The organism is Mesorhizobium sp. M1182 (genome assembly GCF_040318335.1).
Taxonomy (GTDB): Bacteria; Pseudomonadota; Alphaproteobacteria; order Rhizobiales; family Rhizobiaceae; genus Mesorhizobium.
Window position 1 is genome coordinate 53858 of record NZ_JAMYMD010000004.1, and the last position, 54473, is coordinate 108330.

At 63.5% G+C, this 54473-nt stretch carries 60 protein-coding genes (2 of these 60 running past the window's edge); 17 read left to right on the forward strand and 43 right to left on the reverse strand.

Translation table 11 applies throughout. The annotated features are described in order from the left end of the window. Nucleotides 1-792, reverse strand: partial view of a recombinase RecA gene (recA, locus tag NKH33_RS07295; RefSeq protein ID WP_023674696.1) — the 5' portion only. 306 nt of this gene lie to the left of the window's left edge; only the first 792 of its 1098 coding nucleotides appear in the window; the start codon lies at nt 790-792; its stop codon lies beyond the left edge, outside the window. Between the two features lie 276 nt (nt 793-1068). On the opposite strand from recA, the gene NKH33_RS07300 reads away from it, so the two are divergent. Beyond that, nucleotides 1069-1992 (forward strand): PfkB family carbohydrate kinase, encoded by a 924-nt coding sequence (locus NKH33_RS07300; RefSeq protein ID WP_352918671.1) that lies wholly within the window; start codon nt 1069-1071, stop codon nt 1990-1992. A 34-nt stretch (nt 1993-2026) separates the two neighbouring features. Here NKH33_RS07300 and NKH33_RS07305 read toward each other — a convergent pair whose 3' ends face one another. Next, entirely contained in the window at nt 2027-2350 is a 324-nt protein-coding gene (locus NKH33_RS07305; protein WP_352501573.1) for a TfoX/Sxy family protein, read from the reverse strand. A 90-nt stretch (nt 2351-2440) separates the two neighbouring features. On the opposite strand from NKH33_RS07305, the gene NKH33_RS07310 reads away from it, so the two are divergent. After that, entirely contained in the window at nt 2441-2938 is a 498-nt protein-coding gene (locus NKH33_RS07310; RefSeq protein WP_352918672.1) for a GFA family protein, read from the forward strand. Nucleotides 2939-3081: 143 nt separating this feature from the next. Here the strand turns inward: NKH33_RS07310 and sufA are convergent, their stop codons facing one another. The 7 genes from sufA to NKH33_RS07345 form a co-directional block, all read right to left on the reverse strand. After that, entirely contained in the window at nt 3082-3462 is a 381-nt protein-coding gene (sufA, locus tag NKH33_RS07315; protein ID WP_006206001.1) for a Fe-S cluster assembly scaffold SufA, read from the reverse strand. A 111-nt stretch (nt 3463-3573) separates the two neighbouring features. Further along, nucleotides 3574-3966 carry an SUF system Fe-S cluster assembly protein gene (locus tag NKH33_RS07320; RefSeq protein WP_352474719.1) on the reverse strand — a complete coding sequence of 131 codons (393 nt, stop codon included), beginning with the start codon at nt 3964-3966 and terminating at the stop codon, nt 3574-3576. Between the two features lie 5 nt (nt 3967-3971). Beyond that, the gene (locus NKH33_RS07325; RefSeq protein ID WP_352918674.1) at nt 3972-5213 is read right to left on the reverse strand and encodes a cysteine desulfurase; all 1242 of its coding nucleotides are present in this window, start codon (nt 5211-5213) and stop codon (nt 3972-3974) included. A gap of 52 nt (nt 5214-5265) precedes the next feature. After that, on the reverse strand, nt 5266-6534 hold the full coding sequence (gene sufD / locus NKH33_RS07330; RefSeq protein WP_352918675.1) for a Fe-S cluster assembly protein SufD: 1269 nt from the start codon (nt 6532-6534) through the stop codon (nt 5266-5268). Nucleotides 6535-6559: 25 nt separating this feature from the next. Continuing rightward, entirely contained in the window at nt 6560-7315 is a 756-nt protein-coding gene (gene sufC / locus NKH33_RS07335) for a Fe-S cluster assembly ATPase SufC (RefSeq protein WP_352474716.1), read from the reverse strand. A 213-nt stretch (nt 7316-7528) separates the two neighbouring features. Continuing rightward, nucleotides 7529-9046, reverse strand: coding sequence for a Fe-S cluster assembly protein SufB (sufB, locus tag NKH33_RS07340; RefSeq protein ID WP_023674685.1), 1518 nt, complete (start codon nt 9044-9046; stop codon nt 7529-7531). A gap of 188 nt (nt 9047-9234) precedes the next feature. Further along, nucleotides 9235-10413, reverse strand: coding sequence for a cysteine desulfurase family protein (locus NKH33_RS07345; RefSeq protein ID WP_352918677.1), 1179 nt, complete (start codon nt 10411-10413; stop codon nt 9235-9237). Nucleotides 10414-10668: 255 nt separating this feature from the next. Here NKH33_RS07345 and NKH33_RS07350 point away from each other — a divergent pair, with 255 nt between their 5' ends. Together NKH33_RS07350 and NKH33_RS07355 are read left to right on the forward strand one after the other, a co-directional pair. Beyond that, entirely contained in the window at nt 10669-11343 is a 675-nt protein-coding gene (locus tag NKH33_RS07350) for an alpha/beta hydrolase (protein WP_023674683.1), read from the forward strand. 6 nt (nt 11344-11349) lie between these two features. Continuing rightward, nucleotides 11350-12000: an FMN-binding negative transcriptional regulator gene (locus NKH33_RS07355; protein ID WP_352836343.1), complete on the forward strand. Its 651-nt coding sequence runs from the start codon at nt 11350-11352 to the stop codon at nt 11998-12000. A gap of 40 nt (nt 12001-12040) precedes the next feature. On the opposite strand, the gene NKH33_RS07360 is transcribed toward NKH33_RS07355, so the two are convergent. Both NKH33_RS07360 and NKH33_RS07365 read right to left on the reverse strand, forming a co-directional pair. Continuing rightward, nucleotides 12041-12373 (reverse strand): lipid-A-disaccharide synthase N-terminal domain-containing protein, encoded by a 333-nt coding sequence (locus tag NKH33_RS07360; RefSeq protein ID WP_023674681.1) that lies wholly within the window; start codon nt 12371-12373, stop codon nt 12041-12043. Next, on the reverse strand, nt 12366-13094 hold the full coding sequence (locus tag NKH33_RS07365) for a glycosyltransferase family 2 protein (protein ID WP_352474713.1): 729 nt from the start codon (nt 13092-13094) through the stop codon (nt 12366-12368). Before NKH33_RS07365 ends, NKH33_RS07360 begins: the two co-directional genes overlap by 8 nt. Before the next feature lie 387 nt (nt 13095-13481). Between NKH33_RS07365 and tyrS the strand changes: the two genes are divergently transcribed. Beyond that, nucleotides 13482-14735, forward strand: coding sequence for a tyrosine--tRNA ligase (tyrS, locus tag NKH33_RS07370; protein WP_352918679.1), 1254 nt, complete (start codon nt 13482-13484; stop codon nt 14733-14735). Between the two features lie 547 nt (nt 14736-15282). Here tyrS and NKH33_RS07375 read toward each other — a convergent pair. Together NKH33_RS07375 and NKH33_RS07380 are read right to left on the reverse strand one after the other, a co-directional pair. Next, complete coding sequence (locus NKH33_RS07375) at nt 15283-16377, reverse strand: alkene reductase (RefSeq protein ID WP_352918681.1); 1095 nt, start codon at nt 16375-16377, stop codon at nt 15283-15285. Between the two features lie 58 nt (nt 16378-16435). After that, nucleotides 16436-17224, reverse strand: coding sequence for an SDR family NAD(P)-dependent oxidoreductase (locus NKH33_RS07380; protein ID WP_352918900.1), 789 nt, complete (start codon nt 17222-17224; stop codon nt 16436-16438). Nucleotides 17225-17334: 110 nt separating this feature from the next. Here NKH33_RS07380 and NKH33_RS07385 point away from each other — a divergent pair, with 110 nt between their 5' ends. Then, nucleotides 17335-17898, forward strand: a complete 564-nt coding sequence (locus NKH33_RS07385) for a TetR/AcrR family transcriptional regulator (RefSeq protein WP_352918683.1) — start codon at nt 17335-17337, stop codon at nt 17896-17898. A 428-nt stretch (nt 17899-18326) separates the two neighbouring features. Here the strand turns inward: NKH33_RS07385 and NKH33_RS07390 are convergent, their stop codons facing one another. Then, nucleotides 18327-21704: a hypothetical protein gene (locus tag NKH33_RS07390; protein WP_352918685.1), complete on the reverse strand. Its 3378-nt coding sequence runs from the start codon at nt 21702-21704 to the stop codon at nt 18327-18329. Between the two features lie 96 nt (nt 21705-21800). Here NKH33_RS07390 and NKH33_RS07395 point away from each other — a divergent pair, with 96 nt between their 5' ends. Beyond that, the gene (locus NKH33_RS07395) at nt 21801-22268 is read left to right on the forward strand and encodes a peroxiredoxin (protein ID WP_352918687.1); all 468 of its coding nucleotides are present in this window, start codon (nt 21801-21803) and stop codon (nt 22266-22268) included. A gap of 138 nt (nt 22269-22406) precedes the next feature. Continuing rightward, entirely contained in the window at nt 22407-23699 is a 1293-nt protein-coding gene (locus tag NKH33_RS07400; RefSeq protein WP_352918689.1) for a M23 family metallopeptidase, read from the forward strand. Between the two features lie 75 nt (nt 23700-23774). Here NKH33_RS07400 and NKH33_RS07405 read toward each other — a convergent pair whose 3' ends face one another. After that, nucleotides 23775-24566 (reverse strand): alpha/beta fold hydrolase, encoded by a 792-nt coding sequence (locus tag NKH33_RS07405; RefSeq protein ID WP_352817594.1) that lies wholly within the window; start codon nt 24564-24566, stop codon nt 23775-23777. Nucleotides 24567-24891: 325 nt separating this feature from the next. On the opposite strand from NKH33_RS07405, the gene NKH33_RS07410 reads away from it, so the two are divergent. The 6 genes from NKH33_RS07410 (at nt 24892) to NKH33_RS07435 (ending at nt 30480) form a co-directional block, all read left to right on the forward strand. Beyond that, on the forward strand, nt 24892-26058 hold the full coding sequence (locus tag NKH33_RS07410; protein ID WP_352471948.1) for an ROK family transcriptional regulator: 1167 nt from the start codon (nt 24892-24894) through the stop codon (nt 26056-26058). Then, nucleotides 26055-26819, forward strand: a complete 765-nt coding sequence (locus tag NKH33_RS07415) for an ATP-binding cassette domain-containing protein (RefSeq protein ID WP_292663106.1) — start codon at nt 26055-26057, stop codon at nt 26817-26819. The genes NKH33_RS07410 and NKH33_RS07415 overlap by 4 nt, the downstream gene beginning before the upstream one ends. A 39-nt stretch (nt 26820-26858) precedes the next feature. Then, nucleotides 26859-27899 carry a sugar ABC transporter substrate-binding protein gene (locus tag NKH33_RS07420; protein ID WP_352918691.1) on the forward strand — a complete coding sequence of 347 codons (1041 nt, stop codon included), beginning with the start codon at nt 26859-26861 and terminating at the stop codon, nt 27897-27899. Between the two features lie 165 nt (nt 27900-28064). Continuing rightward, nucleotides 28065-29060 (forward strand): ABC transporter permease, encoded by a 996-nt coding sequence (locus tag NKH33_RS07425; RefSeq protein ID WP_352449360.1) that lies wholly within the window; start codon nt 28065-28067, stop codon nt 29058-29060. Next, nucleotides 29057-29827, forward strand: coding sequence for an SDR family oxidoreductase (locus NKH33_RS07430; protein ID WP_352918693.1), 771 nt, complete (start codon nt 29057-29059; stop codon nt 29825-29827). Before NKH33_RS07425 ends, NKH33_RS07430 begins: the two co-directional genes overlap by 4 nt. Next, nucleotides 29824-30480, forward strand: a complete 657-nt coding sequence (locus NKH33_RS07435) for a GNAT family N-acetyltransferase (protein WP_352918695.1) — start codon at nt 29824-29826, stop codon at nt 30478-30480. The genes NKH33_RS07430 and NKH33_RS07435 overlap by 4 nt, the downstream gene beginning before the upstream one ends. A gap of 182 nt (nt 30481-30662) precedes the next feature. On the opposite strand, the gene NKH33_RS07440 is transcribed toward NKH33_RS07435, so the two are convergent. Together NKH33_RS07440 and NKH33_RS07445 are read right to left on the reverse strand one after the other, a co-directional pair. Next, the gene (locus NKH33_RS07440; RefSeq protein WP_352471956.1) at nt 30663-31166 is read right to left on the reverse strand and encodes a hypothetical protein; all 504 of its coding nucleotides are present in this window, start codon (nt 31164-31166) and stop codon (nt 30663-30665) included. 240 nt (nt 31167-31406) lie between these two features. Continuing rightward, nucleotides 31407-31664: a hypothetical protein gene (locus NKH33_RS07445; RefSeq protein WP_352918697.1), complete on the reverse strand. Its 258-nt coding sequence runs from the start codon at nt 31662-31664 to the stop codon at nt 31407-31409. Nucleotides 31665-31715: 51 nt separating this feature from the next. Between NKH33_RS07445 and NKH33_RS07450 the strand changes: the two genes are divergently transcribed. Next, complete coding sequence (locus tag NKH33_RS07450) at nt 31716-31967, forward strand: hypothetical protein (protein WP_352918698.1); 252 nt, start codon at nt 31716-31718, stop codon at nt 31965-31967. 3 nt (nt 31968-31970) lie between these two features. On the opposite strand, the gene NKH33_RS07455 is transcribed toward NKH33_RS07450, so the two are convergent. The 7 genes from NKH33_RS07455 to NKH33_RS07485 all read right to left on the reverse strand — a co-directional run bounded on the left by NKH33_RS07455 (nt 31971) and on the right by NKH33_RS07485 (nt 36074). After that, the gene (locus NKH33_RS07455; RefSeq protein WP_352918700.1) at nt 31971-32816 is read right to left on the reverse strand and encodes an ATP-dependent DNA ligase; all 846 of its coding nucleotides are present in this window, start codon (nt 32814-32816) and stop codon (nt 31971-31973) included. Between the two features lie 99 nt (nt 32817-32915). Beyond that, a complete protein-coding gene (locus NKH33_RS07460) occupies nt 32916-33242 on the reverse strand; it encodes a hypothetical protein (protein WP_352918701.1) in 327 nt (108 codons plus the stop codon). 131 nt (nt 33243-33373) lie between these two features. Next, entirely contained in the window at nt 33374-33586 is a 213-nt protein-coding gene (locus NKH33_RS07465; RefSeq protein ID WP_352918703.1) for a hypothetical protein, read from the reverse strand. A gap of 49 nt (nt 33587-33635) precedes the next feature. Then, nucleotides 33636-34148 carry a hypothetical protein gene (locus NKH33_RS07470; RefSeq protein ID WP_352918705.1) on the reverse strand — a complete coding sequence of 171 codons (513 nt, stop codon included), beginning with the start codon at nt 34146-34148 and terminating at the stop codon, nt 33636-33638. A 13-nt stretch (nt 34149-34161) separates the two neighbouring features. Beyond that, complete coding sequence (locus NKH33_RS07475) at nt 34162-34491, reverse strand: hypothetical protein (RefSeq protein ID WP_352853455.1); 330 nt, start codon at nt 34489-34491, stop codon at nt 34162-34164. Between the two features lie 168 nt (nt 34492-34659). Further along, the gene (locus tag NKH33_RS07480) at nt 34660-34956 is read right to left on the reverse strand and encodes a hypothetical protein (protein ID WP_352918707.1); all 297 of its coding nucleotides are present in this window, start codon (nt 34954-34956) and stop codon (nt 34660-34662) included. Next, nucleotides 34953-36074 (reverse strand): N-acetylmuramidase domain-containing protein, encoded by a 1122-nt coding sequence (locus NKH33_RS07485; RefSeq protein ID WP_352918708.1) that lies wholly within the window; start codon nt 36072-36074, stop codon nt 34953-34955. Before NKH33_RS07485 ends, NKH33_RS07480 begins: the two co-directional genes overlap by 4 nt. A 112-nt stretch (nt 36075-36186) precedes the next feature. On the opposite strand from NKH33_RS07485, the gene NKH33_RS07490 reads away from it, so the two are divergent. Further along, the gene (locus NKH33_RS07490; protein WP_352918710.1) at nt 36187-36357 is read left to right on the forward strand and encodes a hypothetical protein; all 171 of its coding nucleotides are present in this window, start codon (nt 36187-36189) and stop codon (nt 36355-36357) included. Nucleotides 36358-36360: 3 nt separating this feature from the next. Further along, complete coding sequence (locus NKH33_RS07495; RefSeq protein ID WP_352918711.1) at nt 36361-36570, forward strand: hypothetical protein; 210 nt, start codon at nt 36361-36363, stop codon at nt 36568-36570. Nucleotide 36571: 1 nt separating this feature from the next. On the opposite strand, the gene NKH33_RS07500 is transcribed toward NKH33_RS07495, so the two are convergent. From NKH33_RS07500 to NKH33_RS07590, 19 genes are all read right to left on the reverse strand, one after another. Continuing rightward, a complete protein-coding gene (locus tag NKH33_RS07500) occupies nt 36572-37546 on the reverse strand; it encodes a hypothetical protein (RefSeq protein WP_352918713.1) in 975 nt (324 codons plus the stop codon). 11 nt (nt 37547-37557) lie between these two features. Further along, entirely contained in the window at nt 37558-38172 is a 615-nt protein-coding gene (locus NKH33_RS07505; RefSeq protein WP_352918714.1) for an acyltransferase, read from the reverse strand. Nucleotides 38173-38262: 90 nt separating this feature from the next. Then, nucleotides 38263-41604, reverse strand: coding sequence for a hypothetical protein (locus NKH33_RS07510; RefSeq protein ID WP_352918715.1), 3342 nt, complete (start codon nt 41602-41604; stop codon nt 38263-38265). Further along, nucleotides 41594-41956, reverse strand: coding sequence for a hypothetical protein (locus NKH33_RS07515; protein WP_352918717.1), 363 nt, complete (start codon nt 41954-41956; stop codon nt 41594-41596). Before NKH33_RS07515 ends, NKH33_RS07510 begins: the two co-directional genes overlap by 11 nt. Nucleotides 41957-41960: 4 nt before the next feature. Further along, nucleotides 41961-42341: a hypothetical protein gene (locus NKH33_RS07520; RefSeq protein ID WP_352918719.1), complete on the reverse strand. Its 381-nt coding sequence runs from the start codon at nt 42339-42341 to the stop codon at nt 41961-41963. Next, nucleotides 42342-43751 carry a hypothetical protein gene (locus NKH33_RS07525; RefSeq protein WP_352918721.1) on the reverse strand — a complete coding sequence of 470 codons (1410 nt, stop codon included), beginning with the start codon at nt 43749-43751 and terminating at the stop codon, nt 42342-42344. A gap of 63 nt (nt 43752-43814) precedes the next feature. Next, nucleotides 43815-44582, reverse strand: coding sequence for a phage tail protein (locus tag NKH33_RS07530; protein WP_352918722.1), 768 nt, complete (start codon nt 44580-44582; stop codon nt 43815-43817). 12 nt (nt 44583-44594) lie between these two features. Then, nucleotides 44595-45323 carry a putative phage tail protein gene (locus tag NKH33_RS07535; RefSeq protein WP_352918724.1) on the reverse strand — a complete coding sequence of 243 codons (729 nt, stop codon included), beginning with the start codon at nt 45321-45323 and terminating at the stop codon, nt 44595-44597. Beyond that, on the reverse strand, nt 45316-46392 hold the full coding sequence (locus tag NKH33_RS07540; protein ID WP_352918726.1) for a baseplate J/gp47 family protein: 1077 nt from the start codon (nt 46390-46392) through the stop codon (nt 45316-45318). The genes NKH33_RS07535 and NKH33_RS07540 overlap by 8 nt, the downstream gene beginning before the upstream one ends. Then, nucleotides 46364-46903, reverse strand: a complete 540-nt coding sequence (locus NKH33_RS07545) for a phage GP46 family protein (protein WP_352918728.1) — start codon at nt 46901-46903, stop codon at nt 46364-46366. The genes NKH33_RS07540 and NKH33_RS07545 overlap by 29 nt, the downstream gene beginning before the upstream one ends. Continuing rightward, complete coding sequence (locus NKH33_RS07550) at nt 46903-47352, reverse strand: phage baseplate assembly protein domain-containing protein (RefSeq protein WP_352918730.1); 450 nt, start codon at nt 47350-47352, stop codon at nt 46903-46905. Before NKH33_RS07550 ends, NKH33_RS07545 begins: the two co-directional genes overlap by 1 nt. Beyond that, nucleotides 47349-48410, reverse strand: a complete 1062-nt coding sequence (locus NKH33_RS07555) for a phage baseplate assembly protein (RefSeq protein ID WP_352898135.1) — start codon at nt 48408-48410, stop codon at nt 47349-47351. The genes NKH33_RS07550 and NKH33_RS07555 overlap by 4 nt, the downstream gene beginning before the upstream one ends. Nucleotides 48411-48457: 47 nt before the next feature. Beyond that, entirely contained in the window at nt 48458-49594 is a 1137-nt protein-coding gene (locus tag NKH33_RS07560; RefSeq protein ID WP_352918732.1) for a DNA circularization N-terminal domain-containing protein, read from the reverse strand. Continuing rightward, nucleotides 49594-51393: a phage tail tape measure protein gene (locus tag NKH33_RS07565; protein ID WP_352918734.1), complete on the reverse strand. Its 1800-nt coding sequence runs from the start codon at nt 51391-51393 to the stop codon at nt 49594-49596. Before NKH33_RS07565 ends, NKH33_RS07560 begins: the two co-directional genes overlap by 1 nt. Before the next feature lie 139 nt (nt 51394-51532). Continuing rightward, entirely contained in the window at nt 51533-51838 is a 306-nt protein-coding gene (locus NKH33_RS07570) for a phage tail assembly protein (protein WP_352918736.1), read from the reverse strand. 2 nt (nt 51839-51840) lie between these two features. Next, nucleotides 51841-52206, reverse strand: coding sequence for a phage tail tube protein (locus NKH33_RS07575; RefSeq protein ID WP_352918738.1), 366 nt, complete (start codon nt 52204-52206; stop codon nt 51841-51843). A 39-nt stretch (nt 52207-52245) separates the two neighbouring features. After that, the gene (locus tag NKH33_RS07580) at nt 52246-53760 is read right to left on the reverse strand and encodes a phage tail sheath subtilisin-like domain-containing protein (RefSeq protein WP_352884344.1); all 1515 of its coding nucleotides are present in this window, start codon (nt 53758-53760) and stop codon (nt 52246-52248) included. Beyond that, nucleotides 53760-53963: a hypothetical protein gene (locus NKH33_RS07585; RefSeq protein WP_352918740.1), complete on the reverse strand. Its 204-nt coding sequence runs from the start codon at nt 53961-53963 to the stop codon at nt 53760-53762. Before NKH33_RS07585 ends, NKH33_RS07580 begins: the two co-directional genes overlap by 1 nt. Next, a protein-coding gene (locus tag NKH33_RS07590) for a hypothetical protein (RefSeq protein ID WP_352918742.1) crosses the window boundary here: on the reverse strand, nt 53960-54473 show its 3' portion. Its footprint extends 248 nt past the window's final position; 514 of the gene's 762 nt are visible here — the last part of the coding sequence; its start codon lies off the right edge, out of view; its stop codon occupies nt 53960-53962. The genes NKH33_RS07585 and NKH33_RS07590 overlap by 4 nt, the downstream gene beginning before the upstream one ends.

Here is a 54473-nt window from a genome sequence, read left to right on the forward strand (position 1 = left end):
CGGCGCCAGCTTGTTCTTGACGACCTTGACGCGGGTCTGGTTGCCGACGACCTCGTCGCGATCCTTGACCGAGCCAATGCGGCGGATGTCGAGGCGGACCGAGGCATAGAATTTCAACGCATTGCCGCCGGTCGTCGTCTCGGGCGAACCGAACATGACGCCGATCTTCATGCGGATCTGGTTGATGAAGATGACCATGGTGTTGGAGCGCGAGATCGAGGCGGTGAGCTTGCGCAGTGCCTGGCTCATCAGGCGGGCCTGCAGGCCGGGCAGCGAATCGCCCATCTCGCCTTCGATTTCCGCCCGCGGCGTCAACGCCGCCACCGAATCGACCACCAGCACGTCGATGGCGCCGGAGCGCACCAGCGTGTCGCAGATCTCCAGCGCCTGCTCGCCGGTATCGGGCTGCGAGATCAAAAGGTTTTCGAGATCGACGCCGAGCTTGCGGGCATAGACCGGGTCGAGCGCGTGCTCGGCATCGACGAAGGCGCAGATGCCGCCCTTCTTCTGGGCTTCGGCCACCGTGTGCAGCGCCAGCGTCGTCTTGCCCGAGCTTTCCGGCCCGTAGATCTCGACGATGCGGCCGCGCGGCAGGCCGCCGACGCCAAGCGCGATGTCCAGCCCAAGCGAGCCGGTCGGCACCGTCTCGATCTCGACGACCTGCTCGTTCGCGCCGAGCCGCATGATCGAGCCCTTGCCGAAGGCACGCTCAATTTGCGACAGCGCCGCATCCAGAGCCTTTGATTTGTCCACCGCTTTGTCCTCTACAAGCCGCAAAGAATTCTGAGCCATGATACATCACCCCGTGGTCGTCAATGGAGGCCGGACAATCCCGCAATCCTTAAAAGAATGTACCTCATTTGTTCTCATTTGTCAATGAGCACCAAGGGCTTGAAAAATAACGCATATCCCTATTTGTTCTATTTTTGTTTCGCAATTATCGCTTCCGATGTGTCTCGCCTCGCGTGCGGCGCCGTTGCCGTTACCGACCGAATCGGACCCGCGATTGCAGGGTTCCGCCCGGCGACCTAGTCTCCCCGGGCAACAGCTAAAGGGCATTTTGACGGCATGATCAAATCCCCGACGATCCTGGCCGTGGGCGGCGCCTATATCGAGCGGCGCGGCCGGGTTGCCGGCGCCTTCGTGGCGGCCGCTTCCAACCCCGGCACGATGCGCGAGCATGTCGGCGGCGCCGTCTTCAACGCCTTGCGCTGTGCGGTGCGCCGCGGCGTCTCGGCCTCGCTGCTTTCGGTGCGCGGCGGCGATGCCCTTGGCGACACGGTCTTACGCGCCGTCACCGAGGCCGGCGTTGCCGACCTGTCGGCGGTGTTCCTCGACCGAGCAACGCCAAGCCATACGATGCTGATCGACAGCGACGGCGGGCTGATCGCCGGCCTTGCCGACATGGTGCTCTACGAGCTGGCGCTTCCCAAGCAGATCCGCCGCGCCAAGGTGCGGGAAGCGATCGGTTCGGCCGACGCGGTGCTGTGCGACGCCAACCTGCCGTCGACCGCGCTGGAGCGGCTAGCGGCACTCGCCGCTGGCAAGCCGGTGTTTGCGCTTGCGGTCTCGCCCAACAAAGCGGCGCGGCTGACGCCGGTGCTCGACCGTCTGGCGATGGCCTTCATGAACCGGCACGAGGCCGGCGTGCTCGCCGGCGTCCAAATCGATCAAGGCATCGTCGACGGCCTGAGACGCGCCGGGCTGAAAAGCGGCGTGATCACCGCCGGCGACGAACCAGTGCTCGGTTTCGACGAATTGAGCGCGTTCTCGATCTCGCCACCGCCGCTGCAAAAGCGGACCGATGCTGCCGGCGCCGGCGACGCATTGGCAGGCGCCACGATCGCTGCCCTGCTGCGCGGCCTGACGCTGCGCGCGGCACTGCGCGAAGGCATTGCCGCAGCGATGCTCGTCGTCGAGAGTGCCGCCTTCACCAGCGCTGGCTTTGCCGAAGCGCTGGCGCTCGTGCCCGAGGCGCGGGAGCTGGCATGAAGTGCGGCCCGGAATTGCCGAAGCATGACGCAGCCTATTTGCCGGCGCGCCGTCCTGCCTCGTAGGCGCGGCGCGCCCAGATCGCCATCTCGTCGGGATCGTCGAATGCGCTGTCGGGAACGCTCCAATAGGGCATCGACACGAGCTTGCCGTGGCGCGAGCCGGTATAGGTCCATTGCCGGCAGCCGGCCGCTTCGAATTCCGGGGCGCTTTCGGCGTCGGCCTTCAGCATCAATTCGCCACCGATGACGATGGCGACGATGACGCCGTCGAAATAGATGCCCTTGCCGCCGAACAGCTTGCGGATGCTGACCGGGCCGAGGCCTTCGAAAAGCTCTTCTATGCGCTCGTTGTCCATGCGGCGATCATGTCACCCGGATTTCCCCTTGTCATCGCCGCAACCGGCGCCATCCTGACAAAGTTCAAATCACTTTCGTCGGAGTTTCTCATGCCGCTTCTGCTCAAAGGGTCCTGCCGGTGCAATGCCGTGCGTTTCGAGGTGGAAAGCCACACGCCGGTGCCGTTCATGCTGTGCTACTGCTCGATCTGCCGCAAGCAGCAGGGCGGCGGCGGTTTTGCCATCAATCTCGGCGCCGATTACGAGACGCTGAAAATCCAGGGCAAGCGCCATCTCGGCGTCTACCGCGCCGAGATCGAGGACGACGAGCACCCGCAACGCGAGACCTCGACCGGCGAGCGGAACTTCTGCACGAAATGCGGGACGGCACTCTGGCTCTACGATCCGACCTGGCCGGAGCTGGTGCACCCCTTCGCCTCGGCGATCGACACAGACCTGCCGAAGCCGCCGGAGAAGGTGCATCTGATGCTGAAATACAAGGCGAACTGGGTCGAGCCGGATATCGGCAAGGGCGACAAGGTCTTCGATGTTTACCCGGAGGAGTCGATCGCAGACTGGCACAAGCGAACGGGGAAGTGGGTGGATTAGCGTTCTTCTCCCCGTCGCTATACGGGGAGAAGATGCCGGCAGGCAGATGTGGGGCGGCGCAAACATTGCGAACGCCGGCTCGGCCCCTCATCCGGCCCTTCGGGCCACCTTCTCCCCGCATAGTGACGGGGAGAACGAAAACCTCAGGCCGAAGCGCGCGCCTCGGCCAGTGCCTTCAGGTCGGCCGGCTTCAATTCGACCGATTCGCCGCAGCCGCAGGCCGAGCTCTGGTTCGGATTGCGGAAGGTGAAGCCGGTTCGCAGTGTCGTCTGCTCGAAATCCATCTCGGTGCCGAACAGGAAAAGTGCCGCCTCCGGCGCGACATAGACATGGGCGCCATCGCGCTCGATATGGTCGTCCTTGGTGTTCGGCTCGGTCACCAGATCGACCGTATATTCCATGCCGGCGCAGCCGCCCTTCTTGATGCCAAGGCGAATGCCATGCGCATTCTCACGGGTCGCGACGATCTCGCGCACCCGGTCGGCAGCCTTTTCGGTCATCGTGATGACGGCGAAGCGTCCCATGTCTTTCCTTCTCCATTCTTTGCAGGTTCAAGGCCTGCCGAATGATTCCTCACCTAAAATGGTGAAGTTTTGTACCCGGCGCAAGTGCGCCAGCCTCTGTCTGGTCGGATGCTAATACCAGCCCACCGCCACCTGTGCCTCTTCCGACATGCGGTCGGGCGACCAGGGGGGATCGAAGGTCATGTTGACCTCGACGCCGGAAACGCCTTCGACGGCGCCGACGGCATTTTCGACCCAACCCGGCATTTCGCCGGCCACCGGGCAGCCGGGCGCGGTCAGCGTCATGTCGATCTTGACCGAGCGGTCGTCCTCGATGTCGATCTTGTAGACCAGGCCGAGCTCGTAGATGTCGGCCGGGATTTCCGGGTCGTAGACCGTCTTCAGCGCCGAGACGATGTCGTCGGTCAGCCGCGCCAATTCGTCGGCGGGGATTGTCGATCCGGAAACCGCCGCATTGGTCGTCGCTTCCGAATTGGTCTCGGCGGTGTGGCTGGCATCATCCATGATCGTCACCCGAAGAATTTTCGCGCTTTTTCCAGCGCATCGGCCAAAGCATCGACTTCGGCCCTGGTATTATACATGCCGAACGACGCCCTGCATGTGGATGTTACGCCGAAGCGTTTCAACAGCGGCTGGGCGCAATGCGTGCCGGCGCGGACCGCCACTCCCTGCCGGTCGATGACCATCGACACGTCATGGGCATGGATACCCTGCAGCTCGAACGAGATGATGGCGCCCTTGCCGGGCGCATCGCCGAAGATGCGCAGCGAGTTGATGGCGCGCAGTTTTTGATGCGCATAGTCCTTCAAATCGGCCTCGTGCGCGGCGATGCGCTCGCGGCCGATCTTTTCCATGTATTCGAGCGCGGCACCAAGCCCGATTGCCTGCACGATCGGCGGCGTGCCGGCCTCGAAACGGTGCGGCGGATCGTTGTAGGTGACGATGTCTTGCGTCACCTCCTCGATCATCTCGCCGCCGCCCATGAACGGGCGCATGCGCTCCAGAATATCCTTCTTGCCATAGAGCACGCCGATGCCCGACGGGCCATAGACCTTGTGGCCGGTGAAGACGAAGAAATCGCAGTCGAGATCCTGCACGTCGATCGGCATATGCACGGCGCTCTGGCTGCCGTCGACCAGCACCGGAATGCCGCGCGCATGGGCGATGCGCACAATGTCCTTGATCGGCGTCACCGTGCCCAGCGCATTCGACATGTGGGTTATGGCGACCAGTTTTGTCCGATCGGTCAGCCGCTTTTCGAATTCCTCGATGTGGAAGACGCCGAGATCATCGACCGGCACCCAGACCAGTTTGGCGCCCTGCCGCTCGCGGATGAAATGCCACGGCACGATGTTGGAATGATGCTCCATGATCGACAGCACGATCTCGTCGCCTTCGCCGATGTTCGGCATGCCGAAACCATAGGCGACCGTGTTGATCGCCGCCGTGGTGTTCGAGGTGAAGACGATGTTGTCGGTGCTCGGCGCATTCAGAAATCTCTGCACTATCTTGCGCGCGTTCTCATAGGCGTCGGTCGCGGCATTCGACAGGAAATGCAGGCCGCGATGGACGTTGGCATATTCCTGGGAATAGGCGTGCTGAATAGCGTCGAGCACCGCCTGTGGCTTCTGCGCCGAGGCGCCATTGTCGAGATAGACCAGCGGTTTGCCGTAGATTTGCCGCGACAGGATCGGGAAGTCGCGGCGGATCGCCTCGACGTCGTAGGGGATGTTTTCGACTTTCTGGTCCATCACAACTCTCTCGAGGCACCGCCTCATTCCGTCCAGCACCCCTCAGTCACCTCTACCCGTGCGTCAAAAACCAATCGTCGAGCCGTGCTTCGAGCGCCTCGACGATGGCCTCGTCGTCCAGTTCCTCGATCACTTCGGCGACGAAGGCCTTGACCAGCAGGCCGCGCGCGGTCTTCTCGTCGATGCCGCGCGCCATCAGGTAGAACAGATGGTTGTGGTCGATCTCGGTGACGGTCGCGCCATGGCCGCAGACGACGTCGTCGGCGAAGATTTCGAGTTCCGGCTTGGTCGAGAACTCGCCGTCGTCCGACAGAAGCAGTGTGTTGCAGGCCATCTTGGCGTTGGTTTTCTGCGCATATTGGTGGACGTTGATGCGGCCCTGGAAGACGCCGCGCGCCTTGCCGGTCACCACATTGCGGATGACTTCGGTCGAGGCTGTGTGCGGTACGGCGTGGTCGAGCACCATGGTGACATCGGTATGGGTATCGCCGGCGAGCAGATTGATGCCGCGCAGGGTGAAGTCGGCGCCCTCGCCGGTCGTCTTCACAACGACCTCCTGGCGCACCAGTCTGCCGCCGGCATTCATGACGAACAGCGTCAGCTTCGAATTCTTGCCGAGATGCGCCTTGAACTGGGCAAGGTGCGTCGCCGTATCCGGCTGCTCCTGCACGATGAGCCATGTCACTTCGGCGCCCTCGCCAAGCACAAGCTGGCTGACCGAACTGACCAGCGCCGCCCCCTCGCCTGCCTGGCGTTCGACGACGACAGCCTTGGCGCCGGCACCGACACGGACGGCCAGCCGTACATGCGTCTGTCCACCGGCCTGCAAATTCTGCAATTCGAGCGGCTTGTCCAGTTGGGCACCGTCGGCGATATCGACGAAATAGCCGTCGGCGACAAAGGCGGTGTTGAGCGCGCCGATGGCATCGTCGCTGCCATAGGAATCCAACCCCGGAGCGATGCTGCCGTCGGTCAGCTTCTCCGACAGGCGCTGTACGGCAACGCCTTCGATACCGGGCAGTTTCGTAGTCGACACGCCGTTCAGCACCGGCAAAACGCTGGAGCCTTCGACGATCGGCGCAATGGCTTTCGCGACCGCTGCCGGATCGAAGTCCGGCACCGAGGTCAGTAGCCGGCGCAGGTCCGTATAGTGCCAGGATTCGATGCGCCGCGTCGGCAGGCCGCTCTTGATCGCCTCGATGGCGTCGTCGCGCTTTAGCATCACCGCGCCGTCGCCGGGCAGCAGCGACAGCCGCTCGCCAAAGGCGTCGATCAGCGCCGTTTCAGCTAATGTTCGCTGGGGTGTCGTGTGCATATTCATCAGTTTCGTCCTGCCTTCCGGCATCTCACGCGGCTTGCCCGATCACGCCGGCATAGCCATTGGCCTCGAGGTCGAGCGCCAGCGACTTGTCGCCCGACTTGATCACCTGACCCCTGTAGAGCACGTGCACCGTATCCGGCACGATGTATTGGAGCAGGCGCTGGTAATGGGTGATGACGACAATGGCCCGGTCCGGCGAGCGCAGCGTGTTGACGCCGTCCGCGACGATCTTCAACGCGTCGATGTCGAGGCCGGAATCGGTCTCGTCGAGCACGCAGAGCTTTGGCTCGAGCAGCTTCATCTGCAGGATCTCGGCACGCTTCTTCTCGCCGCCGGAAAAGCCGACATTGAGCGGCCGCTTCAGCATCGCCATGTCCATGTTGAGCGAGGCGGCCGCTTCCTTCACGCGCTTGAGGAATTCCGGGATTTTCAGCGGCTCCTCGCCGCGCGCCTTGCGCTGCTCGTTCATCGCCACTTTCAGGAATTCCATCGTCGCCACCCCCGGTATCTCCATCGGATACTGGAAAGCGAGAAAGATGCCGGCGGTTGCGCGCTCGGCTGGGTCCATTTCGAGGATCGACTGGCCGTTGTAGAGGATGTCGCCCTCGGTGACCTCATAATCCTCGCGCCCGGCGAGGATATAGGACAGCGTCGATTTCCCCGAGCCGTTCGGCCCCATGATCGCGGCGACCTCGCCGGCCCTGACCGTCAGGTTCAGGCCGCGGATGATCTCGGTGCCGTCGTCGACGATACGGGCATGGAGGTTTCTGATTTCAAGCATTTTTCTTCTTTCTACTACATCGCAAGGCAGTCGATCTGGCCATTGGCCGTTCGACCCTTCAATTCGTCCTAATCGAGAACTGATGAATCGGCCCTACATCATCGACAGTCAGAGCGTCTGGCTTTTGCCAGACAAAGTACACGGCCAATATGGCGGTAGCCACCCAGCACACGAGTCCAACAGCCATTACCTTTCGGCTACTCTTCATCATCATCAGCCCACGCTGCCCTCGAGCGAGATCCCGATCAGCTTCTGCGCCTCGACCGCGAACTCCATCGGCAGCTGCTGGATGACGTCCTTGACGAAGCCGTTGACGATCAGCGCGATCGCCTCTTCTTCCGGGATGCCGCGCTGCATGACGTAGAACTTCTGGTCCTCGGAAATTTTCGAGGTGGTAGCCTCATGCTCGAACTGCGCCGTCGAATTCTTGGCTTCCATGTAGGGCACGGTGTGTGCGCCGCACTGATCGCCGATCAGCAGGGAATCGCAATTAGTGAAGTTGCGGGCGTTGGTCGCCTTGCGGTGCGCCGAGACCTGGCCGCGATAGGTATTCTGCGAGAAGCCGGCGGCGATGCCCTTGGAGATGATGCGGCTGGACGTGTTCTTGCCGAGATGGATCATCTTGGTGCCGCTGTCGACCTGCTGGTAGCCGTTCGACACGGCGATCGAATAGAACTCGCCGCTGGAATCGTCGCCGCGCAGGATGCAGCTCGGATATTTCCAGGTGATGGCCGAACCGGTCTCGACCTGCGTCCACGAAATCTTCGAGCGATGGCCGCGGCAGTCGCCGCGCTTGGTGACGAAATTGTAGATGCCGCCCTTGCCTTCGGCGTCGCCGGGATACCAGTTCTGCACCGTCGAATATTTGATCTCGGCATCGTCGAGCGCGATCAGCTCGACCACCGCGGCATGAAGCTGATTCTCGTCGCGCTGCGGCGCCGTGCAGCCTTCGAGATAGGAGACGTAAGCCCCCTCCTCGGCGATGATCAGCGTGCGCTCGAACTGGCCGGTATTCTTCTCGTTCATGCGGAAATAGGTCGACAATTCCATCGGGCAGCGCACGCCCTTGGGCACGAAGACGAACGAACCGTCGGTGAACACGGCCGAATTCAGCGTTGCGTAGAAATTATCGGAGGTCGGCACGACCGAGCCGAGATACTTCTTCACCAGCTCCGGATGCTCGCGGATGGCTTCCGAGATCGAGCAGAAGATGACGCCGGCCTGCGCCAGCTCCTTCTTGAAAGTGGTGACGACGGAGACGGAATCGAACACCGCATCGACGGCGACGCGGCCCGACTTGTAGACGTTGTCGCTGGCTTCCTCGAGCTCCGACGCATCGGTCTTCTGCACGCCGGCGAGGATTTCCTGTTCCCTGAGCGGAATGCCGAGCTTCTCATAGACCTTCAGCAGTTCGGGATCGACCTCGCTGAGCGAAGTCGGCCCCGGCGTGCTCTTGGGCGCCGCGTAATAGTGGAGGTCCTGGAAATCGATTTTGGGATAGTGGACGCGCGCCCATTTCGGCTCGTCCAGCGTCAGCCAGCGGCGATAGGCTTCCAGGCGCCATTCCAGCATCCAGGACGGCTCGTCCTTCTTCGCCGAAATGAAGCGGATAATGTCCTCGCTCAGGCCCTTGGGGGCCTTGTCCATCGCGATTTCGGTCTGGAATCCGTATTTATACTGGTCGACATCGATCTTTCGAACTCGATCGATCGTCTCCTGCACAGCAGGCATCAGCGTTCTCCATCCACGCCGGGGTCAAGGCCCGGCAGTTTTCAAACTATGGCACCGCAAACGAGCACCCATCAGGCACCCGAGGCGGCGTAAGTTTCATATAGTGCGTTCATGCCGGAAATTCACCCGGCCAAATTCGAACGCACGGCTCTACCAGGCCGCAAGGCCCTACATTTCGTCTGCCGCGCTCAGGCGGCTCGTTCCCTGCTTGCCTTTTCCTTGCCGGCTTGCCGCGCGACGATCGTCGCCAGCGCCGAACGGAACAGCTCAATGTCTTCGGCGCTGGTCGCGTGGCCGATGGACACGCGCAACGCGCCGAGGCCGTCACCGTAACCCATCGCTTTCAGCACATGGCTCGGGCCGACCTTGCCCGACGAACAGGCCGATCCCGCCGACAGCGCCACACCGGCCAGGTCGAAGGCAATCTGCGCCGTCTCGGCCTTGATGCCGGCAATAGCGAAGAATGTCGTATTGGCAAGCCTTGGCGCGCCGGTCCCGAAGATTTCGGCGTCCGGAACAAGCGTTTTCACGATCGCGTCGATTTCGTCGCGACGCTGCCGCACCGTTTCGATCGTTTGCAAGCCGGCAGACGCCTCTCGCGCCGCCGCGCCAAACCCGGCAATCGCCGCCAGGTTTTCGGTGCCGCCGCGATGGCCTTTTTCCTGGCCACCGCCGCTGACCAGCGGCTTTGGCATCATCAGGTCCGACGCCGCGACAATGGCGCCGACGCCCTTGGGTCCGCCGATCTTGTGCGACGAGAGAATCAGATAATCTGCGTAACCCGCTGACATATCGAGCGGAATGCGGCCGGCCGCCTGCACCGCATCGACCACCAGGATGCCACCCGCCGCCTTGACGATTTCGGCAATGCGGCCAATCGGCTGGATCACGCCGGTCTCGTTGTTGGCGGCGTGGATCGCCACCAGCGGCAAGCCTTCGGCCTTGTCATGCGCACCGAGCGCTGCCGCCAGGGCGTCGAACCTGACGATGCCGTCGACGTCGACGCCGATTCGCGTTACCTGCCCCGTGGGGAAGCGCCCGCCATTCAGCAGGCAGGGATGGTCGGCCTCGGACACGTAAAGCCGGCTCATGCGGACAGCGCCGCGCCCCATCTGCCAGTCCGGGGTCAGCAGCGTCGAGGCCGCTTCCGTAGCGCCGGAGGTGAACACGACATGCTCGGCTTTGGCGCTGACCAGTCGCGCCACGTCGCGCCTGGCGTCTTCGATCAGCCGCCGTGCAGCGCGGCCCTCGGCATGAACCGAGGACGGGTTGGCGGCGACGTCGAGCGCAGCCACCACCGCCGCGCGCGCCGAGGCAAGCAGCGGCGCGCTGGCGTTGTAGTCGAGGTAGGCGCGTGCTCCGGCCATTTCCGTCCAACTGGTCCCTTCAAAAGCCGTTCCGCGAAGATAGCGCGTTATTTCCTTGAAATTGCAAGGCAAGACGTCCTATTTACGCGGCTTGCGGCGCGGGTGGCCGAGCCACAATTTTTGGCCGCCCAGTTTTGAACAATTCTAAACTAGCTTCTAGAAAGACGCTCGCCCTGCGTCAAGGCCTAGGGAAGACTGGGGCCAGAGGAAGAGTTGTTCCGGGCGCCGCGCAATTTATGCCAAGTGGAGTATTTCATGCCTGAGGTCATTTTCACCGGTCCGGCCGGCCGCCTGGAGGGTCGTTATCAGCCCTCGAAGGAAAAGAGCGCGCCGATTGCCATCGTCCTGCACCCGCACCCCCAGTTCGGCGGCACGATGAACAACAAGATCGTCTACGACCTCTTCTACATGTTCCAGAAGCGCAATTTCACCACGCTGCGCTTCAATTTCCGCGGCATCGGCCGCAGCCAGGGCGAGTTCGACCACGGCACCGGCGAATTGTCCGACGCCGCCGCGGCGCTCGACTGGGTGCAGTCGCTGCATCCGGATTCCAAGAGCTGCTGGGTTGCCGGCTATTCGTTCGGCTCGTGGATCGGCATGCAGCTTCTGATGCGCCGGCCGGAGATCGAGGGCTTCATCTCGGTCGCGCCGCAGCCCAATACCTATGATTTCTCGTTCCTGGCGCCATGCCCGTCGTCCGGCCTGATCATCCACGGCGACGCCGACAAGGTCGCGCCGCCCAAGGACGTGCAGGGCCTGGTCGACAAGCTGCACACGCAAAAGGGCATTACCATCACCCAGAAGACCCTGCCCGGCGCCAACCATTTCTTTGCCAACCATGCTGAGCTTCTGATCGAGGAATGCGCGGACTACCTCGATCGCCGGCTGGCCGGGGAACTGTCCGACCCACGGCCGAAGCGGCTGAGATAATCGGCGATGTACCAACCGCCTCACTTCCAGGAAACACGGCCGGACGTCCTGCACGGGCTGATCCGGGCGCATCCGCTTGGCCTGCTGGTGTCGAACGGCGTCGAGGGGCCGGTCGCCAACGCGATTCCCTTTCTTCTAGACGCGGATGTGCCACCGAACGGCAGGCTGCGCGCCCATTTGGCCAAAGCCAATCCGCAATGGCGGCTTTTGGCCGACAATCCCCTGGCGCCGGTACTGGTCGTATTCCAGGGCGCCGATGCCTATGTGACGCCGTCCTGGTACGAGACCAAGCGTGAAACCGGCAAGGTGGTACCGACCTGGAACTACGCCATCGTCCAGGTGCGCGGCAGCGTCACGGTGATCGAAGACCAGGATTGGCTGGCCGAGCAGATTTCCGATCTGACGATGTCGCAGGAGGGCAGCCGCTCGGCGCCGTGGGCGGTGACCGACGCGCCGGCGCCCTTCATCCAGTCACAGATCAAGGGCATCGTCGGCCTGGAGATCGAAATCACCGAAATCAGCGGCAAATGGAAAGTCAGCCAGAACCGCCCGGCCGCCGACCGCGTCGGTGTCGCCGAGGGGCTCGAGAGCGAGACTGCCGATTCGGCCGACATGGTCCGGCTGGTAAGGTCTTACGGCGGGCTGGACGGCAAGTAATCTGGATTGCTTGCTCGACCGGTTCAGGCCGGTCGCGGGCTCAATCGACCTTGGTCATCGCCGCCTTGCGCTCGTTGGCGATCAGCCAGAGATTGCGGATGTAGATCAACAGGCCCATGGCCTGGCCGGCGATGAACACCGGATCCTGACGCTGGATGGCGTAGATCAGCAGCAGGCCGCCGCCGAACAGCGAAAAGAACCAGAAGGCGATCGGCACGACGCTGCGCTTGGCCTTTTCCGACGCCACCCACTGCACCAGAAAGCGCATGGTGAAGAAGAACTGGGCGACGAAGCCGAGCAGAACCCAGGCATCGAATTGCTTGACGAAAACATCGTGAAGCCAGGTCGCCAATTCCTGAAGCACGTTACCCATGCCTGATTTCCTCTACTTTGGGCATTCTGCGGCGCCTGCGGCGCAGCCACCAGACGCCGGCAAGATCGAGCACGCCCTGCAGGCCGCGATCGAAGATGCCGTAATTCGATTTGCCGTGACGGCGGGAGCGGTCGACGACATCGCAATGGACGACGCGGTAGCCCTCCTGGATGACCAGCGCCGGAACAAAGCGGTGGGTGCCGTCGAAGAACGGCAATTTCCGCAAAATGTCGGTGTAGATCGCCTTGAGGCCGCAGCCGGTATCCCGCGTCTCGTCGTGCAGGATGGCTTTTCTCAGCCCGTTGGCGAAACGCGACGCCAGTTGCTTGATCTTGCTGTCGCGGCGCTTCAGACGCTGTCCCTGCGCGGCCCCGACTTCGGGACCAGCCTGCCGCAGCGCGTCGATCAACACTGGGATATAACCGGGGTCGTTCTGACCGTCGCCGTCAATGGTGGCGACGATATCGCCGCGCGCCGCCCAGGCGCCCGAGCGCACCGAGAGCGACTGGCCGGCGGATTTTTCATGCCTGAGATGGCGCAGCGGAAACCGGCGAAGCGCTGCCTCTGCGGCAAGCACCGAAGGTGTATCGTCTGTCGAGCCGTCGTCGACGACAATGACCTCGAAGTCCCGCCCGGCCATGGCAGTGCCGATCTCGTCGAGCAGAAGCGGCAGGTTCGCCGCCTCGTTCCGGCAAGGAATGACGATGGATATCTCCGGCATCTCGACTCTGTCACAGGATATGGCATTCGATCGATGCCGCGCGGTCCAGTGGAAGAGCCCCGCTGGCGCGGCGCCTCATTACGCCAGCCGAAACAATGACGCAAGCAGGCCGCACGCTTGGGGTTCTCCCTTCTCCCTTTGTGGGAGAAGGTGGCCGCGCGAAGCGCGGTCGGATGAGGGGTGTTCCAGCTTGGCAAGGACGGCACTCCGTCCAGCACCCCTCAACCGTCTTGGCGCTGCGCGCCAATCAACCTTCTCCCACAAGGGGAGAAGGCAAGAGGGTGTCGCAAAACCGGATTCCACTTTTGCTGATCGCGCTTGAGTGCTAAACGCCCGCCTTCATGCATAGCCGGGCCGCGTTCGGCCGGAAGCCTTTCGGGAAAGAAAATGTCCGCCTTCAAATCCGATTTCCTGCGCACGATGAGCGAGCGCGGTTTCATCCACCAGACCTCGGACGATGCCGGCCTCGACCAGCTTTTCGCCATGGAAACGGTGAGCGCCTATATCGGCTTCGATGCTACCGCCAGGAGCCTGCATGCCGGGTCGCTGATCCAGATCATGATGCTTTACTGGCTGCAGCAGACCGGCCACCGGCCGATCGCGCTGATGGGCGGCGGCACCTCGATGATCGGCGATCCGTCGTTCAAGGACGAGGCGCGCAAGCTTTTGACGCCGCAGGACATTGAGGACAATCTCGCCGGCATCCGCCGCAACTTCACGCCCTACCTCAAATTTGGCGGCGGCCCCAACGACGCCGTCATGATCAACAATGCCGACTGGCTGATGGACATCAACTACGTCAATTTCCTGCGCGATGTCGGCCGGCATTTTTCGGTTAACCGCATGCTGGCCTTCGATTCGGTCAAGCTCCGGCTGGATCGCGAGCAGTCGCTGTCGTTCCTCGAATTCAACTACATGATCCTGCAGGCCTACGACTTCGTCGAGCTCTACAAGCGCCTCGGCTGCCGGTTGCAGATGGGCGGCTCCGACCAGTGGGGCAACATTGTCAACGGCATCGATCTCGGCCATCGCATGGAAGGCGCGCAGCTTTATGCGCTGACGACGCCGCTGCTCACCACCTCCTCCGGCGCCAAGATGGGCAAGTCGGCCTCGGGCGCGGTCTGGCTCGATGCGGAGATGCTGAGCCCGTACGAGTTCTGGCAATACTGGCGCAACACCGAGGATGCCGATGTCGGCCGTTTCCTGAAGCTCTACACGACCCTGCCACTCGCCGAGGTCGGACGCCTCGAACGGCTCGGCGGCTCGGAGATCAACGAAGCCAAGAAGATCCTCGCCACCGAAATCACCGCCATGCTGCATGGCCGCGAGGCGGCGGAGGAGGCCAGCGAAACGGCGCGTAAGACGTTCGAAGAAGGGGCGCTCGCCGAAACACTGCCAACCGTCGAGGTGGGCAGGACCGATCTTGAAGCCGGCGTCGGCATATTGTCGCTGTTCGTCACCGCCGGGCTGGCCGGGTCCAACGGCGAGGCACGGCGGCATATCCAGGGCGGCGCCGTGCGCCTCAACGACCAGCTCGTGGCCGACGATCGCAGGATGGTGACGCTGCAGGACCTTGGCCCGGAAAACGTCGCGAAACTGTCGCTCGGCAAGAAGAAACACGTTCTGGTGCGGCCGGTCTGACCAGGGCCCGGTACTTCCTGTTAGATCTTTTCCGAAACCGGTTTCATCTTGCGGCGCTTACCTTCGGTTCGGAATCACCGCCGAGGCTAATCAGCTAGCTCCCGAGAATGGCCGAGGTGCCATTCGTCTCATCGATCGGATCGAGCAGGTGGCGCAAATAGCGGACGTTCTGCGGCGCTTCGATGAACGTCTTGTTCGGGGCACGGAAGCGGACTTGCGGCTTGGAGGCGTGGAGGCTTGGAGGCTTGGAATGTGAGAAGCGGACGTTCAGGCGCCCCCATGCATCGACGCGATCTGACCCATTCACGACAGTCGAAATCACGGTGAACGGGTCCGCTTGCGCCGGTAAAGCGAACGTACGACGTGCTACGAATCTCGCCTGGCTGGTCCTGGGCGGACCAGAGGAGCTAACGTCTATGCTATAGCCCTCCATGGCCCTCCTGAATCCCTGGGTTTGGACACCAGTTCGAGCGGAACGCCAGAGAGATGCCCTGAGGCGCTGCTGTCACGTGGGATGGCTGCCTCGCAGGCGCCGCCTTCCGATAGCTCATGGGCGGCTTGAGGCGGCGATCGCGGGATAGTCGGTATAGCCAGCGGAGCCGCCGCCATAGAGCGTCGCCGAGTTGAACTCCGTCAGCGGCGTGCGCGTCTTCAGCCGTTCCACAAGGTCGGGATTGGCGATGAACGGGCGCCCGAAGGCGAAGAGGTCCGCCTTGCCCTCGGCGAGCCGCGACGCCGCGAGGTCGAGGTCATAGCCGTTATTGGCGATATAGGTATTGTTGAAGCGCCGGCGGAGCGATCCGAAGTCGAACGGCGCGACATCGCGCGATCCGCCAGTGGCGCCCTCGACGACATGGATATAGACGATGCCCAAAGCATCGAGTTGATCGACGATATAGTCGAACTGCGCCTGGGGGGCGCTGCTCGAGACGCCGTTGGCGGGCGAGACGGGCGAAATCCGGATGCCGGTGCGCTCTGCGCCGATCTCCTCGACCACCGCAGTCGCAACCTCCAGCATCAGCCGGGCGCGGTTCTCGACCGATCCGCCATAAGCATCCGTGCGGACATTGGCACCGTCCTTGGCGAACTGGTCCAGCAGATAGCCGTTGGCGCCATGAATCTCGACGCCATCGAAGCCGGCCTCAATGGCGTTCGCGGCTGCTTGCCGGAAATCGTTGACGATCCCCGCAAGCTCGTCGTGCGCCAGCGCGCGGGGCTCCGAAACCTCGACAAAGCCGTTGTTCACGAACGTCTTGGTCGCGGCCCGGATTGCCGAGGGCGCGACGGGCGCGGCGCCGTTCTCCTGCAGATCGACGTGCGAGACGCGGCCGACGTGCCAGAGCTGCAGGAAAATCCGCGCGTCCTTGGCGTGCACCGCGGTCGTGACCTTTCGCCAGCCGTCGATCTGAGCCTGAGAATAGATGCCGGGCGTGTCCTGGTAACCTTGTCCCTGCCGCGAGATCTGCGTGGCCTCGGAGATCAGCAGGCCGGCAGAGGCCCGCTGGCCGTAGTACTCGGCGGCAAGATCGCCCGGAACGAAGCCCGGGCCAGCGCGATTGCGCGTGAGGGGCGCCATGACGATACGATTGGAGAGCGTCAGCGAGCCGAGAGAATAAGGCTCAAAAAGTGCTTTGTTGGTCATAGGTCACCTTGTTTGTCCCCGCCGCGACGAGGTCGTTATCAAATGGATTCGTTGGTGCTCAGGCGACCTTGCGGTACCGCTCGGCGGGATGTTCGTTCCGATAGTTCGGAAGCATGGCCTGGCGCGCGGCCTGAAGCGCATCCCACTGCCCGGCATCGGGAAGCGGCGGGATGGTCACCGGTTCGCGGCCGTCGAAGCCGACCAGCGCCGCATCAACCAAATCGTCCACCTCCATCACGTTGGAGAGCGTGTTGATGTCGGCGCCGACGTGGCCCCAGATCTCCGTACGCGTCGTGGCGGGCAGCACGGCCTGGACGTAGACACCCTTCGGCGCGAGCTCGAGGCTGAGCCCCTGCGACAGAAACAGCACGAAGGCTTTGGTTGCGCCGTAAACCGTCATCCCGAACTCCGGCGCCAGCCCGACCACGGAGCCGATGTTGACGATCGACCCTTCGCCAGCTTTCGCAAGACGCGGGGCGATGGCGCTGGCAAGTCGCAGAAGCGCGGTCGTGTTGAGCGCAACCAGCCGGGCGACGTCATTGGTACTCTGCTCGATGAAGCTTCCGCCGATGGCTGTTCCGGCATTGTTGACGAGAATCCCGATGCGGACGTCATCGCGCAGCCTCGTCTCTACCGTTGCAAGCTCGGCAGGCTGCGTAAGATCAGCCTGGATGATGTCGATCGCAACGCCAGTTTCCTGACGGAGCCGGGCTCCCAGTGCCTCCATTCGTGCCACGTCACGGGCAACGAGCACGAGGTCGTGTCCGCGGCGGGCGAACCGTTCGGCATAGGAAGCTCCGATGCCCGTGGAGGCGCCGGTGATGAGGACTGATGGAATGGTGGTCATGACATTGCTCTTTTCTCTGATGGAACCTATATTCATGACGATCATCATGATTGCGGCTAAATATGATGGGCATCATGTAAATGTCAACGGGGCCGACGGAGAATTTTGAAATGAAGGTCAGTCGAGAGCAGATGGCGGAGAACCGTCACCGGATATTGGATGCGGCCAGCCGGCTGTTTCGCGAGAAGGGGTTCGACGCGGTCAGCGTGGCGGAAGTGATGAAGGCCGCCGGGCTCACCCATGGCGGCTTCTATGGCCATTTCAGTTCGAAGGACGACCTGATCGCGCAGACCCTTGCCCACGTCCTCGCCGCGGACTCAGGCGGAGGGGGCGATCTTCGCGCTTATATAGGTTCCTATCTTTCGCCCCGGCATCGCGACAACTGCGCCGGCGGTTGCCCGACGGCGGGCCTTGCCGCAGCCATCCGCCATCAGACCCCGGCTGCACGCTCGGCCATGACGGAAGGCCTACGATCGCAGATCGACCGTATCGGCAAGGCGCTCCCGGAGTTGGATCCGGCAGACAGACGCCGCACGGCGATCGGAAGCTGGGCAGCGATGGTGGGGGCAGTAATCCTCGCCCGGGCGATCGACGATCCCGCGCTGTCGGATGAAGTGCTTGAGCAGACGCGCGCCTGGGTCGATGCCGGGATCAGCCAAGTGTCTGCCAGCTAGGTGGTCTGCGGCAGGAGTGCTCTCGTCGAGAGCAATGCGGCTATCGGCCTTGGTTGGGTGACTATCTTGCAGAATATCGCACCGCAGCATGCAATCAGCGGGATTCGCGGACCAAGAGGGTTTCGAACTTCCCTGTTGAGGCAACCATGCTGTCGCCCAATTTCCGCTAAACGGGCGAATGAAGCCGTTCAACGGCAGAACATCGAATGACCGCTCCTGGCGCAACTACGTCCTCAAGCGCGATCGCCGGTGATGTCCGCTGTAAGGCGGTGGCACAACTAACTTTAACGGCCGACATTAGGCGCAAAGCGGCCATTTAGGCCCGGGCGGACGTCAGTCGCCTTTGGATCATGGGCGTGAATTCGCGGGGCGGACGAGCGGCCGCTTAAGATCAAAACTCGGTCGCTCGAGGTAATTGGGTTTTGACCTCAGCGATACTCGAAGATCGACCTGAAAATCCCGGGCGCTATCACCGATAGCGGATTGACCTCCAGGTTCGGCTTGTTGGCGTTGCCCTTGAGCCTGTAGGTGACGCCGATCAGGCCGCGGTCGCGGCCGTTGCCGAGCAGTGCGCCGATCAGCGGCAGTTCGCCGAAGATGCGGTTTACGCCGTAGGCCGGCATGAACGTGCCGGTCATGTCCATATTGTTGTTCTGGTCGTAGAGCGTGCCCTGGAAGGTGGTGCCGATGCGCGAGCCGCGCAGTACGCCGTTGCGCAGCTTGAGATAGCCGCTGCCCTTATCGATCTCGCTGAAACCGCGCTCGAACTTCACCCTCGACGTGTCGAGATTGCCTTTGACCGCCTCGTTGAGGCTGCGGTTGTCGCCGGCCGGCGTCGTCGACACGATCGAGGCGAGCTTCGGCTCGTTGACGACAAAGAAGTTCTTGGCGTCGACCTGGCCTTTCATCGGACCGTCGCCGGCCCCGGTGAGCGCCAGCGTGATCGAGCCGCCTTCCATATGCTCGTAGATGTTGAGGAAGCGCAGTATGGCGCCGGCGTCGGCCGACTTCATGTTGAGCGTGCGCAGGCCGCCGCCGGTCGTGTTGCTGATGGTGATGGCGGCTCCCGAACTTGCCGTGGCGCTCACCTTGAGCCCGTTCACCCGGGACCCTGCGGCGCTGTAGTCGAGTTTCAGATTCGACAGCACCTCGTCGTGGAAGCCGGTCAGGGAGCTGACGTCGGCGCTGACCGAGATCGCATCGACGCCGGTGGTCTTGGTGGCGGTATCGACATCGGACGTGAATTGCTTGATCAGCGAGCGTGCGTCCAGCGCGCTGCCGCTGACCTCGACCGCATAGGCTTTGCCCGACCGCTTCACCGAGACGGCGACGTCGTCGCCCCTGTTCAACGTGACCTTGCTGAACCGGGCCGAGGACAAGGCGCCGTTGACCAGCACCGCGCTGCCGTCGATGGAAAAGGTCTTGCCATCGAGTTCGAAATTGGAGAGCGTCGTGGTGTCGCCGGTCTTCGCCATGGCGAAGACGACCTTGGCGGGAATGCCAGGCCCCTTGCTCCAGCCGGCCCAGGGGATGTCCAGCTTGGCATTGGTCAGGTCGGCCGACACGTTCTGGTTGCCGGTGCCACTCTTGTCGATCGCCACCTTGATCGTTCCGGAAAGCAGCGTCGACAGGCCAGGCATGGCGGTGGCGCGCGTCTTGTCGTCGAGCACCAGCGCCACTTTACGACTGCGCGGCGGGCCGCCATCCCTGAGCGGCTCGATCAGGTCGAGCTCGGCCGGAATGCCGTTGAGCAGCGCCTTGGCCGAGATCACCGCCCGGTCGGGCGCGACCGTGATCGAGCCGTCGGCATGGCTGACTGTCTGGCCCTCGAACGGCTTGCCCAGCGACAGGTCCTTGTAGTCGAGCGCCACCAGCCAATCGAGTTTGGAAGAGTCGACACCGGACTGCAGCGGAATATCGGCCTTGACGTGGCCGGTCACCGTGCCGGACAGGTCGTCCGGCAGCAGGCCGACATGGCGCATGGCGTTGATCGGGTCAAAGGATGCCAGCTCGGCGATTGCCGGCGCCTCGCCGGCGACATCGATGTCGAGCGCGCCGATCACCGGCGGATGGTTCGCCGCCTTGACGGTGAGCGTGCCGTTGCTCGCCGCCACCGTGCGGCCGCTCGGCATATAGACGCTGCCCGACGACAGCGCGACGTCGACGTCATTGCCGTGGAAGCCGACGACGCCAACGGCATCGCGGATCGGCGGAATGCGGCCGGCCGTGTCGAAGCGCGATCCTTCGACCTGGAATCGGCCGAACACTTCATCGGCGGAAAGCGGCACGCCGTTGCCGAGCCGTCCGGGCACGACCTGGAACTGCAGGCTGCCATCGACGACGCGGCCGCCGAACAGGTTCTTAAGCACCCACAGCCTGGCATTGCGCGCCGAAAACCATGGCCATAATTGCTTGACGTGCGAGACCGGCATGTCGTGGACATTGAGCGCCACCGATATGCCCGGCGCCTGGTTGGCGACGAATGAAACCGAAGCCGTGCCCAGCACTTCGCTGCCCGGTCCGGACCGGACGCCGATCTGCTCGGCGACCAGCTTTTGGCTCGTCGGCTGGTAGACGCCGGCAATACGGGCAATGAAGCTGAGCGCCGGCTCCGGCGAATCCGAAGGCGCCAGGGTCGAACCGTCGCTGGTCAGGTCGTAACGATAGGATGGCTCCTCGCCCGCTGCGCCGGTAGCGGGCTTCGGGCCGATCGAACCGGCGAAATCGAAGGTCGAGCGGCCGGTTTTCACCAGCAAGCTTTCGACCTGGATCTTGTTCGACCCGGCGACGAGCGTCGCATCGAGATCGATGTCGGCCGGAAGCAGGCCGCGCGAACCGAGATCGAGCACCGACCCGGTCAGTGACAGGGCGGCGGTCAGCCGCGAACTGTTGTCGCCGGTCCCTTCCGACCCCGCCAGCTTCAAGGCGATCGCGCCCAATTTGCCGCCTGCTGCCGCAGCTTCGGCATCCGCCGCCTGGATGCTGGCGTCCAGCGTGGTGATGCGTCGCGTCGCCGGATCGCGGGTGGCGGAAGCGGCGATGGTAAGCGCCCTGCCGTCGACATCCGCATCGGATGAAAACTCCATGCTTCCCGGTCCCGTCTGCGACACGGAGGCGTCGGCGATGGTGACCGACTTGACCGATCCGGTCTCGGGCAGTTCCAGCTCGACGTTGCGCAGATCGATCTGGCGCATCGAATCCTCGCGCACCGCATCGAGCGCGCGGTTGACGTTGGCGAAGACGGCGGCGGAAAGTTTTTCCGGATCGATGAGGCCATCCTGGTTGCGCAGCCCGGCCGTCCAGTCGCCGCCGGACGGCATCGCGGCCATGACGATGTGCGCGTCGGAAATCCGGGCGCTGGTCAGCCGTACCTCGCCCGAAAGCAGCGGGATCAGCCGGATGCCGAAGCGGACCCGGCCGGCATCGGCCATCGGTTTGCCGTCGGCGGTCTTGAGGCTGACGTCGCTGACCTGCAGCGCAATGAAGCTCGACCCGTCAAGCGTCAGCCGGGCTGGCCCGACGGCAACGTCGACATCGAAGCCGGCCAATCTCTCGATTGCCGTTTCGGCTTCCGCGCGAAGCCGCTCCGAGCCGAAGCCGGACACGCCGATCGCGTAGACGCCGGCGCCAGCCAGCAGCACAAGGGCGACAAGACCGGCAAACAGCCGCGCCATCAAACGGACGCCGCGACCGATCGACGCTTGGCCGAGCGGCGGGACGCGGCACGCGGACGGAAAGGTTCCCAGGTCGGTGATCTCGTCACGCCTGAACCTGATCTTCTCGTGCTGCGGTAGCTCCTGATCCACGCAATCTTCCGTTGAAACGAATTCGATCGTGGACGAATCCCCGCTCGACATTATATCGATGCAGCCTGGCGCGTAACCTCAAACAAGGGCATCGGTATGGCTGACCTCGACGTGGGCGATGTTCCGCCGCAGTTCGATCTTCCGCGCGACGGCGGCGGTTCACTCAGCCTCGCCGCATTGCTGGGAAAACCCATCGTACTCTATTTCTACCCACAGGACGACACCACAAGCTGCACCAACGAGGCGATCGGCTTTTCGCACTTGAAGCCGGAGTTCGAAAAGGCCGGCGCCGTCGTCATCGGGCTCTCGCCGGACAACGTCAAGAAACACGACAAATTCAAGGCGAAATACGATCTGAGCGTCGACCTTGTCGCCGACGAAGAGCGCAAAGTGATCGAGGCTTACCGTTTGTGGGTGGAAAAGAAGCTCTACGGTCGCACCTATATGGGCGTCGAGCGGGCGACGTTCCTGATCGGCCGGGACGGACGCATCGCCAGGATCTGGCGCAACGTCCGCGTCAGGGGGCACGCCGAAGAAGTGCTGGAGGCGGCCCGCGCCCTTTGAGAGCTGCGCCAGGCCGCTGCAATTCGATACCCGTTTTGCGCGAAGACCTTTGCCTGTCCTTCGATCCGGCAAAACTTTGTTAACCCTAATAATGTGTAATCAGGCTCGTCGTTGGTGTCGTAACGAAAGCTTGGTCCCGTGAACGTAGCCAGTCAGTCAGCGGTCTTCGGCAGACGCAGAGAGCCCCACACGGTCATCATCGCCCGGGGCGACCAGATAAGGCATTTCACCATACGCCCGTGGGTGGCTGCATTTTGCGGCTCGGCGCTGGCGGCGGTCGTCATCGGCTACCTGCTAGCGACCTCCTATCTGGTGCTGCGCGACGATCTGATCGGCGCCACGACGGCGCGGCAGGCGCGCATGCAGCAAGCCTATGAAGACCGCATCTCGGCACTGCGCAGCCAGGTCGACCGCATCACCAGCCGCCAGTTACTCGATCAGCAGCTGATGGAAACCAAGGTCAGCGAGCTGCTGGAACGGCAGAGCCAGCTCAGCCTGCGTCACGGCCGTCTCGGCCCGATCCTCGAACGAGCCGAAAACGAGGTCGCAACGCCGCCCGTGCCGGCGGCAAAGCCGGACGAACATGCCGACGCGACCGGCAGCATCCAGCCGACGGCCTATTCCGTCGCCAGCCTTGCCGCCCCCCTTGCCGCTCCTGTGGGCGTTGACGACACCAGGCCGTTCTCGCTGTGGTCGACCCGCGCCGATCCGCTGCCGAGCGAAAGCGCGGCCGACCGGGCAGACAAGCTCTTCGTTTCGATCAACAACTCGCTGAAGGCCATCGAGAGCCAGCAGCTCACCCGCATCGCCACACTTGCCGACAATGCCTACAAAAGCGCCGACGCGATCTCGCAGGCGCTCGAGGCCGCCGGCCTGCCCGTTGATAGCGAATTCGAAAAGAGCGACGTTGGTGGCCCGCTGATACCACTCGACAGCTCGTTGGTCTTCGACAGCAAGGTCAAGGAGTTGGACGAGGCTCTTGACGCGCTGGATCATCTTAAAAAGGAAGCGCGCCGGCTGCCGCTCGCCAACCCCGCCCCCGGCCGCAGCGTTACCAGCCCGTTCGGCGTGCGCACCGACCCCATCCTCGGCACGGCCGCCTTGCATTCCGGCATGGATTTCAGGGCGCCGGTCGGTATGCCGGCCAAGGTCACGGCAGCCGGCGTCGTCGTCAAGGCCGGCTGGAACGGCGGCTACGGCCGCATGATCGAGGTCGACCACGGCAACGGTTTTGTGACGCGTTACGGGCATCTCAGCGAAATCGACGTCGCCGTCGGCCAGAAGCTCGATGCCGGAGACGTCATCGGCAAGACCGGCAACAGCGGCCGCTCGACCGGCCCGCACCTGCATTACGAGGTCCGCCACAATGGCGAGGCAATCGATCCGCTGCGGTTCCTGACCGTCGGCAAGAAGGTCGAGCGGTATCTGTAGAGCCGGCGATTCATTCGGCGTGAAGCCTGTCGCGCGGCCAACCGCCCGCCAGGCAATATCAGAGATAGATCGCTTTCAGCCCTCAGCAGCAGCCATGAACGCGCCGAGCCGCCGGTTGAACGGCTCACCGGTCTGCTGAACGCTGTGCCCCGCGCCGGCGATCACGGCACGATCGGCACCAAGCACGTTTTCGAGCACGTCGCAGACGGCGTCGAATGCTGCGCTGTGCCCGCCGGATACCACCAGTTTCGGGAACGGCGCATCGGCAAGTTGCCGAAGCGGAATTTCGGCCTCCCATGGCCCGCGTTCGACGACGAGCATGGCCGCGCCCTGCGCGAGCGGGGGCGGCAGCGGGTCTGGCAATTGTATCGCCGAGCCGACCAGATGGAGGAACTGGCGCAAGAAAAGCGCGGGATCGTCGCGCGGTCCGCTTTGCCAGTGGGTCTTCAGGCGCGTCACGAGTTCATTGACGGCAACATCCCCGCGCGCAAGGTCAAAGGCCGGCGGCTCGATCACCGTGAGCGAACGGATTGCTCGCGGGCGCATCGCTGCTGCAAGAAGAGAGATGACGCCGCCATAGGAATGCCCGACCAGATGGACGCGGCTTTCGCCCCAGAGGTCATGCTTCCGATCGAGGAATCCGGCGACCAGTCCGGCGTCGACGACGAAATCCTCGCGTTCGGCAGGGGAACTTGATCCGTATCCGGGCCGGTCGACCACAACCAGCTTCCAGCGCTCCGCAAGCGGTAGCTGGGCGGACCATGTCATCATGCCGTTCGTGACGCTGCCGTGGACGAACAGCACCGGCGGCCCGTCGCCCCGCACCTCATAGCCGAGATCAATCCCGTCGAGGGTCAGCTTCGGCATCGCATCTCCTCCCGCAGACCGACGAGAGCAAGTATGCTCCCTGCAACGGAAAGGCGCAACGAACTCCGATCCCTGGCCGGCTCACAGCCGGGTTCCGAAATGGGCTTCAGGGCGCTGATCGGAATGCCGGTCAAAGGTCATGCCTGGCGTCCCGTCCAGCTGGTGGCGCTTCATACTGGAAAATTGCCAGAGTTGGCCCATTCGTCGGCGGGCGCGAATTCGCCGGCGTTAGAAGGACCTTGGCCGCAGGCGAATTATTTTTGAATTCCATTTGACTGAATAAATGTTCGGTGCGAACCTCTGCTCTCTCGAGAGGGCGCCAGACATGGCATTGCGCGGGACCAATCAGGAGTTCGGGCGGCCGTATAACCGGCGCATCGTGCTCGAATCCATCCGCCTTCACGGGCCAATCGCTCGCGGCGATATTGCCAGGCGGGTCGGACTCACCGTGCAGACGGTGTCTACCATCGTTCGCGAGCTGGAAGAGCACGGTTACGTGTTGTCGCTGCGCGAAGAGCCCAAGGGGCGCGGCCTGCCACCGGCAACGCTGCGCATCAATCCGGAAGGCGGCTATGCCGTCGGCATCCACGTCACCCCGCTGGGCATCAATGCCGCCCTGATCAACCTAAGCGGCGATGTTATCGAGAGCACCTACCGCGAAGCCCCAAATGCAACGCCCGACCACGCTTTCGAGCTGATCGGCGCCATGGTGCTCGAGTTGACGGCATTGCGGCCCGGTGGCCGCGTTCTCGGCATCGGCATGGCGCTGCCCGGACCGTTCGGCGTGGAGTCCATGAGCTTTGTCGGCCCGACCACCATGACCGGCTGGAAGGATGTGGCGCTGCGCGAGCGGCTGGCCGCCTCGACCGGACTGCCGGCCTTTTTCGAAACCGATATGGCGGCGGCTGCCATCGGCGAGCGCCTCTACGGCCTCGGAACGGCATATTCCGAGTATTACTATCTTTATTTCGGCGTCGGTCTCGGCGGCGTCATGGTGCATGACGGGGCGGCATTGCGCGGCGCCTGGGGAAACGCCGGTGAAATCGGCCACATTCCCGCGGTGCCGGGCGGCGAGCCCTGCCCGTGCGGCAATCGCGGCTGCCTCGAACGGTATCTCTCGCTCGAGGCGCTGCGGCGCCGCAACATCGCCGACGCCGAGTGGGTGAGCGAGATTGCGCCGATCTTCCGCAACGCCGTCACCATCATCGAAAACCTGTTCGATCCCGAAACCATCATCCTCGGCGGGCTGGCGTCCACCGAGCTGCTCGAAAGGCTTGCCGGCGCGGCCGCGCACCTGCCCAATTCGGTCTCAGCGCGAAGCGATCGCACGACGCCCCGCGTCAGCGTCGCGCGCGGCGGCCAGCATGCGGTGTTGCGCGGCGCCGCCGCGCTTGCCGTCTCCGGGGTGCTTTCGCCGCGCTTCGGCCAGATCTTCACCGCCGAGCGCGAACGCGGGCGAGATCTCTTGCATAACAAGGGGATCGCGGCATGAGCGAACCGCTGCTGGTGCTCGACAACGTAGCCAAGAATTACGGCGCCATCGAAGCGCTGAAAGGCATCAGCTTTTCGATCGACAAGGGCGAAGTGGTGGCGCTTCTGGGCGACAACGGCGCCGGCAAATCGACGCTGGTCAAGATCATTGCCGGCGGCCTCGAGCCGACCTCCGGCCGCATGCTGTTCGAAGGCAAGGAATTCCTGGCCAAATCTCCCGCCGAGGCCAAGGCCGCGGGGATCGAGACGGTCTACCAGGACCTGTCGCTTTGCACGAATGTCGACGTGGTCGCCAATTTCTTCATGGGCCGCGAGATCACCAGGAAGGTTCTCGGCATTCCGGTGCTCGACGAGCGCGCCATGGAGCAGGTGGTGCAAAAGGCGCTGGCCAGCGCCGGCACCCGCATTCCCTCGCTTCGCACCAATGTCGAGCATCTTTCTGGCGGCCAGCGGCAGGCCATCGAGCTCAACCGGTTCGTGCATTTTGGCGGCAAGCTGGTGCTTCTCGACGAGCCGTTCGCAGCGCTCGGCGTCGAGCAGACGCGGCGCGGCCTCGACATGATCCGCCAGGTGGCGAGCCAGGGCATCGGCGTCGTCATCATCACCCATATCATGCAACAGGCCTTCCAGGTCGCCGACCGGATCGTGGTGATCCGGCAAGGCGTCGTGGCGGGCGACGTCGCACGCAACAAAACAAGTCCCGACGCGGTGATCAACATGATCACCGGAGAGACGCTCGCCGGTGCCGGACCGGCGAGCTGAGGGACAAATGAGGGGTCCGGCGCAAGAGGAGCGAACGACATGAAGAAAATACTTCTTTCCGTCTTCGGTATCCTGGCACTGGCCTTTGCCACGCTCACGCCGGCATTCGCCCAGTCCAAGGGCACCGTCTACTACATGGTGCCGACATTGCTCGATGAGTTCCAGACCGGCTCGGTGAGCGCGCTGGAACTGTTCCTGAAGCAGGTCGGCTACGAGATGAAGACGTTGAACGCCGACAACAAGACCGACGCTCAGCAATCGCAGATGAACGACGTCATCGCGCTGAAGCCGGCGGCGATCATCCTTGCCGCCGTCGATTTCAATGCGCTGAAACCGTCGATCGAGGCGGCCCGTGCCGCCGGCATCCCGGTCGTCGAGTTCGACCGCCAGATAACCTCGACCCCGTCCGACTTCACCTCGGTGGCCGGAACCGTCGAGATCGGCTACGTCGCCGCCGACCAGGCACAAAAGCTCCTGACCGCGAAGAACGGCTCGGTGAAGGGCAAGATCCTGCAGGTGCTCGGCGATCCGGGCGACCCCTACACGCTCGACATCCAGAAGGGTTTCGAGGAGAAAATGAAGGCGTTCCCGGACGTTAAGATCATCTCGCTGCCGGCCATGCAATGGGCTGCGGATGCAGCCGGGACCATCGTGAACGACCAGCTGCTCGCCAACCCTGACATCGACCTGATCTTCAGCCATGCCGCGCATCTTTCGGTCGCTGCCGTCGCCTCGCTCGAGGCCGCCGGCAAGAAGCCGGGCGACGTCATGCTGATGAGCTCGAACGGCGCTCCCGTCGGCCTCGACCTGATCCGCAAGGGCTGGCTCAACGTCGAAGTCGAGCAGCCGCTCTACGCCCAGGCCGCGGCGGTCGCGATGTTTATGGACAAGGTAGTCAACAAGCAGGACATCAAGCCCGGCGAATATGATGTGCTTGGCCTGAAATCAACCCTGACCAAGGAAGCGTGGGGACCGAACATCAAGATCCCCGGCGCTGCGATCACCAAGGAAAATGTCGATAACCCGGCGTTCTGGGGCAACATGAAGCCGCCGACCGAAACCATAAAGCCGGTCGAATAGCGAACTCGCCAGAAGCTCCGGGCCATGCCGGCCCGGAGCCCAGCCCTGCAGCCCCAGTGCGTTCGAACGGACGCGCGCGGGTATGCTGCAGCAATTTTCAACCGCGCCTGATCTTTCCGAAGAACCGAGTGGTTTTTTGGGCTGACGCGCCAACCGGATCCGCAGATGAACCCCCGCACGCGCCAAACCCTCGAGTTCATCCTCGACAATCTTGTCTGGTTCATGCTGGTCTTCGTGCTGGTGGTCTTTTCCATCCTTATCCCGAACTATTTTCAGCTCGGCATCTTCGCCAACATCATCGAGGCGTCGAGCGTGCTCGGCGTAATGTCGATCGGCCTGGCGCTGGTCATCATCGCCGGCCATATGGACCTGTCGGTCGAATCGGTCGCGGCGCTCAGCGCCATGGCGGTCGGCATCCTGTTCTGCTCGTCGGGCATCGGCCTTGGCATCCAGTTGCAGCCGCAATGGCTGATGGTTCCCGTTTCGCTGCTCATCGCGCTTGCCGTCGGCGGCCTCATCGGCGCCATCAACGGCTACCTGGTGGTCAAGGTGAAGATGAGCGCCTTCATCATCACGCTGGCCTCCTACATCTGGGTGCGCGGCCTCGTGCTGGTCATCTCCGGCGGCCGCTCGGCGCAGGACCTTGCGCCGGCAATCCGCTGGTTCGGCATCCAGCGTCTGGGCGGCCTGCCGCTGACTGCCTGGATCGCCATTGCGTGCTTCGTGGTGTTCTCGCTGATCATGGCCAAGACGCCCTTCGGCCGGCACCTGGTCATGATCGGCGGCAACGAGACGGCGACCTTTCGCGCCGGCATCCGCGTCAACCGCAACCTGGTCATAGCCTTCGTTCTCGCCGGCGCCATCGCCGGCCTTGCCGGCTGGCTGCTGGCGATCCGCACCTCCGGCGCGACAGCTAATCTCGGGGTCGGCCTGTTGTTCAATGCCTTCGCCGCGGTCGTCATCGGCGGCGTCAGCCTGAAGGGCGGCGTCGGCACCTTGCCCGGCGTCTATGCCGGCGTGCTGCTGCTCTCGGCCATCAACACGGCGATCAATTTGATGGGCCTGCCGGCCAACTTCACCCAGGTGATCCACGGCCTGCTGGTGCTCGCCGCCGTGCTGCTCGATGCGTTCAAGCAGACGATACGCCAGAGGCTGGCATGACCGGCCGTCTGGAAGACAAAGTCGCGCTGATCGTCGGCAGCGCACGTGGCATCGGCAAGGGCATCGCACAGCGTTTTGCCGAAGAGGGCGCGAAGCTGGTCCTGGCCGACACCGAGGTCGAGGCGGGGCAAGCGACTGCGGACGAGCTCGGTGCCGCCTTCATACGCACCGACATCTCGCAGATGGCCGATGCCGAGGCCGCTGTTGCACTGGCGCTCGACCGTCACGGCCGGCTCGACATCATGGTCCAGAACGCCGGCATCTATCCCTGGCAATTGCTGGAAAACACCAGTCCCGACGACTGGGACCGGGTCATGGCGGTAAACTTGCGCGGCAGCTTCATCGCTGCTCGCGCCGCACTGGTGCCGATGAAGGCACAGCATTTTGGCCGCATGCTGTTCACCTCCTCGATCACCGGCCCGCATGTCACCAGCCCCGGCCACGGCCATTATTCAGCGACCAAGGCCGGCATCAATGGGCTGATCCGTTCGGCTGCGCTCGAATTCTCGGGCTACGGCATTACGGTCAACGGCGTCGAGCCCGGCAACATCCTCACCGAAGGCATAGAGCAGCATCGCGGTGCGGCCTTCATCAAGAACATGGAAGACGCCATTCCGCTCGGCCGGCTCGGCAGCCCGCGCGACGTGGCCAACGCCTTCCTGTTTCTGGCCTCGGACGACGCCAGCTACATCACGGGCACGACCATCATCGTCGACGGCGGGCAGCTTTTGCCCGAGGGCAAGGATTTCCGGCTGCTGCCGCCATGATCCTCGATTTCGGCGGCGGTTTCTTCCTGCGCCGGGCGACCACCGCCGATCATGCAGCGCTTACGATGATCTGTCTCAAGACCGGCGATGCCGGCAAGGATGCCAGCGGCCGCGAGGACGACCCGGACCTGCTCGGCCTCCTCTACACTATTCCCTACCAGGTGCTCGAACCCGATCTGGCCTTTATTATCGATAGCCCCACAGGTGCGGCCGGCTATCTGCTTGGCGCAGCCGATACGGGCGCTTTCAATGCCAGCCTGGCATCAGACTGGTATCCGGACCTGCAGCGGCGCGTGGTAGACCCGGGACCCGACAACTCGCGCTGGCGCGGCAGCGACTGGGCGCGGTACCGGATCCACCACCCCGATTTCGCTGTTCCGCCTGCGCTGGCGGCCTACCCGTCGCATGGCCATATCGACCTGTTGCCGCAAGCGCGCGGGAAAGGCATCGGCAGGCGCGCGATGGCCTTCCTCGAGCAGCGCCTTGCCGCGAGCGGCTCGACCGGCATCCACCTCGAAGTCATGCCGGAGAACGATGGTGCGCTAAGGTTTTATAGGACGATCGGATTTCGGGTGCTGCAGCACCCGGACCTGCCGATGCATTGCGTTTACATCGGAAAACGGCTTGCTCATCGGGCAGAAGCTGCACGCTGAGCCGCGGCAAGCAATCGCACAACCTGCATGGACACTGACCGGGAGGATTATGGAAGTACAATGCTGCGGTGCTGCAGCAACCATGTGCCTCCGCGTGAACACCTTTGCCGCAACAACCGAACCTTCTGGAAGGCGCCAGGCCAACACGGTGCGGGCTAATCAGAGTGTTGGCGGAGCGTCTACTAGTGCAGTATGGGCGGCAGGGGAACATCCGCGACCGTTCCCCCGGCCACAATCGAGAGCACATAAAGCAGATAAATGGCTAATACCAACAGGGCGAGGAATGAACCGCTGGCAAAGACTCCTGCAACCGCGGCGTCGGGATAAGCTTCGACTTGTTCTTTCTTGAAGGTGTCTTCTTCGTTACGGGTTGTCTTCACAACCCGATCGCCTGGAAGCCGGTTTTTTTCAGCTTCCTTCGATATCTTATCCGCGAGATCTCCTGCGATCACGGGATCGTCCGGAAGATGACTCGCAAGCCATCCAGGAATATTTTCGCTCCCGCCCATGCCCATACGCAATTGAGATACTGCAAGTTGTAGCTTTCGGCAATCGTTTCCCTCATGAGAGGCAAGCAGATCAGACTTAAGTCCCTGCGGAAAGACAGTTTGAATCAGACCAAAGTCCGAGTAGCACAGTGGTCGGATGCGTCTCACCTGGCGATCAGCTTGAGCGGTGTAGCCCAAACTGAACACATCGAGGAAAATGGTGGGCGATGACGGGCTCGAACCGCCGACATCTTCGGTGTAAACGAGCGTTCAAACGCCAGAAACGGCGGATTTTCCGGGCTTTTTCGTGCCGTTTGTGCCCAGCTATTTCCCGGCAATCTGGGCGCTTCGGGGTCGTATCTGGGCGCTTTCTGGGCGCGGTCAGCGCCCTTCCCTCGCCTTACGATAAGCACTTAGGTCCACGCGTTTCATCTCGTCCTAGGCGGGAGTGTAGGTCAGGCCGACCTGCTTGCCGCCGCACCTGGCGCACTTCAGCTTTGGAATGAGATCATCCGACATCGCCGGCGCGTCAGGGCCGAGCTTGGCCTTGATCGCCTCCAGGTCGAGCGCCTGATTGTGGTGGCATTTTGGATTGTGGCAGAACGCGATTAGCCGCATCTTGCCATCGATCAATGATTGTAATGTCCACCCTTTCGCCATCCGGTCGATATAGCGCTGCCCCTTGACGAATGCCAAGCCCGCGGCATCATCCAGGGTGACATGGCAATCTGAAAAGGCATGTTCGTTATGAAACCTGGACTCCTTGAAGAAGTTCCGTGGTCGGACTCCATCACGGTTTACGACAAAGAGAATTTCACCATCTACCTGCAGATCTTGGACGCCTGCGCCGACAGTGCCAGCGTAGAGGAGATGGCAGATCTCATTCTCGGCATCGACCCGGCTCTTGAACCGGTGCGCGCCCGCAACGCTGTTCGCAGCCATATTGACCGGGCGAACTGGATGGTGACGACAGGCTCCAAGCACCTGTTCGCCGGCTGACTGCTATTCCTCATCGCTAAAGCCGAGCAGCGATGCATGGCGTATGTGGCTGTGGTCGCCGCGAAGATGCTTGACGCGCAGCTTCACCCCAGGCCCGACCCACTGCGTCGCCGGCCGCTTCTTCATGGCCTCCGGCGGTGGGCCGGCGTGTTCCTGCACACGCTTCCACAGCCGCTCTTTCATGTCACGGCCCAGGGTGATGAAGGCCGAACCGCGATATTGCCCGGTGCCGGGCTCGGCCAAATAGGCGAATGCCGCCTTGCCGGCTTCGCGCTTGACGCCGAGCAGTTCGAATTCGTCGACCGTCCAGCTCTTTGTCTTCAACCAGTTCGATGTGGGGCCGCTTCGATACGGGCTGTCGGCGCGCTTCGAGACCATTCCCTCGAGCCCCGCCTGGTCGGCGAGATAGAAAATCGCCTTGGGGTCTCCGGGTATGGCTTCGCTGAACTGGATCCTGCTGTTCGGCTTGATGATGCCGAACAGAAGCTCCCGGCGTGCCTTGCAACCGATGTCGCGCAGATCGTGGCCGTCGAGATGCATGATGTCGAAGGCGCCGAGGATCATGGCGTAGGGATCGCTGTGAACGGCTTTCTGCAGCGCATCGAAGTCGGGCAGCCCGGCCTCGTTGGTGACTACCGCCTCACCCTCGAAGATCGCATTCTTGACGTCGATCTCGCGCGCGGCTTCAACGAGGCCGGTGAACTTGCTGGTCCAATCGGCGCCGGATTTGGTGAAGACCCGGATATCGTCGGGACTGTTGATGACGATTTGGGCGCGGTAGCCGTCGAGCTTGATCTCATGCATCCAATGCTCACCCTCGGGCGGCTTGGCGACCAGCTTGGGCTCCATTGGCGGAATGAACTCGAGGCGACCGGTACTTACAATTTTACGCACCCAGTCAATACTAGGTACAAAGCTTATATTAGCCAGAGTGAACGGAACGTGATTCTAGTTCAGCGCCGGCGGCCGGCCGGGCCTGAAACCCTTGAGCGCCGCGGCAATGCCCATCATCACCGATTGCTCGGGATAGTCGAGCATGCGCAGCGTGTCCGGATCGTCGCTGACCACGCCGCAGATCGGCAGCACCTGGTAATCGCCGTCGAACGGCGTGGCCTCGCCATTGGCAAGAAAATCGTATTCCGGGAAACATCCCTTCAGGAAAGCCTCGACCTCGCGCAAAGCCACGTCGGAGCGGGCGCTGGACGGCGCCAGGACAACGAAGCTGTCTACTGCGTCGCCGGCCGGCATATCGGAAATATCGATAGCTAGATGCATGAGAAACCCCCTTGGATGTTCTCATTCCGTTCATGATTGGGCGGTCGAGTCAATCCCGGCCCACAAACGCAAAAAGCCCGCCGCACCTTTCGGCACGGCGGGCGATCATATTGCTGGCGTCGGGAAAATGATCAGCTGGTCGCGGCGGCTTTCGCCGCTTCGATCTCCTCGGACGTGGCCTGGCGCTCGAAGACCTCGAAAACCGACGGGCCGCCGTTGTTGTGCGGAAGGCCGAACGACTTTTCAGCCGGGAAGCCTGGACCGACCGTGCCGGACTCCACGCCGTTGATCTTGATTGTCGAAACGTAGTTGCCGTTGGTGTTCACCTTGATCGTCGTGGTCATGTAAGTGTTCCCCGTTGGGAGATTGCCCGGAGCCGCCGGGCGCGGATTGCTAGGGCGATTCCGGTGTCAGCGGCGTCAGCGTCGCCGGCGCCGGCACGATGTCGAAATAGACCGTCGGCGCCGTCACCTCGATCGGGAAGGCCAGCTTCTGCAGGACATTGCAGGTGTAGGTGAAGCGCGCCTCGTAATGCGCCCGGCCGAGCGCCGTCGCCAGCGGGATGGTGATCGAGCGCTGATAGGTCTCGCGGCCTTCCGGCGGGTAGCCGTCGATCAGCGGCCGGCGGCCGACCGTGTAGGTCGACGGCACATGCACGATGCCATCCGAATCGGTGACGTAGCGCTCGACGGCCGCCGCGCAGATGCGGTTCTGGATCACCGTGTACTGGACGTCGAGCACGCCGCCCTGCGGCACCTGCGGCGTCAGCACGCTCGCCGTCTCGAACACGATCGGCGGCTCGCGGTCGATCAGGATGGTGACCAGCCACGCCAAGAGCACGGCAAAGGGAGACGCGACCAGCGCGGAGCGCCAGTCGAAGGCGCGCGTTCGTTCCAGAACCGTCATTTGGCCTGCACCGTCATTTGAGCGATCTCAGGTAGGGCGCCAGCAGCGCCCAGAGCTGGTTCAGCGCCACCAGCACGGCGGCAAGCCCAAGCACGAATTTGGGCGCCGAGCGCAGCGTCTTGTTGAAGATCACCGAGCGGGTGACGATCCTGAAGCCTGCCTCCCACTTGTCGTCCGGCAGCTTCAAAAACTGGTCGAGCCGGTCCATCTGCTTCCTGGACAGATGGCTGATCTGGATGATCCGCTCCCGCTCTTCCTCGTTCCAGCGCGCCACCATTTCGATGGTGCGCTTGTCGAGCTCCCGCCAGCGCTGCGGCAACAGGAGCGGATCTGTTTCGGCCATCGTACCCCACCCATTCAGGATTTCAGTTCGCCGCGGCGTGCCGAGCTCGCCTTTGAGTGGCGGTCGCATTCGGCCGGCTTGTAGAGGCCGATGGCGCAGCCCGGCGCCATCGTGCGGTCGATGCGGTTCTGGTCCTCGACCGTCTTGCCTTGCGCGCCCGCCAGGCTGTTACCGAGGGCCGAGCGAAGCGCTGGAACACCGCTGACGCTTGAAGTCGTACACCCCGCCGGCAGCAAGGCAGTCGTCAAAAGACATGCGAGCATCCAGGCCCTTGTCGATCGCATCACGGTTTTCCTTCTCGATCTTCTGGCGGACTTCCTCCGCGCCCTTGTGCTTGATGAATGTGTAGACGCCCAGCGCCGCGCCGGAGGCGATGACGATCGCAGCGCCGATGGCAATGAGGTTCGCCAGCGCCTGGCTGACGCCCAGCCGGCCGGCAACGAGGCCGACGATCCAGGCGATCACGCCAGCACCGCGTCAGGCGCCGCGGCCTCGGCGGCAATATCGATGTCGCCCTCGTCGGTGCGGCGGCTCTTGAACCAACCCCACACCGCATAAGCGGCAAGGCCAAGGCCGATGGCGCCGGAGCCGGCAAGCAGCGCGTTGGCGACGGTCTGCGCAGTATCGGCTTCGATGCCGGTCAGATAGCTTGCGGTCTCGGCGACCTGGTCGCGCGCCGCTATGATCAGCACCAGCAGGCCGCCGCCCTTGGTGGCCTCCTTGACCTCCGGCACCTGGCTGACCAGCTGCTCGCCCGGCTGCTCGGCAGCGCCCTGTTTCCATGCCTCGAGGCGGCGGAAGGTCTCCGGCCCAGCGACACCGTCGGCGGTGACCTTCTGCGCCTTCTGGAAGTCGCGCACGGCATCGCGGGTCGACGGGCCATAGTCGCCGTCGACGTTGACGGCGTAGCCGGCGCGCGCCAACAGCGTCTGCAGGTCGCGCACACGGGCGCCGGTCGAGCCCATGCGCAGCATGCCGGTCGATGCCGAGACAGGCGGGGAGCCGCTGATGCGCCTGTAGGCGGCCGCCATCTTCAGGTGATAGCCCTGCTTCTTGTAGGCAGGCCCATTGTAGCCGCGGGCGAAGGCGGCAAAATCCAGCCGGCGCAGCTCGTCGGCGAGGCCGAACTTGTCGATGAAGCGGGCCATGATGTCGATCTGGCCGGCGGCGCCGCTGCGCGCCAGCTTGATCATGTCGTCGACGCTGGCGAAGCCGAGCTTTTGCCAATGCGCCGTCATCACCTGGCCGAGGCCGATCGAGATCGATTCCAGCGCCGCCTGCCGGTCGATCTTGGCCGCGCGCGCCAAGAGCATCCAGCGGGCCGCCTGCGACGCCGGGTTTTTCACCTTGCCGGCAACCGGGCTGGCAAGCCCCTGCGCGCGGGCGACGGCGCGGTTGGAGGCATTGAGCCGGGCATCGAAATAGTGCCCCTCGAAGCGGATCAGCGGCTCCTGCTTGCCCTTGACCATGGCGAAGACCTGGCCGCTGCTCTCGACCTCGGCCACCGCCTGCAGGGCGGCAGGTGAGCATTTGAGGCGATCGGCAAGGCCCTCGATCGCGTGCAGCGTCGAAGCGTCGAACATGGGAGTTCCTTTCCGCCCTCACGGGCAGTTGATGAAATGGATGTGCTGCGGGGAATTGACTCAATCGCTGCGTGAGCGCCTAGTTTGCACTGCACAATCTGGCGGTAATCAAATGGCGTTACGGATCAGGCTGCCGGGCGGCACGATGAAGATCAAAACCTATCGTGAATTGCGGAGCCGCGAGCGCGATCGGCGCGTGCCGGTGTGGAAGATGGGCTCAATGTATTTCGTCTGGTGGTCGAACAAAGAGGCAGCGACCAGCGAGCGGTCTCAGGACCGATAAGCAATGGACATGCTCATCGAAAAGACGCCGCAGCCCCTGCGGTTCTCGGTTCAGGTCATCGACGCCCGGCGCTCACAAATAACAGTCATGGCCAGCGCAGAGATCGCCGAAGCTCGGGCCGCCTTTGATGAGCTTTGCGCGCACCAGCCGAACAAGCACGTGAAGCTGTACGATTGGGGGCAAGTCGTCGAAGAGAGACGCCCGACGGCTTGACCTATTCGACCTGCCCGCGAAGCATTGCGGCCCATCGCGGGGAGTACAATTCGCCGAACGATCCCAAGTTGCCAGTTTTACCGGTGACAACATCCACCACCGGCTGACCTGCTATGGCCTTCGATCGATCCTGGCCGGACACATAACTCAATTGCCCCTCCTGATCCCGGCTTTCACGGAACCGATGTGGTCTGGCCATCATCTCGCCCAGCCGATCGGCAAATCTCGGAAGCCGATCGTTGCGGACGAAGAACGCGTTGCTGCCGGCGCGGTTTGAGCCGAGCAGCGTGTATCCTCGTTCACGGCCCAGTGCGCAAAATCCCTCGATCGAGGCACCCCAGTAGAGGTTGGAGTAGTGCGCCGCCGTCCTCGTGAAATCAGGGCGATATGGGATCGTCAGCGCATGCAGGTCGCCGAACGCCGAATTATATTCCACGATGACAAAGTGGGGGTTGACGCACTCAATCGCCTTCCACAGCCAATAGTCGTTGCCGTCAATATCGACACTCAAGATGCCGATCTCGCCGTTGAAGCCAGCGCCAGAAATCAGACCGTTGATGTTCTCGGCCGTGACGAACGACGCCACCGCCGTGAAGTCATGCCGCCATGAGATCGCGTCTCGCTTGGCAACTTCGATATGCTTGGGGCTTCCGTCGATGACCATGCCGCGCCAGTTGCGGGATATCAGAAGATGGCGCAGGTTTGCCTCCCTGAAATCCTCGACGCCGAATTCGACGAACGATTCCGGCATCGGCCCATTGTGGTGGACAAGCCATTCGACAATCCCGTCCTCGTCCCATTGCGAGAACACCTTGAAGCCGGCGTCGGACAGCTCCCGGATGTGATCCATTTGGCGAACCTGCATGGCGGCTGCGGCACCGCCGAGCAGCATCAGATTGCTGAAGTAAGCGTTCTCCAGTGAGGCCCTGGTTGAGTGCTGAACGGCGCGGCGGAGCGATTTGTCGACAAGATTCAACACTGATCCTCTCATGCTTTGGATGTGCCGATGGGTCTGGCGGGGTTCCCTACCACGACTTCATACGGCAGAACATCCTTGGTGACGACGGAGCAAGCCCCGACCACAGCGCCGCGGCCGATTTTTACCCCTTTCAAGACCGAAGCGTTGAAGCCGATCCATGCATCATCCTCGATAACAACGGCCGCTGATGCGATATCCGGGTCTTCCTTGGGATGCCCGGTCGAGAAAATCGACAGAAAATGCTGATGCCGGCGTTCGGCAGACATCGAGTGCGACACGTTGTCATGGATGTTGACCCCATGCGAGATCAGCACGCGATTTCCGATCGACACGGACTCGCAGGACCATATCCTGGTGTTCTCTCCGATATAGCAATGGTCGCCAATCGAGACTTTCCCGCCGTGACCAAATGTCAGCAACTCGCCCAAGACGCGCGTCTCCTTGCCGATCTGGATGTCGGTGGGCGCACGGTGATTTGCGATCCGAGATTGAGGAAACAGCACAGCACTGCTCGCCGCTTCGCAACGCCGCCGCTTCGCGTTCGCCATCTGGCGATTGACAAACCACCGTGGGACTGCCGCAGGGTGCCTAGCCGCATGCGCGATTTTGCTGAGAAGTTTCATGAGGCCCCGCCAACTCGCGTGGTACATCCTCTATCGGAGAAATATTAGGATCGCCAGTCGATTTTTGCGGGCGAGGCAGCACAGCGCAGTCTAGTAACCTAGTTGCAAGATTCGCGCCTGGAGAACCGCCGCTACGTCTCCATAGCCAGACGTGTTGTAGTGCAATAAGTCGCTCCTCTTGGAAGATGGCGGTACGTCGCGCCCGAAGTCGATCACATCTTGCGGTGTGCCGCTGTCATACTTGGAGACCAGATAACCGCGCTGATTGACGAAGTTGCGGGGCCATTTCTGGCGCAGCTCGTTCTCGATCTGCACGATAACATCGTAGGACTGGCTACCAGTCAGAGCACACCCGGCGACCGTAGCTGTGGAGCCGGAATACTCGTCATTGCGGTTGGACGGCCCCATGATGAGGAACTTCCGGCTGTTGGTGCTCGCCCTCAATAAGGCGATAGCTCGCTCATGCCATGCGATAACCTTGTCGAACATCTGAGTAGCCGTCTGTCCAGAGACGTTCTGTAGCCCGATGCTGTTGCGCCCAACCCAGAAGATCGGTGTTGCGTAGTCTCGGGCGTCGGACATGTCGATGAAGAAGTTTTCGCCCGCAATGACTGACACCGCAGCGCCGCTGCCAGTGCGGGTGAACCTATAGACATAACTGCCGGGATAGGTGCCAGAGACCCGTGACAGCACGCCCGGTACGCCCGCCAAGATGCCGCTGAATGTGGCTGCCGGGTTATTTTCGGTGATCGGGTTGGCTTGGTCGAACGCGCCGTTGAAACCTGACACCGTGAAATCGACGGAACCTGATGTGGGGATAGTCAGCGCAGGCACGAGGACCGGGAAGCTGCCCCATCGCGAAAAGGCATCGGGACCGCGATTGGCACCAACGCCGCGATTGGATACTCCCCGACTGAGCAGCGTGGCCAACTGTGTCGGATAGGGCGTGCCGCCACTGCCAGCCGTCATACTATCACCATAGGAAAGAAGCGTGCTGGCGGGAGTAGTGGCTGCTTCAAGCACTGCAACGCGAGCGACCAAAGCATCCCAATTGTCTGCCGTGGCCGCCGTACCGGCCCGCACCAATCCGAACTGCCATTCCATGCGGTAGGCAGTCAGTGGCGTAGTGGTGACAAGGGGTATGGCCTCCCCGGCGACTTGAAGGAAGCCATCACCGCTCTCGTCGGGGCTGGCCGTGTTATGTGGCTGGCCGCCTCCTGATGTGGGCGCGAAGATTCCCAGAAACTCGCCCGCCGCGACCGGAAAGTACCCGAAGTCCGCTTTGGTGAATGTGTTTAGGCCGGCTGCTCTGGTCCGGAGCGCGACATTCGCAATCTGCGTGAAGCTGTAGCTGCCCGGCGAACCCGATCTGGTGTACTTCCGCAGGTAGCAGACGGCGTTTGCTGCCGTGAACCACGCCTTAAAGGTCTTGAGAACCTGATTGTAAGGCGCCGGGGTGTTCTGGATGTCAGTGTAGTTTAAAGCGGTGCCGCCACCCGCAATAGGGTCTGTGCTTCTGCCAAGCAGCTTCACTCCCACGCCAACCGCCAGCGCATCGACGGTCGCTTGCACGGCCGCGAACTGTGTCGCATTGACGATCTGCACCGAGCCGCCAAAGTCAGCATTGACCTGATAGGTGAAGCCGGCACCATTATGGGACGAAGCCAGCGTAAATGAGGTGATGTCGCCAGCACCCACGAACTCGATGCCGCCATCCACAAACGTCTCTGGATTGACGGCGCCGATCGCTGTGGTGTGGTTGTACCCGAGATAGTCACCCGCCTCAAAAATCATCACGCCGAAATCGGCGGGGGTGAACGTGTTAAGAGTTCCGGAGACGCCTGCGGTAACTGTGACGGAGGCGATTTCCGTGTACGTCCCGGTGACCTGGTCCAGCCGTAGCTGCTTGATCTTGATATTTGTAGCGGCCCGGCTCTTCACCTTGAACGAAGTCAGAGGAGACCGATATAGAACCGGATCGCGGAACATGTAGGTGCCCGAGGAACTCCCGCCCGTTGTTGTGATAGGATCGGCGATCCGCCCGAGATGCTGGCTAAGGGTAGCGTTCAGATTGCCGATGCTAACCGAATGGTTATCCGCCTCAAGTTTCGCTGCATCTGCCGTGGCCTTTACAGCATTGAACGCGGCAGCAGTGACAACTTGCGTCAGGAACGAAAAGACGGCCGACTGCTGCAGGATGGCCCCTGTCGATATGACCGGACTGGTTACGGTCGTCCCATCGCCAGCGATCGGGAAATAGCCGGCACCGTCCGAGGTGCCAACGACATAGCTGGTATAGCTATTAGGGACATAGAAGCCGAGATATTCACCGGCCGCCAAGGTGAAGGTGCCGAAGTCGGATGCCGTCAGGGTTTTCAATCCGGCGCCCGTCGTGGCTACGCTCACCGAGCCCGTCATGGTGTAGACGTTGCCGGACTTGCTGAATTTCTTCAGTTTGATCGTGCCGTCGCCTTTTGCGTAAAAGACGAAGCTGGACAGTGAGCAGACTTGCGCAACTGGATTTGCCCAAACATAGGTTCCAGTCGCGTAAGCGGTACCATCGACAGGAGTTGCCGTCCGCCCGATGGTTTGCGTTACCGTGGCAGAGAGTGATGCAAGAAAGGCGTCAAGCGCCGTCTTGCTCGGGTAGCTGGCGATCAGCGTCGCGACCCCGACGACGTTCTTGTAGGACAGGGCATATGTGTTGATGCCATCGCCCTTCACGATGAAGAATTGCCCATTGACCGTGGCCGCGATGCCGGCCGCCGTGGTGTCATAGACGACGCCACCGATAGCCGCGTTGGCAAGACCGACGTCAGCATGGGTCAAGACCACATCGGCGGCGGTGGCAATTCGATCGGCCCCGGTCGCCAGACGATCGGCCGCCGTCTGGCCGGCATCGGCGCCGGTTGCTGTGCGATCGAGGCCAGTTTGCGTACGGTCAGCCCCGGTCGCAATGCGGTCGGCAGTGGTGGCGACGCGATCGGCCGTCGTCTGTCCGGCATCGGCGCCAGTTGCCGCGCGATCGATGCCGGTCTGCGCGCGGTCGGCACCGGTCTGCGCACGATCGGCCGCCGTCTGGCCGGCATTGCCAGCAGCGGCCGCAGCGGCCTGCTGCGCCAGCGTAATGCCGGTCTCGAGATCGCCGAACTGTTCGGCAATTGCTTCGGCTTGCGTTGCCGACGCGGCGGCCTGCTGGACCTGGGCGGCGCCCTGCGCCAGCAGCGTGCCCCAGAAATTTTCGCCGGTCGCGGCCCAGACGCCCGCCGTCTTCAGCCACTCGTCGCCGTTCGAGCGGATGATGGCGCGGTCGTCGTCGCGGCCGAAATCGGCGGTCAGCTCGGCGGCGTCATCGACCGGACGGAACGACTGGCCGGCCGGGCCGGAGACGACGACGACATTGGGGACTTCTAGGATCGCGTTATACGACATCGCGGGTCACCGTCTCCAGAACTGGCCAGATCACTTTGTCGAGAACGATGCGGCTGTCGCCACCGTCTAAGCGGGCGATATCGAACACGACGATGGTCGAGGCGATGAAAGGCTTTGTCGCTTCCTCCGACAGGAAGAAGGCCAGCGTGCGCGGCGCCTCGCGCTGGATCGTCAGATCAATTGTGTCGGCTTCGAACAGCACCGGGCCAGGCACGGCGGCGCGGAACTGCGCCACCAGCCGGCCGGTTGCCATCTCTTGCGCATCCCACAGATCCTGCGGGAACTGCAGGCGCATCTGGAAGTCGTAGCCGGGCCGGATCGGCTCGACATCGGGGAAAACATATTTTGCCATGATTTCAGAGAACCGATGCTGCTGTGAAGAAGGCATCAACCTGCGCGCCCGAAAAGCCGAGCGCGGCAAAGCCGGCCTGCATCGTCGGGTCGGCGCGCACGAAGCTGCCGCTGTTTTCATAGGCGATCTGGACAGCCGGGCCTTGCCCCGCGATCCAGGCTTCGACCTCGGCCAGCAATCCGGCGGCGAGCAGCTGCAGCTTGAACTGCCGCGCCGATACCCGGTCCGGAATGACCGGCACCGGTACGGGTGCGGTGAAGACTTCGCCGTCGAACAGGAAGCCGGGACAGACCGCATCGTCGGCTTCGATAAAGCCTTCCGGCTGGTCGCCCGAGCGGTCGGACTGAACGACGATGCCGTTTTCGACGAGGACGAAATTGCTCATCTAGTCTCCCCAATATTTCAGGCGGGCGTAGACCTCGACCGAGCCGAAGCCGAAGGCGAGGCCAAGGCCGTTGGCGTGTGTGTGTGAGGTGCGCCATTCCAGGCGATAGGCGTGGCCGCCGACGACCATCGCCCCGCCTATGGCAATACAACCGGTGTCCGGCGACGTGTTACCTCCAGCGCCCATACCGATGCCGACCTCGGCTCCGGCGGTCACGTCGAACAGGCGAACTTGCAGTTCGGTGCCATAGCCGACGACTTGCCATTCAACCTGGCCATCGTTCGCCGGCGTGAAGACGTTGCTGGCCAGCGCCATCAGATTGTAGGGGTCGCGAACCTTGGTGTTCAGGATGTGCGTCACCCAGGCGCCATTGCCGGGCGCCGAAGAGCCGCCGTTCACACCCGAGGCCTTCTGGTCCTCCAGCACGGCGTCGGGCAGGCCGTTGCCGCCGCCATATTCCGGTGCGGTCGCGGCGGCATTCATGCGCAGCGTGCGCCGGGCCGCGCCCTTGGGCAGGCGCGCCAGAACCTTCGGCGCCGTCGCATAGAGCACGTCGCCCGCGTCCAGGCCAGCCGGCGCCGCCAGGAACAGCCTTTGCCCGGCGCCGTCGCCGATCACCAGGATGTTGTCGTCGGTGTCCCAGCGGATATCGCCTTCTGCGGTCGGCAGCGGGTTTGAGCCCTGCCGCAGAATGCTGCTGAGCGCAGCGCCGCTGGCCCTGAAAAAGCCGAGCATGCGCCAGTTGCCGGAGCCGAGAGACTGCATCCAGGCGGTATCGCCGGCCTCGGTCGCAAGGTCGGCACCGCCGATCAGGATCAGGCTGGTGGCGTTATGGGTCAGCGTCAGCGCTGCGGCAAAAGTCAGGCGGCGGATGGCGCCGCCCGGCGCCGAGCCGAAGGACGAGATCGCGTCCGTGCCGGTAATGCGGACATTGATGCCGGTGGCGTCGCCAAGATCGGTGGTCGCCGCACTGGCGATGTCGGTCGACATGGCCGATAGATTGTCGGCAGCATCGATCAGGCTCGAGGCGCCGGTGCCGCCATGATCGATGTCGATCAGCCCGTCATTGTTGGCGTCATAGATGGCCTTGGCCATCATGCCGTAGCCGCCGACATCGACGCCCGACAGGATGTCGGTGACCGCCGCACCCAGATAGAGCTCCAGCACGGTCTTCAGCAGCGCCGGGTCGGCGGGGTCGAGGGTTGAAAGATTAACCCCGGAGGCGATCAGCACGACGCGCAGATTGGCGATGATGCGGTTCCAGTCATCGGCGGTCAGCTTGGTCGAATCGCCATAGGAGAGGCCGTTGCGCGCCCAGGAGAAGCCGTCGACATGGGCGGTGCCCATGCCCGCCGGCGGCGTCAGTTTCTTGACGACATCGAGGATGCCGAACAGGTCAGGTGCGGCCATGGGTCAATCCAGTTGTGGGGGAAGAGATTTGAGGCCGAAACGGCCGGTGCGCGTCGCGAGGCGTCAGGTTTTAATTATATACAGCACGGCCCGGTTGCGCGGCCGCGTTTCTGCGTCGCCGGTCACGACGTTGACGACGTCGACATAAGGGTTGCCGCCGCCGCCCGGATCGAAATCGCCGGTGACGATGCGCTCGCCGAGCTTCGAGGCGCGGACAAAGCCGACCTGCGACGGATTGGTCGCCGGCGACGGATTGCCGGCCTGCTTGAGCGTGACGGGATCGCCGGTTAACGGATCGACGCGCTGAACGGTGTCGTTCTGCGGCCGCGCCGTCGCATAGTCCTGCAGGCTGCCGAAGACGCGTCCGGTGTCGATGCCGCGGCCGTCGTCAAAGCCGCGCAGGAATTCGCCGCGGAAGTCGGGCAGGTTGAAGGTGGTGACCGCATCGCCGGCGCCCCAGCTGGTGTTAATCGCCGCGAACAGATCGGCATAGGTGGTGCGGCTGACGGCCTGGCCATTGCATTTCAGCCAGCCGGTCGGCGCGGTCGCGGCAGCAAACATCGAGACCGAGCCGGGCGGCACCTCGATCGACGGCGTGCTGCCCGAAACAATGTCGGCGATCAGCGCCTGCAGCGCCTGCCAGAGCTGCGTCTTGTCCGCAGCATCGGGTGTGAGGCCGGCTTCGACGATCACCTTCAGGATCTCGTCCTGCGGGTCGTTGAAGACATCGGCCGGAGGGATGGCGCCGGTAAGGCCCGCCGGCCGGTTCTCGTTCCAGTAAGGAATGCGCTCATCGGATGGCGGCGCATTGCGCGGATTGACGAACTTCATGGCGGCCTCTTTTCAGACGGAAAAAACGATGGTGGTCCAGGCTGGCTTCAGCGCGTTGAACAGGCAGATAAGATCGTCAGGCAGGCCGAGCCGGCCGAGCGGCGTTTCGCCGGCACGGCCGTCGCCGGCGCGAAAGAATTCGACCGAAACACCAGGCACGCTGACGATCCAGACATATTCAACCACCTCGCCACCGGCGATTGCCTCAGGGCCGCCGCAAGTCGACGCACCGGCCCGGAACGGCGTCGGCTCCTCGATCGAGATCGCATAGCCGGCATCGGCGGCGAGCCTGATGAAATCGGCCGGCGTGATGGTGCCGCCGGAGCGGATCTTCAGCAGCAACGAGCGCATGCGCGCGTCGATCGTCTGGTCCGGCCCGAGGCAGGGATCGGGCAGCCCGTATTCAATTTCCCAGTCGTCGAGCGAATTGACCAACGTGACCGCCGTCGATTCGAGCGCTACCCCGAACAGCGCCCGATAGGCATCGGCAAAGGCCGAGCCGACCGCGCGCCAGAACCGCGACAGCACCGACAGCGGATCGAGCGCCTGGTTGTCGGGCGTGCCCCAAGCCGCACCCTTCGGCAACAGCGCCGTCAGAAAACCTTCTGCGGCCTCGTCGGACGGATCGGACAGGACATCGCCCTGCGGCGGCGCGCCGATGAACGGATCGTCCGGGGCGAAATGGAAGAAGGCAAGCTCGTCCTCGCCCGGATAGCGCGGCCAGCGCGTGGCGTCAGACATAGTTGACCGTGCCAAGCACCGGCATCTCACCGCCGACATAGATGATGTCGCCGGACGGGTTGATCAGGAAGTGCCGGTCCTCGCCGACAGCAAGGCTGATCGCCTCCGAGATCCACGAGCGCGACAGAGTGAATGGCGCGGAAGCGACGCCCGGCCGGGCGCGCCTGACCAGCATGGCGGCGATCGAGGCGGCAATCGCAGCGCGCGTCTGCACCGTGTCGACGGCGAGATTGGCAATGGTGATGTCGAGCGGCGACGGTATCGGTGCCGAAACCGACAGGCCGGCACGGATCAGTCGCCGCGCTTCCAGCGCATCCTGCACCAGAGCGATGTCGCCTGCCTCCGGAATGCCATTGAGGCGGCCTTCGAACAGGAACCAGACGCCGACCGTGCCGGGCGCATCGGCGAACGGAAAGGCCCAGGCCTGGGTGACGCCGGGCACGGCACGGGCAAACTGCTCGTAGTCCGAATAGGCGCCGCCCTGCGGCGGCCTGCGCTTGCGGTCAAGGATGCGCGCGCGGAGGCTGGCATCCGTCTCCGTATCTGCACCGCCGCCAATGCCGCCGCTGGCCACGGTCGCTTCCAGCTCCAGGTTCGGGAACTGCGTCGGGTCGGCGCGCTGCAATGTCTCGCCGGCGGCAATGTTGGTGGCGACGCCATAATCGTCGGACAGGATCATCAGCGCGAGCTGCCCGGCCAGGTCGGAGCGCGCATCGGAAACCGAGCGATAGAGCCGGTTGCCGGCGATGAAGGCGATGCCGGCCGGATAGATGGTGTCGGCATAGCCATTGAGCGTCACCACGCCTTCGGCACGCGCCATCGGCCGGCGATAGATGCCGAGCTCGGCGCCGTGCCGTTCCAGATGCTGGACGCTGGCGGTCGTGGCGAAAATCTGATCGTAAAGCCAGGCGGCGCGCAGATGCATGTCGTGCATGCCTGCGGCGACGGTCTTCACGATCGCGGTCAAATTGTTCGGCCAAACCAGCGCATCGGTGCCCGGCAGGTAGCGCCGCAAGGTGCCGCGCAGCCGGGTCGAAATCTCAGTTGGCGAGAGGACGGTCCAGGCCACGCAATTGCTCCCACAGGACGCCGAAGCGGCGATCGAAGACGACCGCGCCATCGCGGTCCTTCAAGGTGATTTTCAAATCGATGCGGCGCTGCGCCGGGTCGGCCGTACCAGTCACCTCGACCGTCGAGACCGCGCCCTGGTCGATCAGCGTCTGCAGGGCGGCACGGGCAAAGTCTTCAGCACGCAACGCGGTCGCGTCGTTTGCCGTGGAACGGCGCAGCAGCCAGAGTTTCGAGCCGATCACCGTCTCGCCGAGGTCGGTGCGCAGGTCGAAACTGTCGCCCGGCCAGCCGCGGTTCTGCTCTTCAGGCGGCAGCTCGTCCGGCTCGACGCGGGCGTCAGTCATCAGGCAGAGCATCACGGCGGTGGCAAGTTCCGCCTTGGCGCGCAGGCCGCCGGCATTGGCCTTGTCGTCGCCGGCAAGCGCCCAGTCGCCTGACGTGCCGTCCCAAAGCGTATCGGGCGACAAAAGCGGTTCGCCGTCGCCGGTGAGTGGAACGATCCTTATCATCAGTGCGTATGGTGCGGCGTGTTGCCGCCGGCGTCGATGATCGAGCCGGTGGCGGTGATGTTGCCGTCGACGTTGAGATCGCCCTGCAAATTCCAGGTGCCGCCGGTCAGCGTGATTGTCCGCGAGCCGAAATCCATGGTCACGCCTCCGGCGAACAGTTTGATGATGTTTCCAGACGCATCGTAAAGTGCCGCGGCGCCGTCCGGCAGGTCGGGCCGGTGCTCCGCGTGCTCGATGCCCATGAGCATCGCCTGGGTGCGGCGGCCAGGCATCACCATCGCGACGCCGATCGAACCTTTGGGCGGCCGGCTGGCGGCGCCGTGCGGCTGCACGTAGAGCAGATCCTTGAACGTCTCGCCGGCAAGACCGCGACCGGAGATCAGCAGCTGGCCATTGTCGAAGCGCGAAGAATCAATCTCAAAACGCGTCAGGTGCGCTGAGGATTTCATTGCGCCGAATACTCCGCCTTTGGCTCCGGCGCAGACCAGCCCTTGCCCGATTTAGACCCGGATGAAGAGCCGCCGAGCGCGCGCGGATCGGTCAAGGTCAAGGTCGCCCGCGTGCCGTCACCATCGGCTTGCGTGTCCTGCGTCAGTTCCACCGATTTGATGACCATCATCTGGTCGAGATAGATGCGCGGATGGCGGACGTAGACCAGAAAGTTCGGCGTCCAGATCCTGCCGCCGGCATCGCGCCAGCCAGACACGGTGATGGTTGCGTTGACCGCGAGGCCGGCAGCCGCGCGGGCCTCCCATTCGACTGCGTTCTTCATATGCTTCGTCGTCGCCTCGCCATCGAGAACGACGATCTTGGGGCGGCTGCGGCCGACCGAGGGATCAGATGCCTTGGCCTCCGGCCGCATGGCCTGCGGTGTCGTGCCGCGCGATTGCTGGCCGCGAACTATAACCGGGTTGAACCTGCCCTCGCCCGAAAATTCCGCTGCGGCAGAGATGATGTTGACGCCAGCCGCCAGGCCGCCGCTATGCGACCCCTCCGGCTTCTGGACGATGCGCAATTTGCCTTGCGGCGTGTCGTGGATGATCGCCGCCTCGGCGCGCGCCAGCGGCTCCAGCGTCGAATACAGCGATTCGCCAGGTTCGATCTGGTGTTTGGCGATTGTTTCGAACGACCCCTTCGCCTCGATGCCGATGCCGCAATTGTCGAAGGCCTCGCCGATGCCCTTGATGTCCCTGTTCTCGACCAGGCCGGTCTTGTGCAGGATCGAGGTCTCGACCGCGTCGACCGTCCGCGAGACCAGCGAGATCGTGGCCTTCCAGTCGTCCGATCCCTGGTCGGGCCTGAGGTCGCGAACATAGCCGGTCAACAGCAGCGTGCCGTTCGCCGTCAGGCTGGCCTTGTCATCGGGCCAAGGCGGCGAGGCACCTGGCGGTATATGCCCGGTGACGACGGCGCTGCGCACAGCCTCTTCGGCCGAGATCGAGATCGAGACATCCTGCCACGGCAGGAACAGCCCGCCAGCCTGGATGACTATGGTCTCAAGCGGCAAGGCACGATCCTCTCAGGCCGCCCTGTGAGGCAGCGTGTACCCGTAAGCTAAGGGGCAATGGCCTCGAAGCTGATCGGCATGGCCGCCGGTGTGGCGACGCTGTTGCGTTGGACCAGCTCGCCGGCCCGGCCGGCATCGCCATAAAGCGCGTAGGCCAGCGCCGTCGCCGGCAGCGATATTTCGGTCTGAACGCTGACCAGCGGCGCCCGATTGGCGGCAACGGCACTGAGGTCGGATGCCGCGGTCGCAGCGATATCCGACAGCCATTCGCTGACCGCAACGTCGAGGCCTGTCGACAGGGCCTCAAGGACGGGATCGACGACCGGCGCAATGCGGTCACGGGCACGGCGCGCATCTTGGCGCGAAATATAATCGCCGGCAGCAAGCGCCTGGCAAAACCCGGCGGCGAAGGCGGCGACCGACACCAGGGCGAAGACATCGGTGCCGGAAGGTGCGGCCGCAACCGCAAAAGCTTCAGTGGCTTCGGTCGGGCTCGCCGCATCGGCGATGGCGCCGACCGTCGAGACGATCGCCGCAGCAATCGGCCCGGCCTGGGTGACCGGCTCCGACGACAGGCGCGTGATCGTCGCAATCTGATCGGCAATGACGGGCCGCGTTTCGGCCGGCATCTCCGCCGCATCGGCGACCGAGGCCATCGCCACCGCGGCGGATGCGGCAGCGAGTGCCGAGGGTGCCGCCTGACCGGGCGCGACATCGCGCATGCGGAAAGCGGCGGCAGACGCGATCACGTCAATGCCGGCGGCGATCTTGGCGGCGATGGCAAAGGCGCCGGGCACTGCGGCGAAAGGCAGCGAGGCGAGCCCCGCCAAAACGAACTCGATCTCGAAGCCGACATAGCCGGCACGGCCGCGCTCCCGCGAAAGCGACCAGCGCGGCACGCGCACCAGCACCGGACCGCCCATCGGCAGTACCAGCGTGGCGGCGCCAGGCGCATTGAGTGCTGCGGTGAAATTGCGGGCGGCGGCATCGGCAACATCACCCGCGACATAGGCCGACAGGCTGAAGCGCCTGACATCGCCGCCCATGTCTTCGGTGACATGCAGATCGGAATAGGCGATCGGCGAGATGGCGACACGCCGGCCGCCTTCGGCTTCCTCGGCCTCGACGAAGAACGGCACGCCGCGGAACGAGGCGGGCCGGAAGGCCTTCAGCCAGTCACGCATCAACGCGGTCCCATCAAATGGCCAGCGTTGGACTTGCCGGTGTCGGCGCGAACCGCCTTAAGCGAGCCGATGGGCCGCGACAGGTCGGCGGCAGCACTGCGGGCGGCGCCGGCAAGCGCATTGGCGCCGGCGACGATTGCCGCTTCCAGCTTGCCCGCGACCGATGCCAGAGTGTCGGCACCAGACTTGATGCTGTCACCGGCCTGCTTGCCGCCGTCGGCAACGGATGACGCCGTCTCGACGCCGGCGCCCTTCAGGTCGGCCGCTGCGGCGTCCGTGGCCCGTTCCATCGCGCTGAAATCGATTTCGTTGCCGAAGTAGCCGGACGGCTTCTCGACCTGAACACTGTTGCGCACCGCGGCAGCGTGGCCGCGACCGTAGAGCCGGTATTGCTCGGCCACGCTCGGCGCAACCGGACGCGGTGTCGGGATCGGCGTGCGGCCCGGCTGGTCCTGACGCCGCGACGGCAATTCCGGGCTGGCGCTCATCGGCCCCTTGGCGGCGACCAGGCCTTCGGGCGACCGCCATCCGCCCTTGAATGCGGTCAGCCCCTGGTTCTGATTGTCGAAGCCGTTGCGCAGCCACCACATGCGCTTTTCCCACCAGCCCATGCCTTCCTTGTCGAGCTCCGCATTAATGAACTGCGCCTTGTCCATGTTGGAGCTGACGAAGTCCATGGCGCCGGTGGCCGCGGGTGCAATACCCGACCCGATCGCGCGCACCATGCGCTCCCACGATGCACCCATGCGGTCGATCTTCGACTGGTTATCATCGAGGACGCGGCCGAGATCGCGCATCGTCGCGCCGTCGACATTTTCGAGCGCCTTCTGGAAACCCTCCATGGCGTCGCGGCCCTGCAAAAGGGCGCGCATGCCTTGCTGGAATTGGGCATCGGTGAACAGTTGCGGGATCTTCGACAGATCGCCTTTAAGCGCCCGTTCGGTCAGTTCGATGAACACATCGATAAGGTCACGGCCTTCCTTGCGCGCCTTGGCCATTTCCTTGCGCAGATCGACGCCGAACTTCTTAAAGCTCTTCGCCGTCTCGTTTGATTCCATCTTCTGCAGGACGTTCTGCAAATTGGTCGCGGCCGAACTTGCGTCACCGGTTTGCAGGCGCACCGTCTGCAGCATCGAGGCAAGCTTGCCCAGTCCCTTCTCACCCTCATACCCGAGCGAGGCCATGGCCGGCGCCAGCGACGGCAGGTACTGGGCCATGTCCTTCAGCTCGAACTTGCCTTGCTTGCCCGAAGTCACAAGGATGTCGAAGGCGCGCTGCATGTTGTTGCCGGCGAAATGGAAAGAATTGCCGATCGCGTCCGCCGTGGTGGCGATATCGGCTATCTCGGCGCCGGCGGCCTGAGCCGTGGCGGCGACTGACGGCAGGAAAGACAGCGCATCGTCGAGGCTGCGTCCGGAAGCGACAAGCGATTCGAGCCCGTCTGTGATGCTGTCTTGCGTCATCGAATAGTCGAGCGCGGCGCGGTCGACCGTGCGGAACATCTCGCCAAGCTTTTCCTTCCCGGCATCGGCATTGATGGCGATGCGGTTCAGCCGCCGTTCAGCGCCAGCGAAGTTCGTTACCATTTGCCCGGCGCCGCGCACCAGACCATAGGCGACGAGACCGCGAATGGCGTTTGCCGCCAGCATGCTGTTGCGCGCCATCAGGCCTTGCGTGCGATTGAACGCCAGAGCCTTCTGGTTGACCTGGTTGAGCTTGCTGGACAATTGGCCGAAGGCGCCCATCGGGCCGAGCTTCGCCGACAGGCGCAGTATGGCCTCGATCGTGCGGTTGCTCATGTCTTCGGCCTGCGCTTCAGGAATTCAATGCCGCGCCTGTGCAGCATGGCGATTTCAGAAAACGGCATCGGCAGCACAATTCCGGGCTGCCAGCCGAAGAAGAACATCAGGTCGTCGGCCTGAATACCGACGACCTCGCCTACTCGGTGACCGCTGGCGCGGTACGCATAAAAAAACCGATCACCGCATCACGCACCTGCCTGGCATCCGCCAGATCGAGCGCGCCAAGCTTCTCGATCCCCGGCGCCACGACACAGCGGCGGACATACGCAGCGACAGTGTCGACATTCTCGATCACGACATTGTTGCCGGCGGCGCGCTGTATTTCGTAGGGCTCGCCCAGCGCCAGCAGATCCTCGAAGCGCGGCTCGCGCAGGGTGACGTTTTCGAAGGCTTCGCCGTGCGCCTCATAGCGCTTCGACAGCGGAACGACCGTTTCCGCCATCGTCAGATCTTCCGGTAGACGCGAGAGATCAGCGCCACGCCGGTGACTTCACCGGTTGCCCGGTTGATCGTCGGCGTGCCGGTAAAGGCGGCTTCGGTCCACAGATGCTGGACCCCGGTGAAGCTTTCATTGAGCGTCACGTTGAAGCCTGACGCCCGCATCAGCCGGTTCCAATCGTCGGTTGGCAAATCCTCGAAGGTGAGGTTGGCCTTGAAGCCGGTCGGCTCGCTCGTGCGATACACCGACCCGTCTTGGTTGGCGGCGCCGGTGATCTCGAGATTGGACGGCATGATCTCGGCCGCGCCGCGCACCACGATCCGCTCGCCGGTCGAAAGACCGAACGTCATTTCTCCGCCGAAATTCTGCATCGGTTTTTCCTCTCAGTTGAATGGATGGTCAGTCGGCGATCAGACGGCGCGATACTGGCTGTAGAGCATCGCGTTGGCGGCAATCACGTCGAGCGGGTTGACGCGGTCGATCGGCGCCATGATGTCGACGCGGTTGGCGCTCTGGCTGTTTCGCTGGACGATCAGCCGGTCGGCAAAGCCGCGCGCGTTTTCCAGCACGCCCCGGTTTTCCAGCGTGTCGGCGGCATGCACCAGCGTCGCCTTGATCGACTTCGGCGTCGAGATCGCGCCGAGGCCGCCGGGGTTTTCGTCGGCAAGCGCCTTCTGGCCGTGCTCATAGGACAACTGCGCGCGGAAATAGCGCAGGATGGCGACGAGCTGGCCGATCGCCTGGATGTCGCGAAACGTCTCGTCCGGCTGCGCGTTGGCATCCTTCTGGTAAGTGGTGATGACCTTGTCGATCGCCACGCCGCCATCGGTGTTGACGATGACGGTCGAGATGCCGGAGCGCAGCATGGTGTTGCGGCCGGCATAGGTCGGCACCAGCGATCGATCGCGCGGCGGCCGCTCGCCTTGCACGACAAGGCCCTTCTGGTTGCGCGAGACATTGCCCGTGGCGTCGTCGGACAGCCACGGCACGATGCGCGCCGTGCGGGCAGATGCGGCCAGCCAGGCCGGCGTCGGATTGCCGGCAGCGACAGGCAGACGGGGGTGGATGGTCAGGTGACGGTCGTTGAGCGCCAAGCCGATCGTGGTCAGCGCCGACAGCGTGCCGGCCGCGGTGGTGAAGACATGGCCATAGACCTGGCGATTGTATGCCCAGCGGCCGGACACATCGTTCATCGCCGCCGTGTAGCGGGCGATGTTGGTGGCATCCGAAAAGGGCGAGACGATCCAGTCGAAGGGATCGTCGCCGAGTGCGGCCAGAGCCGCCGACAGGTCCGGGCTGCCGGTCGGCACCACGGTGTTGGTGATGGTGACGGCAGCGCCGGCAAAGGCGTTGCCGGCAACGACGGTCGGCACATAGAAGTCATAGTCGACATAGATCAGGCCGAGATGGCGGGCGGTCACCGTCACCGTGTCCGTGGCGACCGTCGCGGCGACCGACAGCGCCGCACCGGTCAGCGCGTTGAAATAGGCGTTGATGGCAGCAGCAAGGGCGGCGGCGACGGTATTGACGCTGTCGCCGGCGGCGATCTGCACCTGCACCGGCTCGCCGCCGATCTCGACGGTGGCGACGCCGCCGCCGGCCGGAACCGAATTGACCTTGATGGTGTCGACGCGCGCCGTGCCGGTCGCGGGTACCGCCAAGATCCATGTCTCCTGCGTCGGCGCGTTCAAGAACGCGACACGCGCCATTTCAGCCAGCATCGAGCCGGCGCCGCAAAGTGCTACGGCTTCCTGCGCCGAGCCGACCGGCGTCGGGGTATTGTCTGCAATTAGCGCGCCGGTGTTCTTATGGCCGATCAGCAGCAGGCGCGACGCCGACTGGTAGCTGCCGCCGGAGGTCACCTCGAAGGCAAACAGCGGCGCGACCAGGCCGGCGCCGGGGATGTTGTTGAACAGGATGCCCATCAGTTTTTCTCCTTGCGCTTGCCTGCCGAGGCAGGCGCTTCTTTTTCGACGATCGTCAGCGAGCCGTCATTGATGAGCTGCATCCAGGCCGGATCCTCGCGGTCCACGGTCAGCCCTTCGGCCGGGAAGTCGACGCTCGGGTTGAACGGGTGCGGCATGCGATGTGCGGCATCCGCCAGTCTGACGTGAACGAGCGTGGTCATGTCTGTTCCTCGATCTCGGGAAAGGGTTGCGCGATCGCCGCGGCAGGACCCATCTCACCGGAGACGCCGGCCTGCTTTACTTCGAAGGCGATCGTGTCGATGATCGGCAATGGTGCGCCGGCGACGAACTGCGCGGCCATATTGGCCAGGGTGGCCTTGGCGTAGGAATTGTCGGGCAGAAGTGCTGCGATGCGCGCCGCCGGTTGCGGCAGCCCTGCCCCGCCGGAGAAATCGTCGTCGGGTATCTGGCAGTCGAACAGCATGGTGGTGCGCTGCCAGCGCAGGCCGAGCTCGGGGACGGCAAAGCCTTCCTCGTCGATGCTTTCTATGGCCATGACGATCTGGCGAAAGAGCGTGCCTGTCGGCCCTTGCGTCAGCACGAAGCGCACCTGCGCGCAGAGCGCCGACAGCGCGATGCGCGCCTTCGGGTCGGAGCCGACCATGGCGTCGGTATAGGGCGAGCCGTCCTCGTCCTGCGCCGACACACAAAGCTCCGCCACCACCTCGAGC

What these genes read in the sequence shown, in the direction of transcription:
- NKH33_RS07385 (WP_352918683.1), top strand. Translation starts at nt 17,335, where the DNA reads ATGAAGGTCAGTCGAGAGCAGATGGCGGAGAACCGTCACCGGATATTG.
- NKH33_RS07545 (WP_352918728.1), bottom strand. Translation starts at nt 46,903, where the DNA reads ATGATAAGGATCGTTCCACTCACCGGCGACGGCGAACCGCTTTTGTCG.
- NKH33_RS07550 (WP_352918730.1), bottom strand. Translation starts at nt 47,352, where the DNA reads ATGAAATCCTCAGCGCACCTGACGCGTTTTGAGATTGATTCTTCGCGC.
- NKH33_RS07320 (WP_352474719.1), bottom strand. Translation starts at nt 3,966, where the DNA reads ATGGATGATGCCAGCCACACCGCCGAGACCAATTCGGAAGCGACGACC.
- NKH33_RS07410 (WP_352471948.1), top strand. Translation starts at nt 24,892, where the DNA reads ATGGCATTGCGCGGGACCAATCAGGAGTTCGGGCGGCCGTATAACCGG.
- NKH33_RS07585 (WP_352918740.1), bottom strand. Translation starts at nt 53,963, where the DNA reads ATGACCACGCTCGTTCACGTCAGACTGGCGGATGCCGCACATCGCATG.
- NKH33_RS07345 (WP_352918677.1), bottom strand. Translation starts at nt 10,413, where the DNA reads ATGGCCGGAGCACGCGCCTACCTCGACTACAACGCCAGCGCGCCGCTG.
- sufB (WP_023674685.1), bottom strand. Translation starts at nt 9,046, where the DNA reads ATGCCTGCTGTGCAGGAGACGATCGATCGAGTTCGAAAGATCGATGTC.
- sufC (WP_352474716.1), bottom strand. Translation starts at nt 7,315, where the DNA reads ATGCTTGAAATCAGAAACCTCCATGCCCGTATCGTCGACGACGGCACC.
- NKH33_RS07565 (WP_352918734.1), bottom strand. Translation starts at nt 51,393, where the DNA reads ATGAGCAACCGCACGATCGAGGCCATACTGCGCCTGTCGGCGAAGCTC.
- NKH33_RS07405 (WP_352817594.1), bottom strand. Translation starts at nt 24,566, where the DNA reads ATGCCGAAGCTGACCCTCGACGGGATTGATCTCGGCTATGAGGTGCGG.
- NKH33_RS07435 (WP_352918695.1), top strand. Translation starts at nt 29,824, where the DNA reads ATGATCCTCGATTTCGGCGGCGGTTTCTTCCTGCGCCGGGCGACCACC.
- NKH33_RS07430 (WP_352918693.1), top strand. Translation starts at nt 29,057, where the DNA reads ATGACCGGCCGTCTGGAAGACAAAGTCGCGCTGATCGTCGGCAGCGCA.
- NKH33_RS07380 (WP_352918900.1), bottom strand. Translation starts at nt 17,224, where the DNA reads ATGACCACCATTCCATCAGTCCTCATCACCGGCGCCTCCACGGGCATC.
- NKH33_RS07525 (WP_352918721.1), bottom strand. Translation starts at nt 43,751, where the DNA reads ATGGCCGCACCTGACCTGTTCGGCATCCTCGATGTCGTCAAGAAACTG.
- NKH33_RS07520 (WP_352918719.1), bottom strand. Translation starts at nt 42,341, where the DNA reads ATGAGCAATTTCGTCCTCGTCGAAAACGGCATCGTCGTTCAGTCCGAC.
- NKH33_RS07355 (WP_352836343.1), top strand. Translation starts at nt 11,350, where the DNA reads ATGTACCAACCGCCTCACTTCCAGGAAACACGGCCGGACGTCCTGCAC.
- tyrS (WP_352918679.1), top strand. Translation starts at nt 13,482, where the DNA reads ATGTCCGCCTTCAAATCCGATTTCCTGCGCACGATGAGCGAGCGCGGT.
- NKH33_RS07325 (WP_352918674.1), bottom strand. Translation starts at nt 5,213, where the DNA reads ATGGACCAGAAAGTCGAAAACATCCCCTACGACGTCGAGGCGATCCGC.
- NKH33_RS07580 (WP_352884344.1), bottom strand. Translation starts at nt 53,760, where the DNA reads ATGGGCATCCTGTTCAACAACATCCCCGGCGCCGGCCTGGTCGCGCCG.
- NKH33_RS07510 (WP_352918715.1), bottom strand. Translation starts at nt 41,604, where the DNA reads ATGTCGTATAACGCGATCCTAGAAGTCCCCAATGTCGTCGTCGTCTCC.
- NKH33_RS07375 (WP_352918681.1), bottom strand. Translation starts at nt 16,377, where the DNA reads ATGACCAACAAAGCACTTTTTGAGCCTTATTCTCTCGGCTCGCTGACG.
- NKH33_RS07350 (WP_023674683.1), top strand. Translation starts at nt 10,669, where the DNA reads ATGCCTGAGGTCATTTTCACCGGTCCGGCCGGCCGCCTGGAGGGTCGT.
- NKH33_RS07530 (WP_352918722.1), bottom strand. Translation starts at nt 44,582, where the DNA reads ATGAAGTTCGTCAATCCGCGCAATGCGCCGCCATCCGATGAGCGCATT.
- NKH33_RS07535 (WP_352918724.1), bottom strand. Translation starts at nt 45,323, where the DNA reads ATGTCTGACGCCACGCGCTGGCCGCGCTATCCGGGCGAGGACGAGCTT.
- NKH33_RS07305 (WP_352501573.1), bottom strand. Translation starts at nt 2,350, where the DNA reads ATGGACAACGAGCGCATAGAAGAGCTTTTCGAAGGCCTCGGCCCGGTC.
- NKH33_RS07490 (WP_352918710.1), top strand. Translation starts at nt 36,187, where the DNA reads ATGGCGTTACGGATCAGGCTGCCGGGCGGCACGATGAAGATCAAAACC.
- NKH33_RS07515 (WP_352918717.1), bottom strand. Translation starts at nt 41,956, where the DNA reads ATGGCAAAATATGTTTTCCCCGATGTCGAGCCGATCCGGCCCGGCTAC.
- NKH33_RS07365 (WP_352474713.1), bottom strand. Translation starts at nt 13,094, where the DNA reads ATGCCGGAGATATCCATCGTCATTCCTTGCCGGAACGAGGCGGCGAAC.
- NKH33_RS07570 (WP_352918736.1), bottom strand. Translation starts at nt 51,838, where the DNA reads ATGGCGGAAACGGTCGTTCCGCTGTCGAAGCGCTATGAGGCGCACGGC.
- NKH33_RS07460 (WP_352918701.1), bottom strand. Translation starts at nt 33,242, where the DNA reads ATGCATCTAGCTATCGATATTTCCGATATGCCGGCCGGCGACGCAGTA.
- NKH33_RS07310 (WP_352918672.1), top strand. Translation starts at nt 2,441, where the DNA reads ATGCCGCTTCTGCTCAAAGGGTCCTGCCGGTGCAATGCCGTGCGTTTC.
- NKH33_RS07485 (WP_352918708.1), bottom strand. Translation starts at nt 36,074, where the DNA reads ATGTTCGACGCTTCGACGCTGCACGCGATCGAGGGCCTTGCCGATCGC.
- NKH33_RS07575 (WP_352918738.1), bottom strand. Translation starts at nt 52,206, where the DNA reads ATGCAGAATTTCGGCGGAGAAATGACGTTCGGTCTTTCGACCGGCGAG.
- NKH33_RS07425 (WP_352449360.1), top strand. Translation starts at nt 28,065, where the DNA reads ATGAACCCCCGCACGCGCCAAACCCTCGAGTTCATCCTCGACAATCTT.
- NKH33_RS07495 (WP_352918711.1), top strand. Translation starts at nt 36,361, where the DNA reads ATGGACATGCTCATCGAAAAGACGCCGCAGCCCCTGCGGTTCTCGGTT.
- NKH33_RS07450 (WP_352918698.1), top strand. Translation starts at nt 31,716, where the DNA reads ATGAAACCTGGACTCCTTGAAGAAGTTCCGTGGTCGGACTCCATCACG.
- NKH33_RS07560 (WP_352918732.1), bottom strand. Translation starts at nt 49,594, where the DNA reads ATGCGTGACTGGCTGAAGGCCTTCCGGCCCGCCTCGTTCCGCGGCGTG.
- NKH33_RS07505 (WP_352918714.1), bottom strand. Translation starts at nt 38,172, where the DNA reads ATGAAACTTCTCAGCAAAATCGCGCATGCGGCTAGGCACCCTGCGGCA.
- NKH33_RS07415 (WP_292663106.1), top strand. Translation starts at nt 26,055, where the DNA reads ATGAGCGAACCGCTGCTGGTGCTCGACAACGTAGCCAAGAATTACGGC.
- NKH33_RS07465 (WP_352918703.1), bottom strand. Translation starts at nt 33,586, where the DNA reads ATGACCACGACGATCAAGGTGAACACCAACGGCAACTACGTTTCGACA.
- sufD (WP_352918675.1), bottom strand. Translation starts at nt 6,534, where the DNA reads ATGAATATGCACACGACACCCCAGCGAACATTAGCTGAAACGGCGCTG.
- NKH33_RS07420 (WP_352918691.1), top strand. Translation starts at nt 26,859, where the DNA reads ATGAAGAAAATACTTCTTTCCGTCTTCGGTATCCTGGCACTGGCCTTT.
- sufA (WP_006206001.1), bottom strand. Translation starts at nt 3,462, where the DNA reads ATGGGACGCTTCGCCGTCATCACGATGACCGAAAAGGCTGCCGACCGG.
- NKH33_RS07300 (WP_352918671.1), top strand. Translation starts at nt 1,069, where the DNA reads ATGATCAAATCCCCGACGATCCTGGCCGTGGGCGGCGCCTATATCGAG.
- NKH33_RS07470 (WP_352918705.1), bottom strand. Translation starts at nt 34,148, where the DNA reads ATGACGGTTCTGGAACGAACGCGCGCCTTCGACTGGCGCTCCGCGCTG.
- NKH33_RS07455 (WP_352918700.1), bottom strand. Translation starts at nt 32,816, where the DNA reads ATGGAGCCCAAGCTGGTCGCCAAGCCGCCCGAGGGTGAGCATTGGATG.
- NKH33_RS07395 (WP_352918687.1), top strand. Translation starts at nt 21,801, where the DNA reads ATGGCTGACCTCGACGTGGGCGATGTTCCGCCGCAGTTCGATCTTCCG.
- NKH33_RS07475 (WP_352853455.1), bottom strand. Translation starts at nt 34,491, where the DNA reads ATGGCCGAAACAGATCCGCTCCTGTTGCCGCAGCGCTGGCGGGAGCTC.
- NKH33_RS07360 (WP_023674681.1), bottom strand. Translation starts at nt 12,373, where the DNA reads ATGGGTAACGTGCTTCAGGAATTGGCGACCTGGCTTCACGATGTTTTC.